We start from the raw sequence: 57,671 nt of genomic DNA, 5'->3' as shown, positions 1-57,671 counted from the left end.
CAGCGGGCCGAGGAAGGTCAGCGACGCGGCCTGCAGCGCGGTGAAGCCGAACTGCGCCTGCAGCACGAGCCCGAACGCGAATCCGTAGCCGATGAACGAGCCGAACGTCGTCACGTACAGCAGGGACAGCATCCACGTGTGCTTGTCGCGCAGTGCCGCCCGCTGGGCCGAACCCTGGTGCCGCAGCGTCGGCAGGTTGTCCATCCACAGTGCGGCGGCGATCGCGGCGAGCACGAGCAGCGGCATGTAGAGCGAGATCAGGTAGACGGGGTGCGCCGCGCCGGCCGTCGCGAGCACGGCGAGTCCGGCAAGCTGGGCGGTCGCCACGCCGAGGTTCCCGCCGCCGGCGTTCAGGCCCAGCGCCCAGCCCTGCCGGTGGCGCGGGTAGAAGGCGTGGATGTTGCACATCGACGAGGCGAAGTTCCCGCCGCCGAGCCCGGCGGTGGCCGCCACCAGCACGAACACCCACAGCGGCGTGCCGGGCAGGCGTACGAACACCGCGGCCAGAACGGTCGGCACGAGCAGGATCAGCCCTGCGAACACCGTCCAGTTGCGCCCGCCGAACCGGGTCACCAGATATCCGTAGGGCAGTCGCATCAGGGCGCCTACCGCCGTCGGCGTGCTGATGAGCAGGAACTTGTCCGACGCGCTGAAGGAGAATCCGGCGTCCGGCCCGAGGAACAGGACGAGCACCGACCACATGGTGAAGACCGAGAAGCCGATGTGCTCGTTGACGATGGACACCACGAGATTACGGCGGGCCACCCGGCTGCCCGTCTCGCGCCAGAAGCGCTCGTCCTCCGGGTCCCAGTGCGCAAGTAACGATGGCGACCGGTCCTGTATCTGGGTCATCGGGCATTCCTTCCCCCGCCGATCGGGACACGCAGTAAGTCACTCGGAATATGCGGTAATGGAATAGTGGTAACGGCATGCGCAGTAACGGAATATGCGGTGGAGGGACGGGCGGGCGGGGCACGGTGGGATTCCGTCCGTGCCCCGCCCGCCCGGCGATCAGGCCGGCCAGCCGAACGCGCTGATGGTGTCGCGGGCGCGGCCCGGCTCGGGGTCGTTGAAGACGAAGCAGCGGGTGTTGCTGACGCTGCCGCCCTCCGCCTGCGCCGTCGAGAAGATCAGCACCGGCCTCGGCTCCCCGTCCTTGGTGACGAAGTTCGCGCGGAAGTTGATGATCGGCGAGTCCTCGTCCCAGCGGGAGAGGAAGTCGTCGAGCAGGCCCTGGTCCTCGTAGATCTTGCGGATGTGACCGCCGACGTACTCGGTCGGCGTGGCGGTGTAGTCGACCAGGGCGACGTCCGCGGGGTTGGCGTGCATGACGTTGCCGTTGACCCCGATGAGGTGGATCGCCACCGGCGCCACCTGGTAGAACTCGCGCATCACCGCTTCGTTGTCCTTGGCCGGGGCCAGGGACGGGTGGGCGCACTCGTCGACCGCGCGGATCCAGGCCGTGGCGTCGGACAGGGCCGCGTCCTCGGTGCTGGTGCTGGAGACCGGCAGCCGCTCGCCGAGCTCCGGACGGCTCACCCAGTGGATGCGGGTGCCGGCGCCCTCGCCCGTCAGCACCGCATTGACGCGGGCCGCGCGGTCCTTCCCGTCGGCGCTGCGGTAGGTGACCGCGGCGTGCTCGAGCCGGCCGTCCTTCTTCAGCCGCTCCAGCAGCTGCGCCAGGTCCTCGCCCGCACCACCGGACAGGATCCGCTCGCCGAGGTGGGCGGTCTCCCCGCCCATGAGAACGGAGAGCGCCTTGTTGTGCAGGACGACGGCGCCGGACCCGTCGGTTATCGCGATGCCCACCGAGCTGTTCCCGATGACGTCGATCAGCTGCTCGGTGGAGGGGATGGTGACGTTTTCAGCCGTCATTTCTTACTCCTGGTCTGCTGAATTTGAATGCGGATGACGATTCACGATTTTTCCGATGGCCGCCGCGATTTCTTTCCGGCCGGACAGATGGTAATCATGTCCGCCGCCGAATGTAAACATTCCCAGAAAAGGGCCGCCGGTAAAGCGTTTCCATTCGAGCATTTCCTCGGGCCGGGCGAATCCGTCGGCGCGTCCGCAGAACAGTGCGAGCGGCGCGCGGACCGGTCGCCCGGCGGTCCGGTGTTCCCGGCGCATCCGGAGGTCCGCCAGCAGGCGGGCACCCTCGGCGTCGCCCTCCCGGTCCGTGGCGCGCTGTTCCCGGCGCAGGGCCGCGAACGCATGGGCCACCAGGGAACGGGGAGCGCTGCCCGGCTCGCGGGAGCCGGAGACGAGCAGGCTCGCGACCTCGGTCCCGCCGCCGGGCCGGGACCTGCCGCCGGGCCTGGCCTCACCGTCGGGCCGGGCCTCGAACAGGACTGTGAGCTCGTAGGCGAACAGCGCCCCCAGGCTGTGCCCGAAGAGGTGCAGCCGCCGCCCGGGGAGCAGTCCGGCGAGTTCGCCGGCCCAGCGTTCCACGGCGCCGTGCACCGAGGCGGGTGCCTCGTCGTGCACCAGGCGGCCGCGGCCGGGTATTTCACAGTGCACTGCCGGAAGCGTGGCCGGCAGCCGGGACCCTATCGGGAGGTACGGCGACGTGACGCTGCCGGCCGGGGGCAGGAAGACCACGACGTCGGCGGCCCCTTCGAGGCGCCCCTGCACGACGAAGGATCGCTCAGGCATGGAGGAAGTTCTTCTCGATGCCCTTGAGGGTGCGGAAAGCATCGAGATCGACCTCGTCGGACTGCAGCATCGTGCCGCGCAGTTCCTCCACGTAGAGGACGAGCTCCACGAACTGCAGGGAATTGATGATCCGCGTCTCGATGATGTCGGTTTCCTGGTCCAGTTCGGTCAGGTCGGGATTGCGTTCGAGGATCCAGGAGCGCACATCTGTCCAGCTCGCCGGCATAACCGCTCCTCACTCTTTTCATTCTTTTCGACTGTCTGACGCGCGGGTACGGGATGGATTACCGGCCGGCACCGGCGGGTGCGTGCGTGGCGTACGCGTTGAACGCCGCGACCCGGTCGGCCACTTCGGAGACGAGGGCGAGGTCGCCCGGGCTGAGCGGCCCCCGGCGGTGCGCCGCACCGCGCACGAGGACGAGGTGTCCCCCGGGGACGCCGCGGTAGTCCAGCGAGAGGGCCACCGCCGAGTCGGCCTGCCACGCGCGCAGCAGGTCCAGGTGTGCAGGGTCCGTCTGCTTGGCCAGCCCCTCGTGCCCGCTGATCACGAGCTGGGGCCCGGAGCTCTTCAGGGCCAGGGCGCGCACACCGTCCAGCGCCGCCGAGAACTCGGCCGGGGACTGGACGACGGGTCCGGAGTGCGTCGCCGGTGCGTCGAGGGAGACCGCCGAGGCCATGAAGGGGACGCACGCCCTGGCCGCCGCCGGTACGACGTCCGCCGCGCCGGCGGTGTTCCGTACGGTGGCGCCGATGTGGGCGAGGAATCCCAGGGATTCCTCGGCGGCCTTTCGCCCCGCAATATAGCGCAGAGCGGTCGTCCAATTCTCGGTCGGGTTTTCCGTGCTGTTTCCGGGCATGATGGGGTCCCTCGAATAATTCGATTCGGGTGGGATGCGGGGTTCGTGTTTCGTGTTTCGTGATTCGACGTTAACGGGTTTTCCCCGGTCGGCACAAGGATTTCATCCGGGCCGTTCGTCAAATCGGTGGTTCATTTATCCGCGCAGAATGGAGGCATGGCTGTGCCGCATCGCTTGCCACTTGGTGTTTTTCGGCGCAGGCAGGGGCGCGAAAGCGCGCGTATGCACATGTGCGCGTATACACGTATGCACGTATGCGCGCAGGGAACGGCGCAGAGGTGCGCCGGACGAGGCGGAACCGCCGGATCAGGCGAAGTTCACATCCGGGTCGAGCAGGCACAGCTGCCCGTCCGCCAGGTGCAGGCGGTCGTTGCTGTAGTTCAGCGCCGCCGAGCGCAGGTCGCGCAGGGACTTCTCCAGCCGGGTCGGCGAGTCCTGGAGGTAGCCGTGCCGCAGGCCGACGGCGTCGACGAGGTCGTTCACGGCCGCGTGGCACTCCTCGGCGGCGGTGATCTTGAGGTTGTTCAGCAGAAGCTGGCTGCCCGGGGCGGACAGGTCCGTCTCCCCCGCGACCAGCTCCTGCGTGCGGCGCAGCAGGGCGTGGACGCCGTCGAGCCGCTGCCGGGAGCGGGACAGGCGGGTCAGGAACAGTTCAGAACCGAGGTCGAAGCGTTTGCGGGCCTTCGGGTCGCGCAGCAGGCGCAGGACCCGGGACAGGGCCCCGGACGCCGTTCCCAGCCACGCCGCCGACCACCCGAGGTGGGCCAGCGGGCCGAACACGTCCTGCGCGATCCGGTGGAACGCACCGTGCTCGCCGAGCACTTGGTGCGCGGGGATCGTGCCGCTGAGGGTCAGCGGGAGGCTGTGGCTCGCGCGCATGCCCATCGGGCACCACTGCCCGGTGGCCTCCACGCGCAGCTGCCGGCGGTGGGCGTACACCAGGGAGACGTGGTGGTCCGCGGTGGCGTCCGGGCTGCGCATCGTGATGAGGAAGCCGTCCGCCACGGTGCCGCCGGTCACGATCGGCGCGGTCCGGTCGATCTCCAGGGTCGCTCCGGCCTCGCGCAGCGGGGCGTACGACTTGAACAGGTGCCCGCCCTTGCCGGGTTCGGTGGTGACCGAGGCCAGATACAGGTCTCCGGACGCCAGCAGGGGCAGGAGCTCCTCGCGCAGGGGCGACGCCGCGTGGCGCACGATCGCCTCCGACTGCTGGCAGTGCATCGCGAAGATCATCGCCACCGACATATCGGTGCGCCCCAGGATCATGCTGACGTCGACGAGGTCCGCGACCGTACCGCCGAGACCCCCGTCCTCGGCGGGCACGAGGAGGCCGAGCAGCCCGGTCCGGCGCATCTCCGCCAGCGCCCGCTCGGGGAAGACCGCGTCGCGTTCGGTCCGGGCGAGGTCCTCTTCGGCGACACGGGCCACGGAGGCGGCCCGTTCGGCGAGGCTCGGTGCGCCCGCGGGTTCGCCGCGGTCCGCGGAGACCCCGGACTCCTTCGCCGCTGCTGCGGCGGCCGTTGTTGTCGCTGCCGTTGTCGCTGCCGTTGTCGCTGAAGTAGTTGCTGAAGTAGTCGCTGCTGTGGTCATCGCGCCTCTTTCCGGGGAGTGGCGGCAGCCGCCTGCAGCGACCGGTGGTCGATCTTTCCGTTGTGCGTGAGGGGCAGCGCGTCCCACTCCCGCCAGCGCCGCGGCACCATCGGCAGGGGCAGGGCCGCGCTCAGGGCTTCCTCCAGCGCCTCCGGCGACACCGGGCTGCGCGGGCAGTAGTGGGCGACGAGCTCGCCGAGATCGCCCTCGCCGGACACCGTGACGGCGCACTTGCCGACGGCGGGGTGCCGGCTCAGGACGGCTTCGATCTCGTCGAGCTCCATGCGCACGCCGGCGACCTTCACCTGCCGGTCGCTGCGGCCGAGGTAGTGCACGAGCCCTTCGGCGAAGCGTGCGAGGTCGCCGGTGCGGTAGAGCCTGCCGGTGGGCGAGGCCGGGTCGAAGGGGTCCCGGAAGAACGCGCGGTCGGTGGTGCCGGGGTCGTTGAGGTAGCCGAGGCCCACGCCGGTCCCGCCGACGAACAGCTCGCCGCTCTCCCCCGGTTCGGCCGCCCGCCACGTGCCGTCCGCGCCGTGCACCAGCAGGTAGAGCGCGGTGTTGATGACGGGTGAGCCGACCGGGAGCCGGGGGCGTACGAGGTCGGCGGCTGTCAGCAGGTGATGGGTGACGTCGTCGGAGCACTCGGTGGGGCCGTAGGCGTTGACCACGTGCACGTGCGGGAGGGCGTCGAGGACCCGTGCCGCCACGGCGGGGTGGAGCTCCTCGCCGGTGGACAGCAGCCACCGAAGGCGCCCCAGCAGCCCTCCGCCCAGGCGCTGCGTCTCGTCGACGAGCCAGCCGACGACGGTGGGGACGAGTTCGACGACCGTCACCCCTGCGGTGTCGAGGGTGCCGACGAGCCGTCGCGGGAAGCGCATGGCGCTGTCGTCGACCACGACGAGCCGGCCGCCGGCCAGCAGCGGGCAGAGCATCTGCCAGATCGAGATGTCGAACACCAGCGGGGCCGTGAAGGCCACGACGTCGCCGGGGCCCAGGGACAGGTCGGCGACCTTGGCCCAGAGGTGGTTGAGCATGCCCTGGTGCTCGACCGTGGCGCCCTTGGGGCGGCCGGTGGTTCCCGAGGTGAAGATGGTGTAGCGGGTCTCATGGGAACGGTCGGCGGTGTTACGGGGCAGGGGCGCGGCGGACGTGCCGCTGTCCTGCGTCGGCGGTCGCAGAGTGGGGATCCCCTCGGCCTCGGCGGCCGCCCTTGCCGCGTGGGCGGTGCCCTTGCCCTTACCGTCGCCGTCGCTGTCGCCGTCGCCGTCGCCGTCACCGGAGTAGTCCAGCAGCAGTGCCGCCCGGCTGCGGTTGAGTACGTCCCGGACCCGTACCTCCGGCCAGCCCGGGTCGACGGGCAGGTAGGAGGCGCCCAGGCTCTCCAGCGCGAGGAAGACGACGGGCGTGCCGGTGCTGCGGGGGCCGGTGGCGGCGACCACGTCACCCGCGCGCACCCCCTGGGAGAGCAGGGCGTCCCGCATCGCGGCGATGCGTTCCAGTAACGCGCCGTAGCTCATGGTCCGTCGGCCCTCGGTGACTGCGGGACGGTCCGGGTCCTGCTCGGCGTGCCGGATGACGTACTCCAGCACCCCGGTCCGCGTGTCCGCCTCCTGGGCCTTGCGCAGGGCCAGGGCATTCGCCCGGTCCACCGCGCCGGGAGCCAGCGGGAGTCCGGCACGGACGCGCACCGTCTCCCCGGTGTCCTGTGGTGTCGTCGTCATCGGGCCACCTCCTGCGCCCCCGGGCCGCTGTGGCGTTCCAGGTCGTGGAAGAACCCGTCGACCACCGCGAGTTCGCCTTCCTCCCGGGCCCGGGTGAAGACGTGCTCGCCGACCGCGAGGTCGAGCACACCCAGGCCGAAGGGGGAGAAGACCACCGTGCGGTCGCCGGGAACAGCCACCCGGCCGGTGAGGACGTCGTGCAGCGTGCCGTCCAGGAATTCCCGCCCGCCGGTGAGCTGTTCGGCGAGGTGGACCGAGGTGTTCGCCTTGAGGACGTGCTCGACGTCGTCGACGATGTTGACGCTGTCGAGGATGACGTCGGTGCCGAGGTCCCGCAGGGATACGTGCAGCACCAGCGGGTGGTGGGCGAACCAGGACGGGTCGAGGAGGTGCGGAGCGGCCGCCGTGGTGGCGCAGACGACCACGTCGGAGGAACGGATCAGTTCCTCGGCGGAATCGTGGACGCGCACGGCCGCATCACCCGCGGCGCCGCCGAGATACTGCGCGAAACCGCGGGCGTAATCCGCCGACAGGTCGTGGACACCGAATTCCTCCGGCGCCCGGTCGCGGTCGAATACGGAGGAGAGGTACGTGTGCAGATAGCGGGCGATGAGCCCGGTGCCGAGAAATCCCACACGGCGTACGGAGCGTCCGCCGGCGAGAGCCCGGGCCGCGACCGCGGCGGAGGCGGCGGTCCGTACCGCGCTGATGATGGAGCTCTCCAGACAGGCGTACGGATATCCCGTGACCGGGTCGTTGAGGACGAGAACGGCGGAAGCCCTTGGAATGCCGCGCTCCAGGTTGACGGGAAAGCTGGAGATCCACTTGATTCCGTCGACCGGGCGGTCGCCGCCGACCGAGGCGGGCAGGGCGATGATGCGGGCGGTGGGCCGGTCCGGGAAACGGAGGAAGTACGAGGGCGGATTGACGGTACGGGCCTCGCCGTGCAGGAGATAGGCCTTTTCGACGAGTTCGGTGATCTCCCGTTGCCGGCCGTCGAGCATGCGGTGCACCGTACGGCCCGGGACAACGGAGAAGTCGGGGATTCCTGCCTGGATTTCTGCCTGGATTTCTGCCTGGATTTCTGCCTGGTCGCTCAAAAGTTCTCCAGGAGTGAGGTGACGTCGTCGTGACCGTAGTGACGGGCGACCCACGCGTCGTCGTAGATGGTGTCGACATAGCGCTCCCCCAGGTCGGGGGCGATCGCGACGGCGGTGTGGGCGGGGGTGTGGTGTCGGGCGAGCCACCGGGAGGCGGCGCTGACGACCGTTCCCGAGGAGCCGCCCAGGAGCATCCCGTGCGCGGCGAGCCGGCGGCAGGTGCGGATGGTGTCGATCTCGTGGACGCGGATGACGTCGTCCACGAGGTCGCCGGTGAGTGCGGGGTCGATCAGCGGCATGGGGGTGCCTGCGCCGAGTCCGGGGATGTGCCGTGGCCCCGGGGTTCCGGCGAAGCTGACCGAGCCGACGCTGTCGACGGCGATGATGCGGACCTGGGGCCGGTGTTCACGGAAGTAGCGCGCGCACCCCATGAGGGTGCCTCCGGTGCCCGTGCCGATGAACAGGGTGCCGAGGTCGGGGAACTGCTTGGCGATGAAGGGGGCGGTGTTCTCGTAGTGCGCCGCCCAGTTGGCCGGGTTCTCGTACTGATTGAGCCAGACGCAGGCGGGGTCCTCCCGGCAGCGCTTTCGTACGTAGGCCTTGCGGGCGGCCAGGTATCCGCCGGTCGCATCGGGTTCGCCGACGATGACGACCTCGGCCCCCAGGGCCCGCATGAGGCTCACGGTGGCGGGGTTGCAGTTGGGGTCGGTGACACAGACGAAGCGGAGTCCTTTCGACGCGGCGGTCACGGCCAGGGCCACGCCGAGATTGCCGGAAGAGGACTCGATCAGGACGGAGTCGGGGCCGATGAGGCCCTCGCGCTCCGCGACGGCGACCATCCATGCGGCCGGTACGATTTTTATGGACCCGGCGAAGTTGAAACCTTCGCATTTGAGGTGGAGAGGAATGCCGAGAGTAGGCTGCAAATCGATGTAGACATCACTCTCGAGCAGCTCGTGGGCAGCGGTGATGAAGGTCATGCGTTGCGTTCACTTCCATTCGTCTGCGCAGATCGGAAAACAATCCGCGGCAAAGCGAGTCGTGGTCCGCAGGGCATGCTGGATCCACCCCGGACCACATCATGTGTCGCATGTGCGGTAAGGGCGATAAATGGACGCGCTAAAGCTTTCTGAATGGAAATCTACGGGCTCGTCCGGTGCGGCACCACCGGCCCCCGTATGCGTTTATCCGGCTGGCCGGGGCCGGACAACGGCACTGACGCGGAGATCGCGCCCTGAGGAAAGTCGTGGAATCCGTGACTGGACCGGCATGCGGCCGGTAAATCCCCCTGCCGGGTTCTCGGGGCCCGGATAGGAGGGGTCATTGTCCTCCATGGTTCGAATGCCTTTCTGTACCCCCTGCCCTGGAGCTTCTCAAAACCGTCTGTTCGGTCGGTAGTGAATAATCGGCCAGGTGATACTTCATAACGGCCATGACCGAGATGTCGTCCGGCGCTTCGTCCTGCGCCCGGACGAGACCGTCCCCCCGCACCGGCACGAGCAGACCCAGGTCGTCGTCCCGCACACCGGCGTTCTGGCCGTGATCACGGCACTGGGAACCTGGGTGATCGCCGCCCCGGACCGTGCCGTCGTCATCCCGCCGGGACTCGAGCACTCCCACCGCGCCCACACCCGGAGCCTGGTGTCGACGATCATGCTGGCCTACCCGCCGATGCGGGCCCGGGGCGGTGACGACCCCACGGTGGTGAACCTGACCCCGCTGGCCCGGCACGTGCTGACCGCCCTGGCCGAGCCGGACCGCCCGGCCCGGACGCGGTCCGCGCTGGAGAACGTGCTGCGCTACGAACTCCGCAATGAGAAACACCAGTCCAGCGCGCTGTCGCTGCCCACCCCCCGTGACCCGCGGCTGCTGGCGCTGAGCAGTTCGCTGATCCACGCCCCGGGCGACGGCCGCAGTCTCGACGACCACGCCCGGGATCTGGGGACCAGTCAGCGCACGCTGCGCCGGCTGATCAAGTCCGAGCTGGGCATGTCCTTCCCGCAGTGGCGGACCCTCGTCCGCCTGGTCGCCTCACTGACCCACCTCGCCAACGGCGAGTCGGTCACCGACACGGCCCACCTGTGCGGGTTCACCTCGCCGAGCGCCTTCATCGCACGCTTCAAGGAGTTCGTCCACGTCACCCCGGGCGCCTACCGGGACCGGATGGCGGCGTCCGCGACGGAGACCGGCCGCGGCTCGCGGACGGAGACCGGCCGCAGGTCGCCGTAAGACAAACCCTTCGGGGGAGACGGATCCTTCGGAGGCGGGGGCCGTCAACGGGGGTTCCGCCGGGCGGGAGAGGGCTCGGCCCCGGAGGCGTCCGCGGTCTGCTGCAGCAGTCCCGCCTCCGGCGCCGGTGCGAATGCCGGCGCAGGTTCCGGCTCCGGTCCCGGCTCCGCCTCCGGCGCTGCCGGCTTCGGCGCGACCGGCTCGGGCAGCGTACGGAACAGCAGCCAGGCCAGGGCGGGCATCGCGATCAGCGGGGCCAGGGCCGTCTGCAGGGAGGTGGCGTCGGCGACGCTGCCGATGACCGGGCTGACGAGGCCGCCGATGCTGACGGTCAGGCCGAGGGTGATCCCGCTGGCGGTGCCGACGCGCGAGGGGAGGTAGTCCTGGCCGAGGGTGACCTGCAGGGAGAAGGGGATGTAGAGCCCCGCGGAGGTGAGGGCCACGAACAGGTAGATCAGCGGGCCGGGGGCGAACACGATGCCCGCGACGGCGGCGACCGTCATCAGATACGCCCCGCGCACGACGGTGACCCGGTCCCAGCGGTTGGCGAGGTTGCCGCCCAGCACGGTGCCGACCGCACCGCCCAGGTAGAGCACGCACAGCGCCGCGGTGCCCGCCGCCGTACCGCCGCCCGTGCGCTGCCGGGTGTAGAACGAGATGAACGTGCTCAGGCCGATGAACACGATGGACCGGCAGACCACAGCCAGCGACAGCTTCACGAACGAGGCCTTGTCGTCGGCGCCGACCACCGCAACGGACTTGCGCGAGCCGGTCCCTGACGTGCCGTCCAGCAGACGCACGACGAGAAGGCACAGCACGCTGCCGACGAGGGCGGGCACCGCGAACAGCGGCGTGAGCCGCAGGCCTCCGGCAGCCATGACCCCCGCGACCATCAGGGGGGCGACGGCGAAGCCGAGGTTGCCGCCGAGGGAGAACCAACCCATCGCGGTGTGACTGCCCTTGCTGGCGACGCGCGCGACGCGGGCGGACTCCGGGTGGTACGCGGCGACCCCGACGCCGGAGACGGCCACGAACACCAGCGTCAGCGCGTAGGACCCGCCGAGGCCGCTCAGGGCGATCCCCAGCCCGCCGAGGAGCGTGCTCAACGGCAGCAACCAGGGCATGGCCCACCGGTCGGTGAGCACGCCGAACAGCGGCTGTGCCACGGAGGACAGCAGCGACGCGGCGAGGACGATGCCCGACGCCGCGGCGTAGGTGTAGGCCCGTTCGGCGACGAAGAACGGGACGAGCGCGGCCACCGCACCCTGGTAGACGTCCACACAGGCATGCCCGACCGAGAGGAGGAGGATCGCTTTGTTCCTTGGCACCTCATCATGGTCACCGCTCGGCACCGTGTCGCACTTCCGATAATCTGCCAATCGATGAAGAACATCCGCCATGAGCCGGTCGCGCCGACCCGTATGCAGTGGCTGGCGCCCGGAACGGCCATCGACGCCCACCGTCACGACGACCACCAGATCGTCTACGCCGCCCGCGGAGTGCTGGCCATCACCACCGACGCCGGCTCCTGGATCGCCCCGGCCACCCGTGCCATCTGGGTACCGGCCGGAACCGTGCACGCCCACCAGGCGCACGGGGGGCTCGACCTGCACCTGGTCGGCATGCCCGCGACCGACAACCCGCTCGGCCTGGACGAGCCGACCGTGCTGACCGTCGGCCCCCTGCTGCGCGAGCTGATCCTCGCCTACACCCGCTCTCCGGACGACGAAAGCCCCGAACGCGGGCGTCTGCGGGCCGTCCTGCTCGACCAGTTGCGCGCCTCGCAGCAGGAACCCGTACACCTGCCCGCCCCCACCGCGCCACGGCTGAAGGCCCTGTGCGAGATCCTGCAGGCCGACCCGACCGACGACCGCACCCTCGCCGCCCTCGGCAAGGAGGTCGGCGCGAGCGACCGCACCCTGTCCCGGCTGTTCAAGTCCGACCTCGGCATGACGTTCCCGCAGTGGCGCACCCAGCTGCGCCTCTACCACGCCCTGATCCTGCTGGCGGAGAACACACCGGTGACCACCGTGGCCCACATGTGCGGCTGGTCGTCCGCCAGCGCCTTCATCGACGTCTTCCGCCGCGCCTTCGGCCACACCCCGGGCTCCCACCAGCCCCACCAGTCCCGCTAGCTGCGGTTGCTGCGGTTGCCGTGCCTGCGTCCGCGGCTGCGCCCGGCTCGCCGCCCGTACGCCGTCGGGCGACCATGGGAAGTGCGGGACGGGCCCGGGGCCCGGAGCCGGGACCCGGTCCCGGGGAGGCGCCCGTGGCGCACCCCGACACGACCGACAGGACCAGCACGACCAGCCCGACCGACGTGCTGATCACGGGCCTGGGCACGGCGCCGTCGAGCGCGGCACCGAGCCGCTGTCGTTCGCCCAGGACGCGGACGGCGTCACCGCCCGGCTGCGCACCGCCTCCGGCGAGGGCGACGACGGCGACGGCGAGGAATGCCGTGCCCGCTCCCTGATCGGCTGCGACGGCGCGCACAGCACCGTCCGCAAGGGGCTGCGCAGCCGACGGGCACGGGGCACGCGCGCGGTGGCGGCGGCGTGGCGCACGGGCTGGAGGGCGGCCGCGCCCCGGACTGCACCGGCCTGCCCCTCCAGGTCGCCGCCTACCCGCTGCCACCGGCTTCATCGTCCGCCCGGACGGGTACCTCGGCGCCCGCTTCCCCCTCACCGGGACCGCAGCAGCACTGTCGGCCTACCGCACGGCCCTGTCCGCGCCGGCATGAGGTGAGCGGAGCGGTACCCCAGGTGGGGGTAGATCCCGGCCAGAAGGCCCCATATATCCGTATTGCCTGGATATGCTATGCATCATGGTCAAGCCTGGACAGCTGCGACTCCGCCTTCCCCACGGCCAGGGGTCCCTCGTTCTGCTGTCCCCGGTGATCCTGACCGTGGTCATCGCCGGTCTGGCGTACTCCACGCCCCCGGACATGGCCTTCAGCCGCATCCTGCCCGCGGCCCCGGCCCTCGCGGCCGCCATGTGGCCCGTGCTGCCCACGGTGCTGCTGGGGACGGTGTGCTTTCTGCTGATGATCGGCCTCAGCCTCGTCTTCCCCGGCCTGGGGGCGTGGTACACGGTGGCGGGCATCGTGGCGGTCACCGTGGCGGCCGCGTACGGCAGCCACGTCCGGCTCCAGCGGGAGCAGGCCCTCTTCCAGGTCCGGCTCGTCGCCGACGCGGCCCAGAAGGTGGTCCTGAGCCCGATGCCGCGCCGCTTCGGCGGCATCGAGATCGAGGCGCTCTACCTCGCGGCCGCGGCGGAGGCCCGCATCGGCGGGGACTTCTACGAGGCGGTCACCACGCAGTACGGGGTCCGGCTGCTCATCGGCGACGTACGGGGCAAGGGCCTGGCGGCGGTGGGGACGGCCGCGGCGGTGGTCAACTCCTTCCGGGAGGCCGCCCACGACGAGCCGGACCTGGGCGGCATCGCGCGCCGCCTGGAGGCCAGCAGCACCCGGTACAACGCCTCGTTCCCCCCTGACGACCTGATGGAGCGCTTCACCACCGCCGTCCTCGTCGAGATCCCGCCCGGGGACGGCCGCATCAGGATCCTCAACTGCGGGCATCCCCCGCCCCTGCTCCTGAGCCACGACGGACTCCGCGTCCTGAGCCCCTCCGCGCCCTCACCGCTGCTCAACCTCGCGGACCTGATCGGCGATTGCTACAGCATCGACACCTTCGACTTCGGCCCCGACGACGAGCTCCTCCTCTACACCGACGGCGTCACCGAGGCCCGCGACCGCAACGGCAGGTTCTTCCCGCTGACGGACTGGATGCGCCGGCAGACCCCGGTCCGGCCCCGCGAGCTGCTGGACGGGCTCCACCGCGACCTCCTCCACTTCAGCACCGCAGGCCTCGACGACGACATCGCCGCCCTCGCCGTATGCCTGCGCACGAACTAGCGACGTCAGAGTCTGCACATGCCGCGGGTGAACCCTCGTCGTCCCGGCCGCCGGTACGTCACGGGGTGTCGCGGCGGCCCGCCTCGGCCTTGTCCACCAGACCGCGGACGATCTGCCGCCATCGCCTCCTCGCTTTCCAGGCATACCTGTGGTCTTCGCCGATCGGGCGCCAATCAGCGAGTTCGCCCAGCCGGGACAGGAGCGTCTCCACGTCGATCCGGTCGTATCCTGCTCGCTTCGGATCGAGCTGCCGGGCGATGTCGTGGAGCCGATGTGCCGCGCGGTAGTAGGACAGTTGAGTGTCGGTGAGCCGACGCGCCGCGTAGCCGCCGCACTTACTGCACCAGTCGTAGTCGTCGCGGGCCAGCAGATCCCCGACGGTCAGCAGGTCGTCATAGTGGGTGACGCCGCGCTCGCGGGCGTGCCCGCACAGCGGCGAGTGTCCCTTGCCCTCGTCTCGCGGGTCGGCACTGGTGGTGTAAACCTGCACTTCGGCGAGCACGCCCAGCGGGATTCCGCTGCCTCCTCGCCACCGGTCGGTGGTAGGCGGTTCGAACGGTTCGAGATCCAGGGGGCTGCCGGTGAGCAGGCCTTGCCACACGTCAAAGGGCACGCCGCGCCGACGACTACCGCTGTCGAGGGTCCGAAGGTCATGAACGCCGCGGGCCATCGCGAGGCAGCGGAGATTACGTTCGCCGTCCTGATACCGGAAGGTCAGCCACGCAGTCCTCCGCGCTCCATCGGTGACACTCAACCAGTCCCCGAAGCGTGGGTCATGCACATCATGGACTCGCTCGGGCCAGATGCGCTCATGCTCTTCCGGCCTCGGGCCGATCTCGCCGGCCCATGACTCGATCACACTCGTGGGAAGGTCCGAGGCACCGGCCACGATGACACCGTTCCATCCGCGTGCCAACCGCTTCTCGATGACTGCCGGCGGCAGGACCTCGGCCCCGCTGCTCGCCGAGAAGACGATGTAGAGCTGATCCACGTCGGGCGAGACGGTACGCAGTGCGCGGAGGTGATCCGCGGTGACCGGGCGCCGGTCGATTACAGGGGTGTCGTCGAAGATCCCTGGCTGGATGTAGCTCGTGCGATCGCTCGCCTCCCCTGCCGCCATCGGAGGGACTCCCACGTCGTGGATTCGGCAGTCGTCCAGGAAGGAGTCGGCGATGAGCCGGTCGGCGATGAGGCTGGGGACGTGCAGTGTGAGCGTGCGACGGCCCCAGTCGGCGTCGACGAGATAGGTGAGCAGAACACCGGTCGTCCACCCGTCCAGGTCTGCCAGGAAGCCCGCTTCACCGGAGTGAGACGCGTCGCCGTCGCTGACTTCCGGCAGGCGCGCGATCACCCATCTCGTGGGCGCAGAGGTCGCCGAAGACGCAGCCGTGCGTGCGGTGTCCTCCCAGGAGGCGACGAGGCTTTCGGCGCCGGCCACGGCCTGGTGATATCCCTTGCGGTTACTACGGATGTGATGCACCAGGCTGTAGGCGACGTAAGAGCGGTCGCCGGGACGGCCCCAGCCGTCCGAAGCCCGGCGCTGCCACTCACCCCACAACGCCTTCACATGCTTCGCGATGTCCTCCCTCTTCCCCAGCACGCCGAACGCCGCGTCGTCGAGGGAGAGTTCCGGCTCGCTCATACCCGCCACCGCTGCGGAAAGAAGGAGCCCTGCCGGGTCGACGAACAAGGCCGCCTGCGCCTGCAGAGACTCCAGGTACTGCTCCTTCATCGCCAGCTTCGGCTTCACCCAGTCCTCGAGCCAAGGGAACATCGCGGCGATGGCCCGGGCCTGATGCAGACTCTTCGCGGCATCACGCCAGTGAGCGAACACCCGGTCCCGAAGCCACTCCGCCTCGTCGCGCGCTTCCTGTCCGTCAGCGTCGTCGTCATCGCCGCCGCCGTACTCGGCCGTGGGCTCTACCTGGAGGAGGTCGGCCGCAGCCTTCAGCTCTTCCTCTTCCCAACCGTCGTCCGGGTCCGGCGCAGTGTAGGAGTGCAGCTGGTACAGCAGGCCTGTACCGCCAAGTGCCTCAAGGAAGATACCCAGTCCGCTCGCAGGCCGCGCCCACGAACCCCACTGCGCACACCGCGAGCACATCCGACCGATCGTTATCGCGTTCAGCGGAACTTTTGCCGTCGCCACGTTGTCCGTCCGCAGCTGGGTGCAACTTGACGTGACGTGCAGCTTGGCCTTTTTATTTTTGGCCGAATGGACCGTGACCGGCACCCCCTCGAACGGGCCGAGCGGAACGTCAGCAGTCAGCGAGCAGTCGAGCACGGATCCTCCCCTTGTCAGGCTCGGCTTACGAGCCTAGGCCGGGGCACTGACAATGCCGCTTCGCGGGCGCCTGGAGAGTCGCACTACGGCCTCCTAAGCTGTTGGCCGCACGGTGACCGGGGAGGGCAGCGGGTGGATCAGCACGGGCTCACGAACACCATCAGCGGGGGGACCTATGAGGGGCCGGTGATCCAGGCGGCCTCGGTGACGGTGCAGGCCCTGGCTGAGCCCACCCCTTCGAAAGAGCCGTGGGTCCGGGCCGTGCTGGAGTCCGGTATCTGGGCGCACGCGGCCCGGCGCGGCGTCGAGGCTCATCTGCAGCACGCGGCACGGCTGGCGGGGCGGCTGGCCGCCGTCCGAGACACCGCCGAGCAGCGGATCACCGGGGACCCGTGGGCCGATCCCGGGTTCGCGGCGCGATTCGCGGACCGGGTGGAGTGGCTGCTCGGGGAGGCCGACGGCGCGCTCGACCTCTACCCGGCCGAGGCCGGGATGCTCGTCCTGCTGCCCTACCTGTACCAAGCCCACCAACTCCTGCTGGTGGCCTCCCGTCTGGAGGTCGGCCCGACCGATCTGCAACCACGGCCGGCAGCGACTGCGTGGCGCGCCGGGTACCAGTCCTTCCTGGCCGGCCACGACCTGCTGGTGAACCGAGCCGCGCTGCGGCCGGACGCCGCGCCGGTGATCGGATGGTGGCTGTACCGCCGTTGGATTGCCCAGGAGGAGAAGGGGGCGGACGGGCTCACCGAGCTGGCGGCCGAGCTGGCCGCGGAGAGCGGCCCGCTGACCGAGGTGTTGTGCCCGCACCGGCTGGCCAGGATCCTCGCCGGTCTGCGGCTCGGCTCCGACGTCTGCAACTCCGAGCACCTCGGCCAGTTGGAGGCGGACGAGCTCCTGCCCGGTCCCGGCCGACAGCGGATCCGGGAGCGACGGGTGAGTCTGCTGCTGGCCGTCGCGTACGGAGCCGCATTCGAACTCGCAGTCCTGCCGGACACGGTGGTCGAGCACACCGGTGTCCCGAACGCCGTCGAGCTGGACGGGGTACGGCGAACCCTGGCCGGGATGGCGTGGGGCGGGTCGCCGGAGCTACCGGTCCTGAAGGCGGTCTGCGAACACGAGGCCGTGGTGGAGGCCCTGCGCGAACACGCCGAACGGCTGGACGGGCTGCTCGTCGCGGTCGGGCGCACCGTGCCCGACCGGATCGCCCAGCCGATGCCGCCGCTGCCCACACGTTTCACCGCGGACGGCGTCGTCCCGGCGGAGGGAACGTTCACCAGCGGCGCGCGGTTCCGGCTGGACGACCGCCGCGTCCGCGGCCTGCTGACCGGCACCCAGCTCTACAAGGACCGCGGCCTGGCTGTGCGCGAGCTGTATCAGAACGCTCTCGACGCGTGCCGCTACCGGCGTGCCAGGACACAGTTCCTGGAGCGATCCGGCCGCCCCTTCCATCCGTACGAGGGCCGGATCGACTTCATCCAGGGGGTGGACGAGGACGGTCGCGAGTACCTGGAGTGCGTGGACGACGGGATCGGCATGGGCGAGGCGGAGCTGCGCGGCGTGTTCTCGCACGCCGGTGCCCGCTTCGCCGAGCAGCCCGACTTCCTGCTGGAGCAGGCGGAGTGGGAGCGGGTGGAGCCCCCGGTGCGGCTCCATCCCAACAGCCGGTTCGGGATCGGGGTCCTGTCCTACTTCATGCTCGCGGACGAGATGCGGGTGACGTCCTGCCGGATGGGGCTGGACGGCGCACCCGGTCCTCTGGTGGAGGCACACATCCTCGGGCCGAACCATCTGTTCCGGATCGTCGAGAAGACGGAGAAGACAGAGCGGGGCAGCGTGCCCGGCACTCGGGTGCGGCTCTACCTGCGGGACAGGCGCCGCGCCTGGTCGGTCCTGGACGCGCTGTCCGGGGTGCTGAGCATCGCCGAGTTCCGCACGACCGTGGAGCATGGCGGGCGGCGAAAAGAGTGGGCCGCGGGGGTTTTCCAGCCGTCTGACGGCCGAACCAGCGGTGACCTGGTGGAATGGAGCGACAGCCCGCCGGGCACGCAGGTGATCTGGTGCGAGTACGGAGGCATGCTGCTGGTGGACGGTCTCCAGATCGAATCACGGCGGCAGATCGGGGTGCTGTCAGGGTCCCGGGGCGTCGTGGTGAACCTGAGCGGGGAGCACGCCCCGCGACAGCTCAGTACCGACCGCCTCACTGTGCTGACCGACGTATCGCCCCAAGTCGAGGAACTACTGACGGCAGCAGCGCCCGTCCTGGTGACGAGTGGAGCGAAGTTCCTCACCTTGGAGTGGATGAAAGAGGTCGCCGACAGCAGCCCGCGAACCGCGGACCTGGTGGCGGAGGCGGCGTTCGAAGCGGGAAGTGGGTTCGGTGTCCGCCACGGACGGCTGACGGTACCTGCCGAGGCCGGCTGCTTCCCGCTCGACCGGATGCTTCTCAAGAATCTACTGACGTCGAACCGCCGCTCGGAACAAACGACGGACTCGACGTACCTCTCGGTCCCGGACCACATCCTGCTCTGGCGCGTGCTCGCCCACGAGGGCACCGATCTGGCGCGTGAGCTGGCGGAGCTTGTACCGGAGCTGGCCGAACCGCGCCAGGTGGTCAGGGCCCGGCCGTCGGATCTGGAATTGCTCACAGGGAAGCACGGCGCGTTCGGGCTCACCAGGCCGGCAGATGTCTTCGGCGTTGCCCGGCGGCTCGGCTGCGATCCGGCCGGTCCGGCGGAGCGGCGACGGCTCTTCGGGGTCGCCGACCTGGTTCTCCCCGGCCCTTCAAGCTCCGGTGAGTGGGACGTCTCGGACATGACCTGGCTCAACGAACCGTACGGACATCATCGCTCGTACGCGACGATCCACGATCTGCTGGAGATCGGCGAGGAACTCGGAGTGAACGCGGCGCAGGCGGCGGCCCGGCTGCGATCCTATGGAATCACGGTCGTGCCGGATGAGCTGCCGGACGGCGCACCCGACGAAGTGGATCTCCGGCTTCTCTATCGGGACGGCAGGATCGCTAAATACAACGAAATCCAGGACCACGAGCCCGTGCCGCCCGGCCACGTGGCCCAGGCCGCCCTGCAGACGGGACTGACCCCGGATGAGGTGCGGTGTCGACTCGAACGCTACGGTCTGAAAGTGGAACCGTTCGACTTCCCGGAGCGGCCGGACCAGGACTACGTCAGCTGGCTCAGCCGGGACCACGACGGGGAGTGGCCCTGGGTGAGTGCCGGTGGGCCACTTCCGCCCTGGCAACTGGTGGCCACCCAAGGGTGGTTGGGCCTGCCCGCCGACGCAGTGCGGGCCGAATACGAGCGCCTCGGATTCACGTTGCCGCCGCAGGCAGCCTGCCGGGAGTCGCCCGACGACTTTGATCTGCTCGCCGGCGACTGGGAGGTCGAATGGTCGCCCTTCCGGACGGACCGTGCGCCGAGCTTCCACCAACTCATGGTAGTGGCCGAGGACCTGAGACTCAGCCTGCGCGCGCTGACCAGCCGACTGGCCGCCTATCGTGTGAAGACGGGCATGGTCCTGCCGCAGCGCGCGACCGAGCTCGATCGCGAGCTGTTCCGCTACGACGACCTGTTGCGGGTCGGCCCGGATGAATCGGATGAACGGGACGTCCCCTGGTGGTTTTGGCTCAGTCCGAACGACGAGATCCCGTTCTTCGTCCTGGTCCTGGCTGCCCGTGACCTGGGCCGGCGCCCGAGGGAACTGGCATCCCGACTTCGCTCCTACGGTCTGCGGGTATCCCACGACGACCTCCCGCAGGATCTCACCCACCGCGACGCGCTGCGCCTGCTGACCGCCGATGAGCGTCCGATACCGAAGCCGATGAATCCGCCGATGCCGCTCGCCCAGCTCGTCCGGATCGCCCGGCGCGTCGATCTACCGGTGGCGGACACCGCCCGGCACCTCCGTAACCTCGGTGCCCATGTCGGCGACTTGGCGGACACCGTACGGGCGGCCCTGGCACGGGTGCCGTCCAAGTGACCGCTGAAGCGTCGTTGTCCGGCCTGCAGGAGGTCGTCAGACACCTCCCGGGCGCAGGTGGCGGGACGCCGCCAGACAGGAGGACAGCCATGTGGCCTCCGCGCGATCGATGACCATGTCCTCGACGGTGATCATCCCGTCCATTACGCCGCCGACCCGTATGGAGTGGTCGCCGACGCGGAGCATCTGCCAGTCCATGTCGCTGTGCCAGAACCGGGCTGTCTTCTCGCCGCGGCGTTGGGCGAAGACGAGCTCCTCCCCGTACTCGTTCAAAAAGTAGCCGACGTAGTCCTTGCCGGTGATCGCGCCACCGCACAGGCGGGCCAGGAGCGGCTCGATCGCCGGAGGGGTGTCGCTCATGCCGTGGGCTCCTCGTCAGGGTCGGGGTCCTGTCGTGCCGACGAGAGGGCCAGCATCCGGGCCGCCGACTCCAGCAGGGTCTCGTACGTGATCACTTCTATGCGTGGCGCGTGCGTGTTGTACGTCCGCAGAGTCTCCGCGATCTCCTTCTGCGTGATGCTCCCGCTGGCGTAGCGCGGGTGCCCGATCACGACCGTCGCCGAGGCCCTGCGGGTGTCGACGCCGTGATCCGTGAGGATGGTCCGGCGATTCTCGTCCATGGCCCGGAGGTAGTTCTGCGCCTGAGAGACCGCGTGATGCGGCGGGGCGCCCAGCATGAGGTGGCCGCTGCGCCGGATGACCAGGTCCTTGATGTTGGCACGCTTCAGTTCCACCACGTGCAGGGACCCGTCACCACGCAACAGCGGGATGTCGAGGATGGCGTCCGGGGTGTACTGACGGCGGGCCAGCTCGGCCACATAGGCTCCGCCGAAGATCCACTCCTGGTTCTTCAGACAGGCGTGGAGGGCCCTCTCGGAACTGTCCGGGTCGTCCACCACGGCGCGCAGGGCCTCCAGGCCGGCCCGCCTGGCCTTCAGTTCGAGCAGTTGGGCCAGCAGTCCCGCGTCGGCGTCCGCCAGGACGTCACTCACCATCCGCGCAGCCTCGGCTGAGGCCGGCCGGGGCAGGTTCCGGAGGAGTATCTCCATGTGCCCGTACTGCTGGAGCCGCCTCATCTCCCGGGTGGACAGCCGGATCCCGCCCTCGCCGGTCCCGAGACCCAGGTGCTCGGCGGACTGAGCGATGCCGCGGAAGAGCTCCCGGGCTTCGGCGGCGGTCGCATCGGGCTTGTCGCGGCACAGGACGTCCAGGGCGGCGACCGCTCGGCCAGCGCCCATGGCGGCCATTCTCCGCATGCTTTCCTCGCTACGCCGTCGCGCCTCCTCGTCGTAGTACATCTCCAGGATTTCGAGGAACAGCTCGCCTCCTGCGTAGGCCGCGAAACGCTGAAAGCGCTGGGCGAGCCCCATGTCCTCATGAAGAATGGCTTCTTGGGCAACGTCCTCCAAGGCGTCCACCAGCGGTCTGCCCTTGCCGTACGTCCTGCCCGAATCCCCCATGATGCGCAGCACCGCGTCGATGCGCTCGTGCACGCTCGCGTGCTCGGTAAGCTCCCGGGCCGCCTCGACCATGCACCAGAGCGTGAAACCGGATCGGAATGTCGCCATGCGGGCCACCCTAGAACCGGGCACTGACATCCACGCCTCGCGAAATCCAGGGGCCCGAAACGCGGGGCGAAGGACTACGCTCATCCTCTCGCCGGCCTTCAGGACTTGCGACAAGTACACAAAGCCCGGATTCGATCGTGATCTTGGCCCTCGACGAACAGGTCCCGATCGGGGGTCCCGACGACACGGCTCCGACACGGACGGTAGGTCGCCCCAGGCACCCCGCTAGGTGGGGGACAGGACGAGGCAATCACTGACTCTGGTCAGGACTGTCATCTTCAGCGGCATCGGCAGACGGCGACGCTTCGGTGATACCGAACCCCTCGCTGGGGTCAGCCTCCGCGATCTAGCCCCGGGCAGCCAGCAGTGCCGGCCAGGCGGGTGTGCTCCGTAGCGGTGGCTTTGAAGAAGACATTGGCATGCCGCGCCTGATGCACGACAGGACAAGAGTCGCCGGTCACCGGGGCAGAGAGCTGCACGAGATAGGAACGCCGGGCCGAACGCGGGCGACCGACCAATGCCCGAGGAGCATCGGCAAGCGGGCCTGCTGCCGGAGCGCTCGGGGCCCCGGGGTTCTTCGCTCCATGGTCACGAAGGGGTCTCCAGGGATGGCCTTGGACATCAGCCCCTTGAGAGGCTCTCCCCCGACCGCACGTGCCACCTTGTGGTCATGCGTCTCGGCTGCTGCCATATGGGTGGGGATGGCGTAGATGCCGGGGGGGCTGGCTTGAGCGATCTCAAAGTCAGGGAACGGGGCGGTTCCGGACGAGGCCGACTGTACGTGGAGACGATCGATGGCATGGTCGTGGCATGGCTTGATCGTGCGACCGGTCAACTCACGATCCTGCGCGAGGAATATCGGGCTGCTGTGCACGAAGTCCTGGCTCTGTACCAGCCGCAACCGAACGAACATCCCACGAGGCAACCGGGACCAGAGCTGCCGACATTGGCACCACTCACCCCAGAGAACGACCTCGCCCGCAATGCCCCGGGGTCTGCCCTCAAGAAAAAGCTGGACACTGAGGGTCCGGGGGCTGTCGAGCGGCTGGCTACCTGGCTGTTCCGCCGCGAGTCGGAGTGGGCGTCTTGGCGTCGGGGCCTGGTCGGAGAACGTCGGGTAGGCGCTGAGCTGGATCGCTTATCCGACCAAGGCTGGCACGCACTGCACTCGATCTTGCTGTCGAACTCGGTGGACATAGATCATTTACTGATAGGGCCTGGCGGGGTCTTCAACATCAACACGAAGCACTGCCCTCAAAAGAACGTATGGGTGGGCAACGACTCCGTGAAGGTCAACCATGGGCCGCCCCATCCATATACACGCAAGGTTCGAGCCGAAGGGCGCCGTGTCCAACGCGTTCTGACTCGTTACAGCGGGAAGCACGTTCACGTCCAGCCGGCGTTGGTCTTCGTCGGCGTGTCAGAGCTCAAGGCCGCTTCTACGCTCAGTGATGTTCGCGTCTGGCGGCAACGGGAAGTCGCCAGCCTGGGACCAGTGGCTGGGCAGCTGACCCCGGAAGAGGTTGAGAGCTTGTACGCGATTGCCCGCCACCGAGACGCCTGGGTGGAAGCCTGACGGCGGCGCTGGTCAGGTTCCGCGCAACGTTGGACAAGTCTCCGGCCGTCGTGACTCCGGACGCGCGGCCCCATGCCGTCCAGGGCATCCAGCGCCGCTGGCCCCCATCCGGTCCCCGCCTCTACGTCTGGGCGTCACCTGCGACTCGTCCATTCGATCAACGAAAAAGCCCGCTGAGCTGGAATCTCTTCCTGCTCAGCGGGCTTTTGCACCGTGTCGGGACGGCGGGATTTGAACCCACGACCCCTTGACCCCCAGTCAAGTGCGCTACCAAACTGCGCCACGTCCCGGTGCTTGTCCGGCCCGGGCTTTTGCCCTTGCCGACCGCGCACGAGAACAATACCGCACTTCAGCGGGTGATCGCGCACGGCTTTCATGAGGCGATAGGGCTGCAATGACCCTTTTGTGCGGTTTAGCGGGAAAAGTCGTCTCCTCCTCCCCCATGCGGTGTTGACCGCCCGCCCGTCCCCCGTGGGACCATCGGGCTCCCGACCGCGCTCGTGCCGCGCTGCAACTCCCCCTTCCCAGGAGGACAGTTGGCCACCTCGGACGTTCCGGACCCCCGTTCGCCCCTCTCCTCCCCCTCCGACCCCTCCGCCCTCTCCCGGCGCAGGTTCCTGCAGGCCGCGGCCGGTACCGCGACGGTGGCCGGGGTCGCGGGGGCGCTGCCCGCCGCGGTGGCCGGGGCGGCGCCCGCCGGGGGTGGGGTGCTGTCCTTCACGGCCGCCACCAACGGGGCGGCGAGCCTCTCCCCGGCAGGCGACCGGCTGGTCGCCGAGGTGCAGAACGTGCTGTGGTCCCTCCCCCGCAAGGGCGGGGACGCCGTCGCGATCACCCCGGCCGACCTGGAGCCGACCCGGCCCGTGCACTCGCCCGACGGCCGGCTGCTCGCCGTGTGCGCCTACCGGGGCGGCGGCTTCCACATCTGGACGCTGCGGCCCGACGGCAGCGGGCTGCGGCAGGTCACGGACGGGCCGTGGGACGACCGCGGGCCCGCCTGGTCGCCCGACGGCACGCGGATCGCCTTCGCCTCCGAGCGGGGCGGCGACCCGGTGGCGGGCAGCCCGTACCGGGTGTGGGTGGTGGACGTACGGACCGGGGCGCTCACGCAGGTCACCGGGGTGAGCGGGCAGGGCGGGCCGCTGCAGGACGGCGCGTGGGAGGACTTCGACCCCGTGTGGTCGCCGGACGGCTCCCGGCTGCTGTTCGTCCGCGCCCGCGTCGCCGGGGCCGCGCTGGAGGCCCGCACGATCGCATCCGTCCCCGCCGACGGGCGCGGGCCGGTGCGGGCCGAGCACACCGAGACCGAGGCCGCCCAGATCATGACCCCCGCCGTCGCGCCGGACGGGTGCCTGGCCTACCTGCGGACGACCGCCGCGCCCAAGGCCGGCTGCACCCTCGTCGTGGACGGCGCGCCCGTCCCGGTCGACGGGGACGTCGAGCCCGTCCCGCCCCGCTGGATCCCGGGCGGCGAGCTGCTCCTGACCGTCGGCGGCACGTTCCGGGTCGTCCGCCCGCAGGCGCCGCAGAACGCCCGGGTCATCCCCTTCCTCGGCCGTCTGCCCGTCTCCCGGCCGCGCTACCGGACCAAGCGGTACGACCTCGACGGCGGCGGCGTGCACGGCGTCCGCTCCCTGCACCTGCCGGCCCTCTCGCCCGACGCCCGCCAGGTCGCCTTCGCCGCGCTCAATGCGCTCTGGGTCGCCGATATCGCGGGCGGGCGGCCACCGCGCCGGGTCGTGAAGTCCGATCCCACGCGCTACGTCTACGGGCCCGTCTGGAGCCCCGACGGCCGGTCCCTGGTCTATGCGGACGACCGCGGCGGCCTGCCCGCCGCGCGCCGTCACGACCTCGCGTCCGGCGAGGAGACGGAGCTGGCCGGGGGCGGCCGCGCCTACCCCGTCCTGTCGCCCGACGGCCGGCGGCTGGCCGCCCTGGACCTGACCGGCGCGCTCGTGGTGCGCGACCTCGCCGCCGGCACGGACCGGGTGCTCGCCTCCCCGCTGGGCGGCGGCGGGCTGCCGGGCAGACCGACCTGGTCCCCGGACGGGCGGTACGTCGCCCTGTGCGACCGCAACCGGCTCAATCAGCGGTTCCGTGAGGGGTACAACCTCATCCGGGTGGTCGACACGGCCGACGGCCGCGCCCGGCTGCACGCGCTCGCGCCGCACGCCTCGATCGCCGACCGCTACGACTGCGGGCCCGTCTGGTCGCCCGACGGCCGCCACATGGCGGTGATCTCCGAGTCCGCCCTGTGGCTGCTGCCGGTGCGGCCCGACGGCACCCCGGACGGCGAACCGCGCCGGCTCACGGACGCGGCGGCCGATCACCCCTCCTGGTCGGGGGACTCCCGGAAGATCCTCTGCCTGGCCGCCGACGGGCGGCTGCGGCTGATCGACATCGGCGACGCCTCCACCCGTACGGTCCGCATCCCCCTCGACTACCGGCGCCCGGTCCCCGCCGACACGGTCGTGCACGCCGGCAGGTTCTGGGACGGCACCGGTGACACCGTCCGCGAGGACGTCGATTTGGTGGTCCGCGGCGGCCGGATCGACGCCGTCGAGCCCCACCGGGCGCGGCGCGCGGCCGCGCACACCGTCGACGCCTCCTCCGGCACGGTGATCCCGGGCCTCTGGGACGCCCACACCCACCCGTACCAGAACACCTACGGCGGCCGGCAGACGGCTCTGCAGCTGGCCTACGGGATCACCACCGCGGTCTCGTTCGGCGGCGGCGCCTACGAGCAGGCCCGCATCCGCGAAGCCGTGGCGGCGGGCGAACTGGCCGGACCGCGGCTGCTGACGACCGGGGAGCTGCTCGACGGCTCACGCGTCGCGTACAGCATGGGCCGGGCGCACCGCACCCGGGAGGGGCTGCGCCGGTCGCTGTCCCGCGCCACGGCCCTCGACTGGGACTTCGTCAAGACCTACGTCCGCGCGCCCGGCTGGGTGATGGAGGAAGCGGCCCGCTTCGCGCACGAGCGGCTCGGGGTCCGCGCCGGCAGCCACCTCCTCTCGCCGGGCGTCCAGCTCGGCCAGGACCTGACGACGCATCTGCAGGCCACACAGCGCCTGGAGTTCGGGCACGCGACGACGGCGTCGGGGCGCGCCTGCCAGGACGTGGAGGAGATCTACACGCGCGGCGGCTTCCACCTCGTGGCCACGATCTTCACCTCGGTGCCGCTGCTGGGCGAGGCGCCTGCCCTCGCGCAGGACCCGCGGGTGACGAAGCTGATGCCGCCGTGGGACGTGGAGGTCGTCCGCCGGACCGCGGCCGAGCGGCCGACCGCCGACCAGCTGGCCACCCTAGCGCGCGAGATCGAGGTCTACCGCCGGGTGCTGGCGGGCGGCGGCACCGTGGCCCTGGGGACGGATGCGCCGCTGGTGCCCGTGGGTCTCTCGCTGCACCTGGGGCTGCGCGCGCTGCACCGCTACGGGCTGTCCGCGGCGCGGGCGCTGCGGACCGCGACCGTGCTGCCCGCCCGGGTCTTCGGCGCGGACCGGGACCTGGGCACGCTGGAGCCCGGCAAACTCGCGGACGTGACGGTGGTGGACGGCGATCCGTTCACGGACTTCGACGCGCTGGTACGGACGGCTTCGGTGCTGCGCGGCGGGGTGCCGTTCGAACAGGCGCGGCTGGTCGGTGCGTACGGCGGCGACGCCGGCCCGTCCGCGGTCCCCTCCGCACCGCCCGGAGTGCGAGCCGCCGCCGACGCCTGGCTCGCCGTCGGGCGGCAGCTCCGCCGGGACTCCTGCTGCGACATGGAGCTCCACCTCTGAGCACGGGTGTCCCGGGCCGGGGGGCCAAGGACCAAGGGCCAAGGGCCGGCGGGGCACCGCCGGATACGTCCCGGGGGTTGCGCACCGTCGCGGCGAAAGAAGAACGCGGCGCTCCCCGGCCCATGCTCCAGCCCGGCAGCGCCCCCCGGGCTCACGCCCGCAGGGACACTTCCTGCACCGCGGCGGGCGCCGCGGCCGGCGCCGCCGGCCGCTCGGGCGCTCCCTGCGCCGGGCGTACGGCCACCGACCGCCACCACGGGTCCGCCGGCAGGCTGCCCGCCGGTTCGAAGGGCTGCCCGGGGCGCGGGGTCGCGATCCGGGCGCCGTGGCGCGCGGCCGCGGCGACGGAGTCCTCGGCGGGCTCCTCCCACGGGTGCGGGGCGAGGTTGAAGGTGCCCCAGTGGATGGGCAGCATCGCTCCGCGGGCGGCGTCGCCCTGCAGGTCGGCGTGGGCCTGCATGCCCTCGGCCGGCGTCATGTGGATGTCCGGCCAGAACTCGGAGTAGGCGCCGATCTGGATCATGGTGGCGTCGAACGGGCCGTACTGCGCGCCGATGTCCGCGAAGCCGGGGAAGTAGCCGGTGTCGCCGCTGTGGAAGATCCGGTGCTCGGAGCCGACCACGACCCAGGAGGCCCAGAGGGTGTGCTGGGTGTTGCGCAGGGCTCTGCCGCAGAAGTGCCGGGCGGGGGTGGCGGTGAAGGAGAGGCCGGCGATGCGGGCCGACTCGTGCCAGTCGAGCTCGGTGATCCGGTCGGCGGGCACACCCCAGTGTTCGAGGTGGGCGCCCACGCCCAGCGGTACGACGAAGTGTGCGCCGGTGCCGCGGGACAGGGCCCGTACGGTCGCCATGTCCAGGTGGTCGTAGTGGTCGTGGGAGATGACCACGGCGTCGACGGGCCCGGTCTCCCTCAGCGGCACGGGCACCGGGTGCAGGCGCTTCGGGCCCGCGAAGGCGAAGGGCGAGCAGCGCTCCGACCAGACGGGGTCGAAGAGCACGCGGGCGCCGTCGATCTCGGCCAGCACGCTGGAGTGGCCCATCCAGGTCAGCCGCAGCCCGGAGGCGGCGGGGACGGCCAGGTCGGCCACGGTGGTCGGGTGGACCGGCACGGTGCCGCCGGGCGCCCGGCGGGCCCGCTGCTCCGTACGGAAGTAGGTGGGCAGGAACTTCAGCATGGCGGCGGAAGGCGTGCGCTCGGCGCCGACGGGGTTGGTGAACACGCCGTCGGCGAAGTTCGGTGACCGCCGGATGCGCGCCATCCGCTCCCCGGACGGGTCCGCGCCGAATGCGGCCGGGCGCAGGGCGTCGAGCGGTGAGCTTGTGGGGCGGGAGCCGGTCACGGCACCTCCAGGGGCGAATGCGGCCAGGTCATGCCATTATCTGCCTCCGCAATCTGCCCCTGCCCGGCGGGCTCGCGGCGGCCCCTGCCCGACGGCGGGGTCGCGCGCCGGTGAACTTCCGGCTGCCGCCGTCCGGGCTCACCCCCGTGATATGAGCCCGGACGCACGGCCGGCGCAGTGCCGGGGATCCACTGTGCAGGGTCGCGCGCGCAGATGCACGTGAATTTTCCCGTGCAGCAGTCCTGCCGGCCTTCTGTGCAGGGCTTTTCCGGAGACAGCACAGAATCCTCTCGTGGCCTCCTCAAAGCCCACTCACACGGAGGGTGAGGTTCAGCCTTCCGGTGAGGCCGAGCGCGGCCGGTCCGGTGCCGGGGCGGGTGCGCGGCACGCCGTGGAAGGCGAGGCGCGAGGGGCCGCCGAAGACGAAGAGGTCGCCGCTGCGCAGCTCGACGTCGGTCCAGGGGCGGTTGCGGCCACCGGTGTTGCCGAAGCGGAAGACGCAGCTGTCACCGAGGCTGAGGGAGACGACCGGGGCCGCGGACTTCTCGTCCGCGTCCTGGTGCATGCCCATCTTCGCGTGGCCGTCGTAGAAGTTGACCAGGGCGATGTCGTACGCGGCGGGCTCCGGCTCCGTGCCGTATACGGCGGGCGGCGGCTCCGTGCCGTACGCGTCGGCGACGGCCTGCGCGGCCATCCGCCCCAGCCATTCGGGGAACGGCTTGACCGGCGCACCGTCCCCGTCCACGACGGTGCGGGCGTAACCGTAGGGGTACCAGTGCCACCCCAGGCAGACGGTGCGCACGGACATCTGCGCGCCGGTCGGCATGCGGACGGTCCGCAGGCCGGCCGGGGGCCGCGCCCAGGTGCGGCAGGCGGCGAGCAGGCGATGCTGGGCCGCGAGGTCCAGCCAGCCGGGGACGTGGACCGCTCCGGGTGCGACCTCGGCCCGGGGCCGGGGGAAGAGCTCGTCCGTGCTCGCGTCCATGCCGCCCAGCCTAGGGCGGCTCCCCCGGGGACCCGCCGGGCGGTGTGACGACCGTCTCACCGGACCGGCGGCCCGCGATGTCACGGATCCGCGGGCCCGGTCCGTCGTACGGGCAGAGGCAAGCAAGCACACCCCGTCCCGATGGAGGAACCGGCCATGGCCAGGATCTCGCTCACCCCGGACCGCACCCCGCTGATCCGGCTCGTGCAGTGGTACAGCAGGCGCACCTACGGCAAGGTGCTGGAGCCGCTCATGGCCGTCGCCCACAACCGGCGCGTGCTGTTCACGACGTCCCGCTTCGAGATGTCGCTGGCCCGCTGGAACAAGCTCGACCCTCAGCTGAAGGCGCTGGCCGAGATGGCGTCGGCCGCGGCGATCGGCTGCTCGTGGTGCATGGACTTCGGCTACTGGCTCAGCCGCGGGCACGGCATGCCGCACGAGAAGCTGCAGGACATCCCGGTGTGGCGGGACAGCGACGCGTACACCCCGCTGGAGCGGGACGTACTGGAGTACGCCGAGGCGATGACGGCCACCCCGCCGGCCGTCGAGGACGAGCTGGCGGAGCGGCTGCGGCAGCGCCTGGGCGACGCCGCGTTCGTCGAGCTCACCTCGATGGTGGCGGTGGAGAACCTCCGCTCGCGCACGAACGCGGCGCTCGGCCTGCACAGCCAGGGTTTCAAGGACAGCTGCGACGTCCCCGCCCGCCCGGAGGCGGGCCGGGCACCGGCGGACCGCTAGCCCTTGCGGCCCACTCCCCCGTAGAAGACCGTGTCGTTGAGCTCCTGCGGGCCCGGGACCGGCCCGTCCGGCCGCCACAGCGGCACCCGGACCAGGCCCGGGTCCAAGAGCTCGAACGCCCCGAAGAGCGGCTCGACGGCGGCGCGGTCGCGCAGGTTGAGACCGGCGGTGGCGTTCTTGTACGTGCCGACGACGCGGTCGCGGGCCTTGACGTCGGTGTAGCCGTCCGCGTACCCCTCGTACGGCTCGGCCGTGGCGTGGGAGAGCACGAGGTGGCTGCCGGCGGGGAGCGCGTCGGCGAAGGCGGCGACGATGCCGGCGGGGTCCTCCTCGTCGGTGACAAAGTGCAGGACGGCCACGAGCAGCAGGGCCACCGGCTCGCCGAAGTCGATCAGCTCGCGCACCTCGGGGCGGGCCAGGATCGCCTCCGGGTCGCGCACGTCGCCGAGGACGAAGCCCGCCTGTCCGGTGCCGGTGAGCTTCGCGCCCGCGTGGGTGGCGACGATCGGGTCGTTGTCGACGTAGGCCACCCGGACGTCCGGCGCGACCTCCCGGGCCACCTCGTGGGTGTTGGGCGAGGTCGGGATGCCGGTGCCGATGTCGATGATCTGGCGGACGCCGCCGCGGACGACCTCCCGCACGGCGCGCCGCAGGAACGCCCGGTTGGCCCGGGCGGAGAGCCGGACCTGCGGGTGCGCCTGGATGACGTGCTCGGCGGCCTGCCGGTCGACCTCGTAGTTGTCCCAGCCGCCGAGGTAGTAGTCGTACATCCGCGCCGGGTGCGGCCGGCTGGTGTCGATGTCCTCGGCCGCGAAGCCCTGCTGGCTCATGCGGTGCTCCGTTCGGTTCGTTGCGCGGTGGGGGTCAGCGGTGGGGGTCGGCGGTGAGGGTCAGTCGCAGGCGGCGCCGGAGCCGGCGAGCAGGAAGTCCGCCGCTCCCGCCTTGGCGCCGTTGATGAAGCTCTCCATCTCGTGACGCGTGTAGATCAGCGCGGGGCCCCCGGGGTCGGTGGACTGGCGCAGGGCGACCCGGCCGTCGCCCAGCCGCAGGGCCTCGACGCACGAGCCCCCGTTGCCGCCGCTCCACGGCTTGCTCCACCCCTCGGTGCCGAGGTCGGTGGCGGGCATGCCGTTGTAGATGCGATCCATGGTTCAGATCTCCTTACGAATCCCACCCAGGATTGCCTCGGTGGTGTGTGCCGGCGCGGCCTGCGCGCACATGCGGTCCAGCGCCTCCAGGAAGGCCGAGACGTCGTCGCGCTGGTCGAAGTACGAGGCGCCGACGAGGTTTTCGGCGTACGCGATGTCGGGCAGCTCCGGGAGCGGGAACCGGAAGATGTGGAACGGCCCGTACATCGCCGGGTGCGGCCCGGCGGCGAACGGCATGATCTGCAGCCGTACGTTGGGCATGGCGGTGGCCTCCGCGAGGCGGGCGACCTGCTCGCGCATGATGTCCGGCCCGCCGATGGGCCGGCGGAGCACCGTCTCGTCGATCACCACCCACAGCAGCGGCGCGCCCTCGCGGGTCAGCAGCGACTGCCGCTCCCGGCGGACGGCGACCGCGCGCTCGACGTCCGCCTCCGGGGCGTGCGGCATGCCGGCGCGGAGCACGGCGCGTGCGTAGCGCTCGGTCTGCAGCAGGCCCGGGACGTAGTGCGGCTCGTAGGCCCGGATGAGGTTGGCCTCGCCCTCCAGGCTGACGAACGCGCTGAACCACTCGGGCAGGACGTCCCGGAAGCGGTGCCACCAGCCGGGGCGGTTGGCCTCGCGGGCGAGGGCGAGAAAGCCCTCGACCTCCTCGGCGTCGCTCACGCCGTAGACCCGCAGGAGCTTCTCCACGTAGGGGAGCTTCAGGCCGACTTCGGCCTTCTCCATCCTGCGGACGGTGGCGTGGGTGACGTCGAGCGCGCGGCCCGCCTCCTCGTAGGAGAGACCGGCCTTCTCCCTCAGGTCGTGCAGCCGCTTGCCGAGCACCACCCGCAGGACGGTCGGGGCGCCCGCCGGACGCGCTTCCGCCACTGTTCTCCCCCTCCATGCCCGCCGGTTGTCATATGCCGCAGTCTGTCACGCACCCCCCGGAGCCGACAGACTGATCTGACGATTCTGCAATTTACAGATTGAACCTTGCCACACGCGAGCGGTATCGCACATAGTTACGGCGTGGTCCCCTCCCATGACGCACCTTCGCTCGGGCGCTTCGGCTGTTCCATGGCCGGACGTCTGCAGGACGCCTTCCACTTCCCGGCTCTCAACACCTCGGTGGCAGCCGCGCGAAAACGGGTTCTCGCACAGCTGCGGGCCTGGGGAATCGACGAAGTGGCGTGCGACGAAGCCCAGTTGGTGGTGTCCGAGCTCTTCACCAACGCGGTCCGGCACACGGACAGCGCGAACGTCAGCTGTCAGCTGAGGGTGCTCGGCGCGCATCTGCGCATAGAGGTGGGCGACCAGGGCCGCACCCCGACGGAGCCGCGGGCCCGGTGCAGCGGGGCGGACGAGGAGAGCGGCCGGGGCCTGCTGCTCGTGGGCGCGCTGTCACAGGCATGGGGGGTCCGGGCCGGCGACAGCGGCCGGGGCCGCGTCGTCTGGGCCGACCTGGCCGCCGGGCGGCTCTCCCCCTGAAAGGCATCCCGGCGGCTCGAAAGGCACGGCAAAGGCACGGCGAAGGCGCTGCAGAGACACTACAGCGGTGCCGCAAAGGCACTACAGCGGCAGCAGATCCGGCCGCTTGGGCTCCACATGATCCCCCGAGGACTCGCCGCGCAGCCGGCGGCCGATCCACGGCACCAGGTGTTCGCGCGCCCAGTGGATGTTGTCGCGCCGCACCTCGGCGGGCGAGCGGTGGTCCTCGTCCGGCCAGGCCTGGTCCGGGTCGGCCGGCACCTCCAGGCCGAGCACCTGGGCGGCCCGCAGGGCGACCCGCGTGTGCCCGTCGGGCGAGAGGTGGAGCCGGTCGTCGCTCCAGGCCCTGCGGTCCTGCACCGAGCGCAGCGACCACAGGTCCAGCACCGGGCATCCGTGCCGGTCCGCTATGGCCCGGACGTGGGCGGTGTACGTCGCGATCTTGCCGCGCAGGTGCCGCAGCACGGGCATCCCGCGGGTGTCGAAGCCGGTGCACAGCAGGACGGTGCCGACGGAGGAGGCCAGCTCGGCGACGGCCTTCTCGTAGCGCCCGGCGACGGCGTCGGGGTCGCTGCCCGGGCGCAGGATGTCATTGCCGCCCGCGCAGAACGTCACGAGGTCCGGGCCGAGCTCCTTCGCCCGGGGCACCTGCTCCGCGACGATCTGGTCCAGGAGACGGCCGCGCACGGCGAGGTTGGCGTAGCGGAAGTCGTGCTCGGCGCGCTGGTCGGAGAGGAGTACGGCAAGTCGGTCGGCCCAGCCGATGAAGGTGTCGTCCGGACCCGGGTCGCCGACGCCTTCGGTGAAGCTGTCCCCGACGGCTGCGTACGACCCGATCGCGCTCTTGCTGAATGAATTCGAATCGTCTGCCACGTCGGTACATCTTTCCTCGCGAGGAGTGACCTACGCCACCGTAACCAGGGGTTGACGAGCCGTGATGTATCCCACCCCGGCGAAGTCCCCGCAAGCGGAATACGTCGGCGCGGCTACCGCACGGGGGCCGTAGCCCGTACAACCGGTGTCGTAAGGTCGTTGAGCCGCTTCGCCGACGAGCAGCGTCGGCGTCCTAGCCCTGGGAGCGCCCGTGACGCAGACGCCGCATGTGCCGTCCACCGAGCCCGAGCTGGCGGGAGTGCGCAACTTCCGTGACCTCGGCGGTCTGCCGGCCGCCGGCGGACGGCGGGTACGGCACGGCGTCCTCTTCCGCAGCGGGCACCTCGCCCACGCCACCGAGGACGACGCGCGCTTCCTCGGCTCGCTCGGCCTGCACACGGTCTTCGACTTCCGCAACGACGCCGACATCGCGCTCGACGGGCCGGACGTCGGCCTCACCGGCGTGCGGAACGTGAACCTCCCCCTCAACGACCCGGCCCACGGCGCCGAGTTCTGGAACATGGTGCGCGCCCGCGACCTCGGGCACCTGCGCAGCGTGCTGGCCGACGGCAGAGCGGCGGAGCGGATGGCCGAGACGTACCGGGAGGTCGTCACGGGCCGTACGGCCGAGCTCGGCCACGTCCTGCGCGCCCTCGCCGAGGACAGCGTGCCGGCGCTGATGCACTGCGCGGCCGGGAAGGACCGCGCCGGGCTGTCCGTCGCGGTCACGCTGCTCGCCCTCGGCGTCGGGCGCGACGCGATCGAGACGGACTACCTGGAGTCGAACGCTCCGCACCGGCGCTACCGGATGCGGCGCGCGCCGGAGACGACGGGGCCGGAGGACCGGGAGATCGCGGAGCTGCTGTCGCCGATGTTCGAGGCGCGCGCCGCGTACCTCCACGCGGCGTTCGACGAGATGGACGCGACGTGGGGCACGGTCGACCGTTACCTGGCCGACGGGCTGGGGCTCGCCCCGTCGGCCCGTGAGCGCCTGCAGGACAGGCTCCTCACGGACTGACCGCCTCAGCGATTGGCCACCGCCTGCTTGACCAGCGTGCGCCCGAAGTCCCACAGCAGGCCTCCCCCGCCGTGGGCGTCGTCCATGACGGCGGTGAAGGCGTCCACGAAGCGGTCCGCCTCCCGCTCGCCGATGATCAGCGGCGGGATGAGCTTGATCACCTCCAGGTGGTCGCCGGAGACCTGGGTGAGGATGCGGTGCTTCTGCAGCAGCGGCACCACGACCATCTGCGCGAAGAGGCCCTTGCGGGCCGCCTGGAGCATGGCCCAGCGGCTGCGCAGCCCCAGCGAGGACGGCTTGCCGAACTCGATGCCGATCATCAGGCCCCGGCCGCGGACGTCGTGCAGCAGCTCGTACTTGCCCACCAGCGCGGCGAGCCGGCCGCGCAGCAGGTCGCCCGTGCGCCGGGCGTTGGCGACGACCTGTTCGTCCTCCATCACCGAGAGCACCGCGAGCCCGGCGGCCATCGCCTGCGCGTTGGAGCCGAAGCTCGCGGAGTGCACGAGGACGCGGTCCATGGAGGAGTAGACCTTCTTGAAGATCCAGTCCTTGCCGAGGGTGGCGCCCACGGGCACGTAGCCGCCGGAGAGCGCCTTGGCCACGCAGACCAGGTCCGGCTCGACGCCCGCCTCGTGCTGGTAGGCGAAGAAGTCGCCGGTGCGGCCGATGCCGGTCTGCACCTCGTCGGCGATGAGCAGCGCCTTGTGGCGGTGCAGCAGCTCCTGCGCGGCGCGCAGGTAGCCGGGGGGCGCCTCGTGGACGCCCTTGCCCTGGATCGGTTCGACGACGAATGCCGCCACGTCGCCGCGGGCGAGCTCCCGCTCCAGGGCCGCGAGGTCGCCGAGCGGGACGGCGGTGTCGGGCAGCAGGGGCGCGAAGCCGTCCCGGAAGCCGGCCTCGCCGTTGACGGAGAGCGAGCCGGTGGTCAGGCCGTGGAAGGCGTGGGAGCAGTAGAGGACCCGCGGTCTGCCGGTCGCGTACCGGGCGAACTTCAGGGCCGTCTCCACCGCCTCGGTGCCGCTGTTGCCGAAGAACACCCGGTCCAGGTGCGGCGCGTACGACAGGAGCTTCTCGGCGAGGAGGCCGGGCAGCGGCTGGCAGTCGAAGCGGGTGAGGTCGGCGAGCGAGGCGTCGAGGACGTCGTGCAGGGCCTTGCGGACGACGGGGTGGTGGCGGCCGACGCCCATCACCCCGAAGCCGGCGAGCATGTCGAGGTAGTCCTGCCCGTCGGCGTCCCAGAAGTAGGCGCCTTCGGCCCGCTCGTAGACCTTGTCGAAGCCGATGGTGTGCAGCATGCGCGGCAGCTGGTGGTTGAGGTGCCGGGCGTGCAGGTCGTACCGCTCGCCGCCGCGCTCGGCGAGGAGCCGGGTGAGGTCGAAGCCCTTGCCGTCGGCGGCGGCACCGGCTGTGTCGGCTGTCATGCGTCGTTCTCCTTCACGGCCGCGGGGTTCTTCGCGGCTTCTTCCGTACGGGCCAGGGCGGCGCTGATCCGGCCGGCGATCTCGGCGGGGGTGAGCCCGAGGTCGGCCAGGACCTCGCCGCGCTTGGCGTGCGGCAGGAACTGCTCGGGGATGCCGAAGGCGCGCAGCGGCACGTCGACGTCGGCGTCGCGCAGGGCCTGTGCGACGGCCCAGCCGACGCCGCCGGTGCGGCTGTTGTCCTCGACGACCGCGACGACCCGGTGGCGCGCGGCGAGCGGGGGCAGCGCGGGGTCGACGGGCTTGACCCAGCGCGGGTCGACGACGGTGCAGGGCGTTCCGCGGGCGGCCAGGAGGTCGGCGGCCTCCAGGCAGACGCCGGCCATGGCGCCGACGGCGACGATCAGGACCTGCGGCCGCTCCCCGCCGGGCTCCGGGCGGGCGATCACGTCCATGCCGCCTTCGCGGGCCAGGGCCGGGACCGGCTCGCCGACGTTCTCCTTCGGGAAGCGGACCACGGTGGGGGCGTCGTCGACCTCGACGGCCTCGCGCAGCTGGGCGCGCAGCTGGTCCGCATCGCGCGGGGCGGCGATCCGCAGACCGGGGACGACCTGCAGGACCGACATGTCCCACATGCCGTTGTGGCTGGGCCCGTCGGTGCCGGTGACGCCCGCCCGGTCGAGGACGAACGTCACGCCGCACTTGTGCAGGGCGACGTCCATCAGCACCTGGTCGAAGGCGCGGTTGAGGAACGTGGCGTAGACGGCGAAGACCGGGTGCAGACCGCCGGTGGCCAGGCCGGCCGCGGAGACGGCGCCGTGCTGCTCGGCGATGCCGACGTCCCAGACGCGGTCGGGGAAGGCCTCGGCGAACTTCGTCAGGCCCACGGGGTGGAGCATGGCGGCCGTGAGGGCGACCACGTCGGGCCGCTCGGTCCCGATGGCGAGCATCTCGTCGCCGAAGACCGAGGTCCAGGAGCGGCCGGCCGAAGGAGCCAGCGGCCGGGAGGTGAGCGGGTCGATCACGCCGACGGTGTGGAAGCGGTCCGCGTCGTCCTCCAGGGCCGGCTGGTAGCCACGGCCCTTCTCCGTGCGGCAGTGGACGAGGACGGGGCCGTGGAAGCGCTTGGCCCGGCGCAGCGCGGACTCGACCGCGGCGACATCGTGCCCGTCTATCGGGCCGAGGTACTTCAGGCCCAGGTCCTCGAACATGCCCTGCGGGGCGAAGGCGTCCTTGAAGCCCTTCTTCGCTCCGTGCAGGGACTCGTACAGCGGCTTGCCGATGACGGGCAGGCCCTGGACGGCGTCCTTGCCCCAGGACAGGGCGCGCTCATAGCCGTCGGTCGTGCGGAGCGTGGCGAGGTGGTCCGCGAGGCCGCCGATGGTGGGGGCGTAGCTGCGCTCGTTGTCGTTGACGACGATGATCAGCTGCCGGTCCTTGGCGGCGGCTATGTTGTTGAGCGCCTCCCAGGCCATGCCGCCGGTCAGGGCCCCGTCGCCGATGACGGCGACGACATGGCGGTTCCAGCGGCCGAGGACCTGGTTGGCCTTGGCGAGGCCGTCGGCCCAGCCGAGGACGGTCGAGGCGTGGCTGTTCTCGATGACGTCGTGCTCGGACTCCTCGCGCGAGGGGTAGCCGGACAGGCCGCCCTTGCCGCGCAGCTTGGAGAAGTCCTGGCGGCCGGTGAGCAGTTTGTGGACGTACGACTGGTGGCCGGTGTCCCACAGGATGCGGTCGGCCGGAGAGTCGAAGGAGCGGTGCAGGGCGATGGTGAGCTCCACCACGCCGAGGTTGGGGCCGAGGTGGCCGCCGGTCCTGGCGACGGCGTGGATGAGGAAGTGGCGGATCTCCTCCGCCAGTTCGGTCAGCTCCTCGGCGTCCAGGTTCTTCAGGTCGCGCGGACTGCGGATGTTCTCCAGCAACGACACGCGGGCCCCCTCCTCGTCTTGCGGCCTGGGCCGGGGTGGCCGCTCGGTCGCTGTTCCTACGGTGGCGGGTCGCCGGTCTCAGGCGACGGTGACGTGCGGTGCCCCGCCGGGGGCGCCGTCCGCCGCCATGACTTCGGCGATCTTCATTGCTTCCTCGATGAGGGTCTCCACGATCTTCGACTCCGGCACGGTCTTGATGACCTCGCCCTTGACGAAGATCTGCCCCTTGCCGTTACCCGAAGCGACACCCAGGTCGGCCTCACGGGCCTCACCCGGACCGTTCACGACGCAGCCCATCACCGCGACGCGCAGCGGCACCTCCATGCCCTCCAGACCGGCACTCACCTGATCCGCGAGCTTGTACACATCCACCTGCGCACGACCGCACGACGGACACGAGACGATCTCCAAACGGCGCTGGCGCAGCCCCAGGGACTCCAGGATCTGCATGCCGACCTTGATCTCCTCCGCCGGCGGCGCCGACAGCGAGACACGGATCGTGTCACCGATACCCTCCGACAACAGCGCACCGAACGCCACCGCCGACTTGATCGTGCCCTGAAACGCCGGCCCCGCCTCCGTCACACCCAGGTGCAGCGGGTAATCACACTGCGCCGCCAGCTGACGGTACGCGTTGACCATGACGACCGGGTCGTTGTGCTTCACCGAGATCTTGATGTCGCGGAAACCGTGCTCCTCGAAGAGCGACGCCTCCCACAGCGCCGACTCCACCAGCGCCTCAGGCGTCGCCTTGCCGTACTTCTGCAGCAGCCGCCGGTCCAGCGACCCCGCGTTCACACCGATACGGATCGGCGTGCCCGCATCCGAGGCCGCCTTCGCGATCTCCTTGACCTTGTCGTCGAACTGCTTGATGTTGCCCGGGTTCACCCGAACCGCGGCGCAGCCGGCGTCGATGGCGGCGAAGACGTACTTCGGCTGGAAGTGGATGTCCGCGATCACCGGAATCTGCGACTTCTTCGCGATCACCGGAAGCGCATCCGCATCGTCCTGCGTGGGGCAGGCCACCCGCACGATCTGGCAGCCCGACGCCGTCAGCTCCGCGATCTGCTGAAGCGTGGCACCGATGTCCGACGTCCTGGTCGTCGTCATCGACTGCACCGAAACGGGCGCGTCGCCGCCCACGGCGACCGGCCCGACCTGGATGCGCCGCGAGGGGCGGCGCACCGCGAGCGGCCGTGCCGGCACGCCGGGGAGCCCGAGGGACACCGGTCCCGCGGAGGCCATGGCCGTCAGCTCCGGTTCCCGGCCACGCTCTCGCGGGCCGCGCGGATCGACTCCTTCAGCGATCCCATGGTGGCGAGGACGGCGGTCGGCTCGTATCCGCAGTGGGCCATGCAGTTGTCGCAGCGCGGGTCCTTGCCGCGGCCGTACTTGTCCCAGTCGGTCTCCTCGATCAGCTCGCGGTACGTCGGGACGTAGCCGTCGCTCATCAGATAGCAGGGGCGCTGCCAGCCGAAGAGGGAGTAGTTGGGGATCGCCCAGGCGGTGCAGGGGAAGTCGACCTTGCCCTCCAGGAAGTCCAGGAAGAGGGGGCTGTGGTTGAGCCGCCAGCGCGCCCGGTTCCCACCGGAGAAGGCCTTCTTGAACAACTCCCGGGTCTGCTCGACCCCCAGGAAGTGGTCCTGGTCGGGAGCCTTCTCATAGGCGTAGGCGGGCGAGATCATCATCTCGTCGACCTTCAGGTCGTCATTGAGGAAGTCGAGCACCTCGACGATGGTCTGCGGGGTGTCGGTATTGAAGAAGGTCGAGTTGGTGGTGACCCGGAAGCCGCGCCGCTTGGCCTCCTTGATGGCCTCCACCGCCTCGTCGAAGACGCCCTCCTTCGCAACGGACTCGTCGTGCCGCTCGCGCAGCCCGTCGATGTGCACCGCGAACGCGAAGTAGGGGGACGGGGTGAACTTGTCCATCTTCTTGCGCAGGAGCATCGCGTTGGTGCACAGGAAGACGTACTTGCGCTTCGCCACCAGCTGCCGCACGATCTCGTGGATCTGCGGGTGCATCAGGGGTTCGCCGCCGGCGATGGAGACCATCGGCGCGCCGGACTCCAGCACGGCTCCGACGGCCTGGGCCACCGGCATGCGCTGCTTGAGGACCCCTGCGGGGTGCTGGATCTTCCCGCACCCCTCGCACTTGAGGTTGCAGGCGAAGAGCGGTTCCAGCTCGACGATCAGCGGGAACTTCTCGCGCTTCCTGAGCTTCTGTTCAAAAAGGTACGTTCCCACCCGGATGGACTGGCGGAGTGGCATGGCCATCTGGCTCACCTCCTGGGGAGCAGTAAAGAACGGTGCCATTCGATAAAAGCCGGGAGGACGGTGCGCAGAACCCGGAAAGCCGATATTCCACCGCGCAACGTCCCGATTCGGACGAGTTCATGCTCTGGAGCGTCCACGACCACCCGGACGGCCGCAACCGGGCGCGGCCCCGCGCGCACGGCGCTTCGGAGTGTGGCCGCGGACTCCATGTCCACCGCGAGCGCCCCCGCGGCGTGCAGGGCGGCCCGCTCCGCGCCGCGTACGACGTGGTCCGAGCCGACGAGGGGCCCGGTGTGGATGACGCGCCGGGGCACGGCACGGGCGAGCTCCTTGGCGAGCAGCTCGACGCCCGAGCACTCGGTGCTGCCCGCGCGGTCCCGGGTCTCGTCGGCGACGACGAGGTCGCCGGGGTGCATCCCCGGGGCCAGGCCGGCGCAGAAGCCCGTGGCGACGACCGCGGCCTCGCGCATCGCCGGATCGCGCAGGGCACGGGTGACGGCATGGTCCGCGGCCTGCGGCCCCATGCCGGTCCGCAGAACGGTCACGGGCCCGGCCGCCCCGCCCGGGCCGCCCCCGCGCAGGGCGAGGCGCTCGATGCCGAGCGCGCAGGCGACCAGCAGCGGTGCGGGGCCGGAACTGCCCGTGCCGTTCGTCATCACGCCTCCAGGCGGTCGGGGGTGAACAGCTCCCCGTGCACGTAGCGGCCGAGGGCCGTGACGGGGAAGACCTGCCGGTAGAGGTGGTAGTTGATGGAGAAGTCCCAGGGGAATCCGGTGCCGGTGAAGTGCGGCTCGTCCCAGGACCCGTCCTCGCGCTGGGTCTCCACCAGCCAGGCCACGCCCCGCTCGGCGGCCTTGCCCTCCCGCTCCCCGGCGGCGAGCAGGGCCATCAGGGCCCAGGCCGTCTGGGAGGCGGTGGAAGCACCGCGCCCGATCCACTCGGGGTCGCGGTAGGAGCGCAGGTCCTCGCCCCAGCCGCCGTCGTCGTTCTGCACGCTCTCCAGCCAGCGCACGGCCTTGCGCAGCGCCGGGTGCGAGGCGGGGATGCCGGCCGCGACGAGGGCGGGCACCACCGAGCCGGTGCCGTAGACGTAGTTGACGCCCCAGCGGCCGAACCAGGCGCCGCTCTCCTCCTGTTCGCCCAGCAGCCACTCGACGCCGCGCCGCGTGCGCGGGTCGTGCCGCTCGCCGAGGAAGGCGAGCATCTCGACGACGTGCGCGGTGACGTCGGCGGACGGCGGGTCGACGACCTCGCCGAAGTCGCAGAAGGGCAGCCGGTTGGGCAGCGTGCTGGTGTTGTCCGCGTCGAAGGCCCCCCAGGCGCCGTTCTTCGACTGCATGCCCAGGTTCCAGCGGGCGGCCCGCCGGACGGCCGTCTCGACGCGCGCGGGGTCGGGGTGCCGGACCCGCTTGAGGGCCAGGACGACCTCGGCGGTGTCGTCGATGTCGGGGTAGGTGTCGTTGTGGAACTCGAAGGCCCAGCCGCCCGGGGTCAGCCCGGGGCGGCGCACCGCCCAGTCGCCGGTGCGGTGGATCTGCTCGCCCAGCATCCAGTCGGCGGCCTTGACCAGCGCCGGGTGGTCGGGCGCCACTCCGGCGTCCGCGAGGGCGATGGTGGCCAGACAGGTGTCCCACACCGGGGACTGGCAGGCCTCGATCATCCGGCTGCCGTCCTCGCGCCACACGGCGAAACGGTCCAGCGACTTGAGCCCCTCGCGCAGCACGGGGTGGTCCAGGTCGTAGCCGAGGAGGTGCAGGGCGATGATCGAGTAGACGGCGGGGGGCTGGATGCCGCCCCAGCAGCCGTCGTTGTCCTGGCGCTCGATGATCCAGCGGGCGGCCGAGTCGAGCGCGAGGCGGCGCAGGCGGCGCAGCGGGAGGCGCCGGTAGTGGTGCAGGGCCTTGTCGAGCCGCTGGAAGGCGCCGTCCCAGCTGGCGGCCGGGGCGAGCGGGCGCGGCGGGTTCGGCCGGGCGGGGTCGGTGTGCAGCTCGTCGAGCGGGAAGGGCGCGGGGCGCACGGGGCGCTTCGCGGAGACGACGGTCAGCGGCACGATGGTCTGCCGGGCCCACTGGCCGAAGTCGTAGAGGTTGAGGGGGAACCACTTCGGCAGGAACATGATCTCGGGCGGCAGTTCGGGGAGGTCCTCCCACTTCCACCAGCCGAAGAGGGCGAGCCAGATGCGGGTGAAGACCCGGGAGGCGGCGATGCCGCCCTGCTCGCGGATCCACGCCGAGGCGGCGGCCATGTGCGGGGCGTCGGGGGCGTCACCGGCGAGCCGCAGGGCGACGTAGGCCTCGATGGTCGTGGAGAGCTCGCCGGGCCCGCCGAGGAAGGTGGCCCAGGTGCCGTCCGGGCGTTGCTCGGAGCGGATGTAGAGGGCGGCGGCGCGGGTGGTCTTCTCGTCCTGGACGCCCAGGAACTGACGGAGCAGCAGGTCTTCGGCGTCCATGGTGACGTTGGTCTCCAGGTCGCCCTTCCACCACCCCTGCTCGTCCTGGCGGGAGAGGAGGTGATCGACCGCGCGGGCCGTGGCCCGCTCGGCTGCGGCGAGCGCTCCGGGCGCCTCACCGCCTTGGAGCGGGGGCTGTGCCGTGCCGTGTGCCGTGTGCTGTTGCGCTGTGGTGCTGTCGGTGGCCGCGGCAGCGCGGGGCGGCAGGGCCCCGGTGCTTCCGTCGGTCGTCGCTGTCATGGTTTCCCCTTTTTTGCAGTGAGCTTCCTTCTCTGCCTTCCTGGGGGCTCCGTCGGCCGGCGCCGCAACACTGACGCCGGCCGGCGACCGCGATCTGCTAGATCGGGTGAATAGGAATCATCTCTTTCGTACGACGACGAAGTCGGCGAGCGCCACCAGTTGGGCTCGGACTTCTGCGGGCATGTCAACTCGGTCGAGGGCCTCGATCGCGGTCGCGTGCTGGCGGCGGGCCTCCTGGGAGGTCCACTCCCGGCCGCCCGCCTCTTCGATCAACATCGCGCGGCTGGCGAATTCTTCCTCGTCGAAGTCGGCGAGTTGGGCGTCGCTGAGCTTCGCGTCGGCCGCGAGGATCTCCGCGAGCCGCTCGGAGGCCTCCCCGCCCGCGGCGAGGGCCGCGACCACCGGCAGCGACTTCTTGCGCTGGCGCAGGTCACTCCAGGTCTGCTTGCCGGTGGCCTCCGGGTCGCCCCAGATGCCGAGCAGGTCGTCCACCGCCTGGAAGGCCAGGCCGAGGTGGTAGCCGTAGGCCTCCAGGGTGTCGGCCGTGTGGTCGTCGGCGCCGCCCAGGACGGCGCCGATGGAGACGGCGCAGGCGAGGAGGGCGCCGGTCTTGTTGCCCTCCATCTCCAGGCACTCCTCGACGGTGACCCGCTCGCGGTGCTCGTAGGAGATGTCCTGCGCCTGGCCGTCGATCAGCTTGCGGGTGGCGGTGGTCAGCCGCCGGGTGGCGCGGCCGGCCTCGACGGTGCCGAGCTCCAGCAGGATCTCGTTGGCGAGCGCGAAGAGGGCGTCGCCGACGAGGATGGCCTGCTCGGGCCCGTAGACCTTCCAGACGGTGTCGCGGTGGCGGCGCTGCTCGTCGCCGTCCATGAGGTCGTCGTGCAGCAGGGAGAAGTTGTGCACGAGCTCGACGGCGACCGCGCCGGGGATGCCCACCTCCGGGGCGCGCCCGGCGGCCTCGGCCGAGAGCAGGGCGAGCGCGGGCCGGACGGCCTTGCCGCTGTCGCCGTGCGCCGGCCGTCCCTCGGCGTCGATCCAGCCGAAGTGGTAGGCGGCGACGGTGTCCATGGGCGGCGCGAGCCGGTCCACGGCGGCACGCAGCACCGGCGTGGCAAGCGTCCGTCCCCGCTCCAGCATGGCGTTGACGCCTGCAGTGTCGACAGCTGGGATCGCCGAAGTCACGGTCTCTCCTCTGGTGGTCGTGCTCGTGCGCGGCCCGGTCCGGGCACGCGACGCTTCATGGCTCGCCTCGGTCATACCGCCTCCCGCAAGGGGCTCACGTGCGGTCGGCCGAGCTCGGAGAGTGCCGCACCCGCGGCGTGGACACCGCTGCGCACGGCGCCCTCCATGGTCGCGGGCCAGCCGGTGGCGGTCCACGCGCCGGCCAGGTACAGGCCGGGCGTGTTCGTGCGGGCGGTCGGCCGCAGCCGGCCGACGCCCGGGGTGGGGGCGAACGTCGCTGTACGCTCCCGGGTCACGAAGAAGTCCCGGACGCCGGCGCCGCGTGCGGCGGGCAACAGCCGCTCCAGCTCGGGAAGATAGCGGGCCCGCAGCTCGGCCACGGGCCGGTCGATGTCGTCCTGCGCGGCCGACTGGGAGACGGCCAGGTACTGCCCGCCCTCTCCCTTCGCCGCGAGCCCGGACGACTCCGTGCGGTCGAAGACCCACTGCACGGGCGAGCCCAGCGCGGTGAAGAACGGCTGCCGCAGGACCTTGCGGTCGTAGACGACGTGGAGGTTGAGGATCGGGGCGGTGCCGATCTCCAGCAGCCGGCCCGGCTCGTCGAGGGCGCCGTCGGGCAGCAGGGCGTGGGTCTCGCGCTGCGGCAGGGCGAGCACGACCGTCTCGGCCGTGAGCTGCTCGGCCGCACCGGGGCCCGTCTCGGCGTCGACCTGCCAGAGGCCGTCCTCGGCGCGGGCGACGCCGGTGGCACGGGTGCGCAGCAGGGTGCGCACGCCGGCTTTGTCGAGGGCGGCGCGGGCGCGGGTGTCGTGCAGCTCGCCGAGGGGGACGTGCGCCCAGCCGATGTCGGCGGCGCCGGGCTCGGTGAGCAGCGCGGTCTTGAAGACCATGGCGGCGAGGCCGAGCGAGGACTCGTCGGCGGTGGCGTTGAGCGTGGCCACGCCGATCAGGTCCCACAGGGCCTCGACGGTGCGGGCGGACTGGCCCTTGCGGCGCAGCCAGCCGCCGAAGTCCGTGCCGTCGAGCGCGGGGTCCTGCGGGTCGAGGCCGCGCAGGGCCAGGGCGGCCCGGCCCACCTGGGCGCGCTCGGCGAGCGAGAGGTGCGGGTACGTGGCGAGGCTCGCGCCCAGGTGCAGGGGCACGGGCAGGCCGTTGCGGCGCAGCCGGCCCAGGCGCGGCCTGCCGGAGGGGTGGCCGACGTCGAGCACGGGCACGTCGAGCCGGTCCTGCAGGGGCGCGAGGTGCAGGGCGCCGAGCCGGTCGAGGAAGGAGGTGTAGGCGGTGCAGCAGCGCAGGTAGACGTGCTGGCCGTTGTCGATGGTGAGGTCGCCGCGGCGGAAGGAGAAGGCGAGGCCGCCGAGGCGGGGCCGGCCCTCCAGGAGGGTGACACGCACGCCGGCGTCGGCGAGCTCCAGCGCGGCCGTGATGCCGGCGAGCCCGCCGCCGACGACCACCGCGCGGGCGGCCGCGGCGCCGTCCCCGTCGTCGGGGCCGCGGCCGGGCCCGGTTGTCGTGGCTGTCATGTGCCCACCCCTTCGGCTGCTGTCAGGGACGTTTCCGCAGGGCGGAGGGTTGCGCGCCGTTTGCCGGCCCGGGACGGGGGCATCAAGCGCGCCCCCCGGCGGTCCGCCGGTGGACGCTGCGGGCGTCGAATCCGGACAGGCCGCGCACGGCGACGTAGACCTTCTCCCGGCCGGGCAGCGAGACCCGGCCGCGCAGGACCGCCTCGGGGTCCTCGGCGATCCGGTCGAGCAGCCTGCGGTAGATCCCGGCCATGGCGGCGACGCAGGCGCCGCTGCGCCGGTCGAGCATGGGCAGCAGGCGGGTGCCCTCGGCGAAGAGGGCGCGGGCGCGCCGGACCTCGAAGTGGACGAGGCCGGTGAAGTCGGCGCCGGCCGGGGGCCTGGCCGAGTGGAAGCCCTCGGCGCAGCCGAACTTCGCGAGGTCGTCGGAGGGCAGGTAGGTGCGGCCGTTGGCGGCGTCCTCACGGACGTCACGCAGGATGTTGGTGAGCTGCAGCGCCAGGCCGAGGGTATCGGCGTACTCCGCGGCGCGCGCGGCATCGCGCGCGCCGGGCACGGTGCCGAACACGCCGAGGGAGAGCCGGCCGATGGCACCCGCGACACACCGGCAGTACACCGCGAGGTCGTCCCAGGTCTCGTACGACTCGCCACGCACGTCCATCTGAACGCCGTCGATGAGTTCGTCCAGCCCGCCGAGCGGGATGGGGAAGCGGCGCGCGGCATGGCTGAGCGCGACGGCCACCGGGTCGGTGTCGTCCTCGTCGATCCGGCCTTCGCTGATCCGCGCGAGCAGCTCGCGGGTCTCCTCCAGCCGGCGGTGCTTGGCCCCTGCGTCCAGCGGTCCGTCCCCGATGTCGTCGACACGCCGCGAGAAGGCGTACAGCGCCGACATGGCGCGCCGCTTGGCGGTCGGCAGGAGCCGGATGCCGTAGCTGAAGTTACCGGCCTGCTGTCCGGTGACTGCCTCGCAGTAGCTGTACGCGGCGAGCACCGGTGCGGACGCGTCCGGCGATCCGTTCACTGTCCCGCTCACCCCTCTCTTCGCAGTGTCGCTCCCACCTCGCGCAGCAGGCTGAGCTTGGTGGGCTTGGGCGGTCCGGGCAGTACGTCGTGTCCTGCGGCGGCGACCGCGCGGAGCGCGGCCCTCCCCCCGCCCACGAACCCCGCGAGCAACAGCTTCAACCTGCCGTGGACGCTACCCACCAGGGGGGTGCCTTCATTCAGCAGTTCCCCGGCGCGTTCCCCTTCGTACGCGACTAGGGCGCGCAACGACGCGCCGCCGGTCGGGCGCGCGAGGTCGGCCTCGGTGACGCGGAAGCGCTTCATGTCCTCGGCCGGGAGGTAGACGCGGTCGCGTCCGAGGTCCTCGGTGACGTCCTGCAGGTGTTCCACGATCTGCAGCCCGGTGCAGACCGCGTCCGAGCGGCGGATCCGCTCGGGGCTGGCGGTGCCGGTGATGCCCAGGACGAGGCGGCCGACGGGGTTCGCGGACAGCTCGCAGTAGGCGAGCAGATCGTCGTACGTACCGTAGCGGCGGACGCGCTGGTCCTGGCGGTTGGCCTCGATCAGCCCCAGGAAGGGCTCCGGGGACAGGCCGCACCGGCGCACGGTGGGCCGCAGGCGGCGCAGCAGCGGATGGTGCGGGCCGGTGCCGGAGCGGTCGAAGACACGCCGCAGGTCCGCCTCGAAGGCGTCCAGCATGGTGAGCCGGTCCTCGCTCGTTTCGCCCCGCGTCCCTGCGAGCCCCAGCAGCTGCGCGTCGCGCCCGCCGGGGGCGAGGTCGCCGTCGCCGATGTCGTCGACGAGGCGGGCGTACCCGTAGACGGCCATGAGGTCGTCCCGCCAGGCGCGCGGCAGGAAGAAGGGTGCCACGGGGAAGTTCTCGTGCGCGGCCTTGTCGAGCACGGCGCGCTCGTGCGCGGCCGTCCCCGCCGTCACCGCGGGCTGCCCGGACCGGGGACGGCGTGCACGCCTCGGGGCTGGAGAGTTTCCGTAGCCATTGCCGTCACATCTCCCGTTCTACACTGCCGACCCAGAACATCCTATTTCGGACACGCCGCAGGGTAGACACCCCCTTCGGCGCCCCCTGCTCCCCCTTCGGCACCCACTGTCCCGCCGTATCCGACGCCGTCTCCGGAGCCGCGGATACACCGGTATCGCACGCTTCGCCGCAAATCAGCACGGTACAGCGTACGCCGCACACTTGTCCGACGCGCGGCCGGGTACGTGCTTGATCCATACAATGCCACGCGAGCCGCGAATCAACCCTGCCAATAAGCCAGTTGATCGTTACGGAACGGTCAAGGCCCCCGCCGGAGCGTACCGGTGAGGGCCCGCCGAAACCGGTCCGCGCCGGCCCGCACGGCGCTAGCGGGCCGTCTCCTTCTCGTACGCCCTGACCACTTCCTCGGTCGGGCCGTCCATCAGGAGCTGTCCGTGCTCGAGCCACAGCACACGGTCGCAGGTGTCCCGGATCGACCTGTTGTTGTGGCTGACGAGGAAGACCGTGCCCGCCTGCTTGCGCAGCTCGCGGATACGGGCCTCGGAGCGCTTCTGGAACGAGCGGTCACCGGTGGCCAGCGCCTCGTCGATCATCAGCACGTCGTGGTCCTTGGCCGCGGCGATGGAGAAGCGCAGCCGGGCCGCCATGCCGGACGAGTAGGTCCGCATGGGCAGCGTGATGAAGTCGCCCTTCTCGTTGATCCCGGAGAAGTCGACGATGCCCTGGTAGCGCTCGCGGATCTGCTCGCGCGACATCCCCATGGCCAGGCCGCCGAGCATCACGTTCTTCTCGCCCGTGAGGTCGTTCATCATGGCGGCGTTCACGCCCAGCAGCGAGGGCTGGCCGTCGGTGTAGACCTTGCCGCGCTCGGTGGGCAGCAGCCCGGCGATGGCCTTGAGGAGGGTGGACTTGCCGGAGCCGTTGGAGCCGATCAGGCCGATCGCCTCACCGCGGTAGGCGGTGAAGCTCACACCCTTGACGGCGTGCACCTCGCGCACACCGGCCCCCGGCTTGCGCTTGACGATCCGGTTCAGGGCGGCGGTCGCACTGCCGCGGCCGGTGTTGCCGCCGTAGACGCGGTAGACGATGTGGACGTCGTCCGCGATCACGGTGGGCACGCGGGCGTCGTTCCCGGCTGCGTTCACGGAGTTCGCGGCTGCGTTCACGGGGTTCCCGGTGGGGTTCTGTTCAGCCACGGCCGTACTGCTCCTCAGCCTTCCAGAAGTACACGAAACCGCCGGCGCCGACCACGACCGCCCAGCCCAGCGCCAGCAGCCACACGTGCGGCGGCAGGTGGATGTGGCTGTGGTTCTCGATCAGGGACCAGCGCATCAGGTCGATGTAGACGGCGGCCGGGTTGGCGCTGAGCACGTCGATGACCCACTTCGGCGCGTGGGTCTTCTCCAGCGCCTCGACCATGTTGTACATCACGCCGGACGCGTACATCCACGTCCGCGTGATGAACGGCAGCAGCTGCGCCAGGTCGGGCGTCTTGCTGCCCGCCCGGGCCAGGATCATCGCCAGGCCGGTGTTGAAGAGGAACTGCAGCACCAGGACGGGGACGATCAGCACCCACGACGGCCGGGGCATGTGCCCGAAGCCGAGCAGGAAGGCGAACAGCACGCACATCGACAGCAGCAGCTGCTGGAGCTGCTGCATCGCGAAGGAGATCGGCAGGGCCGCCCGCGGGAAGTGCAGGGCGCGCACCAGACCCAGGTTGCCCGAGATGGAGCGCACGCCCGCCATGGCCGAGCTCTGGGTGAAGGTGAAGACGAAGACACCGGTCACCAGGAAGGGGATGTACGTGGCGATCCCCATGCCCTTGGACTGCTGCATCAGCAGACCGAAGATCAGCAGGTAGACGCCGGCGTTCAGCAGCGGCGTCGCCACCTGCCAGACCTGGCCCAGCTTGGCCTGGCTGTACTGGGCCGTCATCTTGGCCCGGGAGAACGCGACGATGAAATGCCGCCGCGCCCACAGCTGCCGGGCGTACTCCGGCAGGCTCGGGCGGGCCCCGCTCACCGCGAGACCGTACTTCTTGGCCAGCTCGGCGGCGGACATTCCGTCGTCGGGCGATGGCGGGGCACTCATGGCGACCGCACTGTCGTGCGTTGTCTCGCTCACAGTTGACACTTTCGTCCTCAAGGTGCGCTGCCGGGGGCTCGCCCCGGTCCGCGCCCGATGCTCATAGACAAGAGCTTGTCAGATCACGGGAGGCCGACCCAGCCGGGTCAGGCGCCACACGGTACGCCACTTCATGGGGCGCCGTGGACCACAGGGCGTCGTCCAGCCCTCCTTGAAGCCCCCGAACCACGCCCGCAGCGCGGGCAGGGACGGCCGCCGGGCCAGGGTGAGCAGCAGCCACACCCCGAGGTAGACCGGGACCAGCGGGGCGGGGAGGTTGCGCCGGGCGAGCCAGACGCGGTTGCGGGCGACCATGCGGTGGTAGACCGCGTGACGGCTCGGTGCCGTCGTCGGGTGGTGCAGCACCATGTCCGCGCGGTAGTCGATCATCCAGCCCGCGTCGAGGGCCCGCCAGGCGAGGTCGGTCTCCTCGTGCGCGTAGAAGAACTCGTCCGGCAGCAGGCCGGCCTCGGCGAAGACCCGGGTGCGGACCGCGTTGGCGCCGCCGAGGAAGGTGGTCACCCGCGAGGAGCGCATCGGGTCGGAGGCGCGCAGCCGCGGCACGTGGCGGCGCTGGGTGACGCCCGTGTCGGGGTCGGCGATCCGGAAGCTGACGATGCCGAGCTTCGGGTCGGCGGCGAACGCCTGCCGGCACAGCTCGGCGGTGTCCTGGCCGGGCAGCAGGCCGTCGTCGTCCAGGAACAGCAGGATGTCGACCTCGCGCCCCGCGGGCCCGAACGCCTCGATGCCCACGTTGCGCCCGGCCGGGATGCCGACGTTCTCCGACAGCTCGACGGTGCGCACGGCCAGGCCGGGGACGGCGATCGGCGGCAGCGGGGAGCCGTTGCCGACGACGACGACCTCGATGGGGTCGCCGTCCTGCTTGGCCACGGACTCCAGCAGGGCGCGCAGCTCCGCCGGGCGGTTGCCCATGGTGAGGACAACCGCGCCGACCTTGGCCACGGGAGCGGAGGGAGCGTTCATCGGAGCCTGCTCGACGCGAGGATGGACACGAGGTGCAGCACAGTCTGCAGCACCGCGACGGCGGCGAGCAGGACCACCGCGACACGGGTGAACAGCAGGTCGCCGTGGACGAAGTCCGCGATGCCGGCCGCCAGGATCACCAGCGACGCCTCGACGCCGCCGACCAGCCGGTGGAACTTCAGCGCGGCCGCGGCCTTGCGGGCCAGGGCCATGCCCGAGGAGCGCGGCGTGGCCGCTGCGTCCTCGGCGGCCGCCATGCCGCTGCGGGCGCGGGCGACGTCGACCAGGTCCGTCTCCGCCTTGATCAGGATCGCGCCGAGCGCGGCCAGCGTGCCCAGGAAGGCCCACTGCCACTGCGTGGCCGCGCCGTCCTTGTGCAGGACGTCCGCCGCCCGGATACCGAAACCGACCAGCAGGGCGGCCTCGGAGAGGTAGTGGCCCACCCGGTCGAGGTAGACGCCGGTCGTGGAGGTGACCTTGCGCCAGCGCGCGAGCTCGCCGTCCACGCAGTCCAGCAGCAGGTACAGCTGGATGAGCAGCGCACCCAGGATCGCGCCGGTGAGGCCCGGGATCACCAGGGCCGCGCCCGCGGCGATGCCGGCGAGGATCATCAGGCCGGTGTACTGGTTCGGCGTGAGCCGGGTGTTCAGCAGGACCCGCGTACAGCGCAGGGAGATCTCGCGCATGTACAGGCGCCCGGCCCAGTGCTCGCCGCTGCGCCGGTCCTTGAGCCCGCCGGGGTGGACGACCGGGCGGAGTTCAGCTAGTGACGGTTTTGGCATAGTCGGCGTAAGCGTCCCTGATCTGGTCGGTGGAGAGGGCGAGGTGCTCCAGGATCGTGTAGCGGCCGGGGCGGGTCTGCGGCGCGTACTCCACGGCCGTGACGAACTCCTCGGCGCTGAAGCCGATCTCCTGCGGCAGCACGGGCAGGCCGTGCCGGCGCAGCACCTCGACCATCAGCGCGGACTCCTCGCGGGCGCCGCGCAGGTACATCGCGAAGGCCGCGCCGAGGCCGCACTGCTCGCCGTGGCTGGCGGCCCGCTTGGGGAAGAGCAGGTCGAAGGCGTGGTTGATCTCGTGGCAGGCGCCGGAGGCGGGGCGGCTGTCGCCGGCCACCGACATGGCGATGCCGGTGAGGACGAGGCCCTCGGCCAGCACCTGCAGGAAGCCGTCGTCGCCGACGCCGCCGGGGTGGCGCAGCACGGCCTCGCCGGCCTGCCGGGCCATGGCGGCGGCCAGGCCGTCGATGGCCTCGCCCGTCTCGCGGTGGGAGAGCTCCCAGTCCGCGACGGAGGAGATGTTGGAGATCGCGTCGCCGATGCCGGAGCGCACGAAGCGGACCGGGGCCTCGCGGATCACGTCGAGGTCGATCACGACGGCGATCGGGTTGGGCACGCCATAGGAGCCGCGGCCCGCGTCGTTGTCGAGGGTCGCGACCGGCGAGCAGAGCCCGTCGTGCGAGAGGTTCGTCGCGACGGCGACCAGGGGCAGGCCGATGCGCGCGGCGGCGAACTTCGCGCAGTCGATGATCTTGCCGCCGCCGAGGCCCACGACCGCGTCGTAGTGCCCCTTCTTCATGGCGTCGGCCAGCTTGATGGCGTCGTCCAGCGTGCCGCCGCCCACCTCGTACCACGAGGCGCCGGGCAGCGCCGGGGCGAGCCGCTCGCGCAGCACCGCCCCGGAGCCGCCGCTGATGGCGACGGCCAGCTTGCCGGAGCTGGAGATCCGCTGATCGGCGAGGATCTTCGCCAGATCGTCCAGCGCTCCGGCCCGGATGTCGACGACGACCGGCGAGGGGATGAGCCTCGTCAGTACTGGCACGCGATCCCCCGGCCCTTGGCGAGGTCGTCGTGGTTGTCGATCTCGACCCACTTGACGTCGCCGATGGGCGCCACGTCGACCTTGAAGCCGCGGTTGACGAGCTCCTGGTAGCCGTCCTCGTAGTAGAGGTCGGGGTCGCGCTCGAAGGTGACCTTGAGGGCGTCCGCCAGGTCGGCGGCGGCCTCGCCCTCGATCAGGGTGACACCGATGTACTCACCGGTGGCCTCGGCCGGGTCCATCAGCTTGGTGATCTTCTGGACGCCCTTGTCGGGGTCCACGACGACCTTCATCTCCTCGTCGGCGAGCTGCTTCACCGTGTCGAGGGCGAGGATGATCTTCTGGCCGTTGCCGCGGGCGGCGAGCAGGGTCTTCTCGACGGAGACCGGGTGCACGGTGTCGCCGTTGGCGAGGATCACGCCGTCCTTGAGGGCGTCCCGGCCGCACCACAGGGAGTAGGCGTTGTTCCACTCCTCGGCCTTGTCGTTGTCGATCAGGGTGAGGCTCAGGCCGTACTTGGCCTCCAGGGCCTCCTTGCGGGCGTACACGGCCTCCTTGCGGTAGCCCACGATGATCGCGACCTCGGTCAGACCGATCTCGGCGAAGTTGGCCAGGGTGAGGTCGAGGATGGTGGTGTCACCGTCCACCGGCACCAGGGCCTTGGGCAGAGTGTCGGTGTAGGGACGCAGACGCCGTCCGGCGCCGGCGGCCAGCACGAGGCCGATCATGCGGGTTCTCCTGTTTCGTCGTGTACTGCGGGTGCCCCGGAGGACACCCAGAAGCGGATGCTCTCGCTGAGCACCACGAGGGCGATGACGGCCGCGAGGACCGTCAGCGCGATGGTGAAGCCTTGGCCGTGCCACAGGGCGGCAGCGATCGTGACCGCCAGGACGCGACCCTCGTGTCCGCCGATCGCCCGCACCAGCCGGTGCGGGGGCGCGCCGGTGCCACCGCGGATGCGGTACACCGTGTCGTAGTGATGGTAGGCGACCGCGGCCACCAGGCCGAAAGCCGCAGGGAGGGCCCCCGGGGCGCCGGACTGGGCGGCCAGCCCCAGGATGATGCCGTACTCGGCTCCCCTGAAGACCGGCGGTACCAGCCAGTCGAGGGGGCCCTTGAGGGGCTGGGCGACGGCGACGCCGGCGAGGATCGCGTAGACCGCGGCCTGCAGGACGGCCCGCCAGGTGCCGCCGCTGCCGGCCACCAGCGGGCCGAGGAGCAGGCTGGCGGCGGCGAGGACGGCCCAGAAGGGGGCGCTGTAGGCGCGGCCGGGCACCGTGCGGCCCAGGCTGCCTGCGGCGATCTCGGCGATCGGGCCGGAGTCGGCGAGGTCGGCCAGCGCCTGCGCGGCGCGGTCCGTGCGCTTGGCCTTACGGGTCAGGGAGCGCAGGACGCGGCCCGCGGTGGTGTAGCAGGCGGCGAAGGCGCAGCCGATCAGCAGCACGGAGAAGACGGTGCGCGGCGTGGTGAGCGCGGTGAGGACCGCGATCAGCGCCCAGCGCTCGCCGATGGGCAGCACGATCATGCGGCGGACCCAGACCGTCCAGCCGACGCTGTCGAGCCGGCCGGAGAGCGCGGCCGTGGGGCTCGTGTTGGCCGTGGCGTCGTGGTTGGCCTCGTTGAAGGCGAAGTCGACGACGTGCCGGCAGGTCATGAGGACCATCGCGCCGAGCGCGAGCGCCCATACGTCATCGTGGCCGCCGCCGCGAGAGGCACCGAGGGCCAGGCCCGCGTAGAAGGCGTACTCCTTGGCGCGGTCGAAGGTCGCGTCGAGCCAGGCGCCGAGCGTGGAGTACTGCAGGGAGTAGCGGGCGAGCTGGCCGTCGGTGCAGTCGAGGACGAAGGAGAACAGCAGCAGGGCGCCTGCGGCGACGAAGCCGCCGCGGGTGCCGGTCGCCGCGCAGCCGGCCGCGATCAGTGCGGTCAGCAGGGACGCGGTGGTGACCTGGTTGGGGGTGAGGCCCCGGCGGGCGCACCAGCGCGCGAGGTAGCGCGAGTACGGGCTGATGCAGAAGGTGGTGAAGAACCCGTCGCGGGACTTCACGGCGCCCCGCAGGCGCACGGCCTCGTCGTCGACGGAGCCGACCTCGGCGAGGGTCTTGGCCCGCGCCTCGTCGCCGTCCGGCACGGCCGCGACGAGCACGCCGAGCTCGGGCCGGTGCACGGGCACGCCGTCGGCTTCCAGCCGGGCGGCGACGGCGTCGGGCAGGCTCGCGCCGGCGTCCGTCACCGCGCTGAGCGCGCGCGTCAGAGACGGGCGCGCGTCCGGCTGGGCGGTGAGGGCGCCCTCGACGGCGGCGGCCGGGAAGCGGGGGTCGGTCAGTGCCAGCCGCAGGGCGTGCACGTGACCCACGAAGCCGGGGTCCACCAGAGCGACGCGCTCGGTGGCCGGGACGGCGGCCAGCGCCCCGGCGGCGTCCGCCGTCACGCGGACGTCGAAGCCGAGGGACCGCAGGTCCTCCTCAAGGGAGGAGCCGGCGGGCGGCATACCGGTGAGGATGGCGGTCGACAGACGAACTCACTCCTTGCGGCTGACATGGCCGCCTCGGGGCCGCGGGACGCGGCGGGCGGCAGTCGTGCCGGCGACCCCGGAGGGGGCGGCACGTCGGCAGAGGCTATCGGATCACCGGAAGGCGCCGTTCACCGCCGGTATGCCTCCGGCAGGCCCGCCATCGAGAGGACGCCCGGGCGAAGCGTCCGGTTCCAGGGCGGGGCGGTCCGGCACCACCGGACTGCGCCATCGTGGTGTCCCGCCGCAACGGCGCCCCACGACCGCGGCGAGGGTCCGGCGGAATGCCCGATCACCAGAATCGAACACAGATCGTGACCCGCCGTCCAGGCGCTAGGGTGCCGGTCATGACATGGCTGATCACAGGCGGTGCCGGATACATCGGATCGCACGTCGTCCGGGCGATGACACAGGCCGGCGAGCGGGTCGCCGTGCTGGACGACCTGTCCGCGGGTGTGGCCGAGCGGCTGCCCGCGGACTGTGTGCTGGTGCGGGGCTCGGTGCTGGACCGCGAGCTGCTCGACCGTACGTTCGCGGAGCTGGGCGTGACGGGCGTGGTGCACCTGGCGGCGAAGAAGCAGGTCGGGGAGTCGGTGGAGAAGCCGCTCCTCTACTACCGGGAGAACCTGCACGGGCTGACCGTGCTGCTGGAGGCGGCGGTCGCCGCCGGGGTGCGCAGCTTCGTGTACTCCTCCTCCGCGGCCGTCTACGGCATGCCGGATGTGGACCTCGTCACGGAGGACACCCCGTGCGCGCCGATCAACCCGTACGGCGAGACCAAGCTGGCCGGTGAGTGGCTGGTGCGGGCCACCGGCAAGGCGCACGGCCTGTCCACGGCGTGCCTGCGCTACTTCAACGTGGCGGGCGCCGCGGTGCCCGAGCTCGCGGACACCGGGATCTTCAACATCATCCCGATGATGTTCGACCGGCTCACCCGGGGCGAGGCCCCGCGCATCTTCGGTGACGACTACGCCACACCGGACGGCACCTGCGTACGCGACTACATCCACATCGAGGACCTGGCCACCGCGCACCTGGCGGCGGCCCGCCGGCTGGCCGAGCGGACGGAGCCGGGCGACCTGACGCTGAACGTGGGCACGGGGCAGGGCGTCTCGGTGCGGGAGATGGCCGACCTGATCGCCGAGGTGACCGGCCGCACGGAGCCCGCGCCCCTGGTGGAGCCGCGCCGTCCGGGTGATCCGGCGCGTGTCGTGGCGTCGAACGAACTGATCGCGAAGGAGCTGGGGTGGGCCCCCGCTCACGATGTGCGCAGCATGGTCGCTTCCGCCTGGCAGGGCTGGTGCCTGCACCACCCGGAGGCCCGGCAGGCTCCTTCGCGGGGCTGACGCGGGCCGCCCGCGGGTGATCGCCGCAGGTCGGGAGGACGGACATCGTCGCAGGTCAGAGCACATGACAACGGTGTTCAGTGCCGCGTTGCCCGATACCCCCCGCCCGTAGTTCACTGGGTGCCCGGACGGCATGAGCCGGCCGGGCGGGCACCCGTTTTCCTAAGGCGGCATTCATGGGCGCAGGGCACGATCACGGTCACTCGCACGGAGGACCCCCGCCGGGCACGAGCGGCACGGCGGCCGCGGCCTACAAGGGGCGCCTGAGGATGGCCCTGGGCATCACGCTCACCGTGCTGCTGGCCTACGTCGCCGGCAGCGCGCTGACCGGTTCGCTGGCGCTGTTCGCCGAGGCGGGCCACATGGCGACGGATGCGGTGGGCGTCTCGATGGCGCTGCTGGCGATCCACTTCGCCAACCGCCCGGCGTCGAGCCGGCGCACGTACGGCTACGCCCGGGCCGAGATCCTCGCGGCGCTGCTGAACTGCCTGCTGCTGCTCGGCGTGGGCGGCTTCATCCTCTTCGAGGCGATCGAGCGGCTGGCGAACCCGACGGAGGTGCCGGGCGGGCAGACGGTCGTCTTCGGTCTCGTGGGCGTGGTCGCCAACGGGATCTCGCTGGCGCTGCTGATGCGGGGGCAGAAGGAGAGCCTCAATGTGCGCGGGGCGTTCCTGGAGGTGCTCTCGGACGCGCTGGGCTCGCTCGCCGTGGTGCTCTCGGCGCTGGTGATCATGGCCACGGGCTGGACGCAGGCGGACCCGATCGCCTCGCTGCTGATCGCGGTGATGATCGTGCCGCGCACGGTCAAGCTGCTGCGGGAGGCGCTGGACGTGCTGCTGGAGGCGGCTCCCCGGAACGTCGACATGGACGAGATCCGGTCGCACATCATGGCGCTGCCCGGGGTGCAGGACCTGCACGACCTCCATGTGTGGACGATCACATCCGGAATGCCGGTGCTCTCCGCGCACGTCGTGGTCGACCACCTGGCCCTGGACTCCACCGGGCACGAGAAAATGCTGCACGACCTGCAGGGCTG

Annotated in this window: 47 protein-coding genes, 1 tRNA gene and 1 pseudogene (2 of these 49 running past the window's edge); 12 read left to right on the top strand and 37 right to left on the bottom strand. The window is 71.3% G+C overall.

Annotation, left to right across the window (positions count from 1 at the left end; all coding sequences use genetic code 11):
• The 9 genes from IE241_RS03510 to sbnA form a co-directional block, all read right to left on the bottom strand.
• Positions 1-852: the 5' portion of an MFS transporter gene (locus tag IE241_RS03510; RefSeq protein WP_190020055.1), read on the bottom strand. It extends 483 nt beyond the left edge of the window; only the first 852 of its 1,335 coding nucleotides appear in the window; its start codon is at positions 850-852; its stop codon lies off the left edge, out of view.
• Positions 853-1,011: 159 nt separating this feature from the next.
• Positions 1,012-1,875 carry a PAS domain-containing protein gene (locus IE241_RS03505; protein WP_190020054.1) on the bottom strand — a complete coding sequence of 288 codons (864 nt, stop codon included), beginning with the start codon at positions 1,873-1,875 and terminating at the stop codon, positions 1,012-1,014.
• A gap of 3 nt (positions 1,876-1,878) precedes the next feature.
• Positions 1,879-2,655, bottom strand: a complete 777-nt coding sequence (locus IE241_RS03500; protein ID WP_190020053.1) for a thioesterase II family protein — start codon at positions 2,653-2,655, stop codon at positions 1,879-1,881.
• Positions 2,648-2,881: an acyl carrier protein gene (locus tag IE241_RS03495; protein WP_190020052.1), complete on the bottom strand. Its 234-nt coding sequence runs from the start codon at positions 2,879-2,881 to the stop codon at positions 2,648-2,650. Before IE241_RS03495 ends, IE241_RS03500 begins: the two co-directional genes overlap by 8 nt.
• A 58-nt stretch (positions 2,882-2,939) precedes the next feature.
• Entirely contained in the window at positions 2,940-3,512 is a 573-nt protein-coding gene (locus IE241_RS03490) for a hypothetical protein (protein ID WP_190020051.1), read from the bottom strand.
• A gap of 306 nt (positions 3,513-3,818) precedes the next feature.
• Positions 3,819-4,940: an acyl-CoA dehydrogenase family protein gene (locus IE241_RS03485; protein WP_229898713.1), complete on the bottom strand. Its 1,122-nt coding sequence runs from the start codon at positions 4,938-4,940 to the stop codon at positions 3,819-3,821.
• Positions 4,941-5,098: 158 nt separating this feature from the next.
• Positions 5,099-6,823 carry an amino acid adenylation domain-containing protein gene (locus IE241_RS03480; RefSeq protein ID WP_190020049.1) on the bottom strand — a complete coding sequence of 575 codons (1,725 nt, stop codon included), beginning with the start codon at positions 6,821-6,823 and terminating at the stop codon, positions 5,099-5,101.
• Positions 6,820-7,923, bottom strand: coding sequence for a 2,3-diaminopropionate biosynthesis protein SbnB (gene sbnB / locus IE241_RS03475; RefSeq protein WP_373300552.1), 1,104 nt, complete (start codon positions 7,921-7,923; stop codon positions 6,820-6,822). The genes IE241_RS03480 and sbnB overlap by 4 nt, the downstream gene beginning before the upstream one ends.
• Positions 7,920-8,903 carry a 2,3-diaminopropionate biosynthesis protein SbnA gene (sbnA, locus tag IE241_RS03470; RefSeq protein WP_190020047.1) on the bottom strand — a complete coding sequence of 328 codons (984 nt, stop codon included), beginning with the start codon at positions 8,901-8,903 and terminating at the stop codon, positions 7,920-7,922. Before sbnA ends, sbnB begins: the two co-directional genes overlap by 4 nt.
• A 433-nt stretch (positions 8,904-9,336) precedes the next feature.
• Between sbnA and IE241_RS03465 the strand changes: the two genes are divergently transcribed.
• Positions 9,337-10,152 carry a helix-turn-helix transcriptional regulator gene (locus tag IE241_RS03465; protein ID WP_190020046.1) on the top strand — a complete coding sequence of 272 codons (816 nt, stop codon included), beginning with the start codon at positions 9,337-9,339 and terminating at the stop codon, positions 10,150-10,152.
• A 44-nt stretch (positions 10,153-10,196) separates the two neighbouring features.
• On the opposite strand, the gene IE241_RS03460 is transcribed toward IE241_RS03465, so the two are convergent.
• The gene (locus IE241_RS03460; RefSeq protein ID WP_190020045.1) at positions 10,197-11,480 is read right to left on the bottom strand and encodes an MFS transporter; all 1,284 of its coding nucleotides are present in this window, start codon (positions 11,478-11,480) and stop codon (positions 10,197-10,199) included.
• Positions 11,481-11,534: 54 nt separating this feature from the next.
• Here IE241_RS03460 and IE241_RS03455 point away from each other — a divergent pair, with 54 nt between their 5' ends.
• From IE241_RS03455 to IE241_RS03445, 3 genes and pseudogenes are all read left to right on the top strand, one after another.
• Positions 11,535-12,287, top strand: a complete 753-nt coding sequence (locus IE241_RS03455) for an AraC family transcriptional regulator (RefSeq protein WP_190020044.1) — start codon at positions 11,535-11,537, stop codon at positions 12,285-12,287.
• Between the two features lie 191 nt (positions 12,288-12,478).
• Positions 12,479-12,666: pseudogene (locus tag IE241_RS35080) on the top strand (FAD-dependent monooxygenase); the annotation flags it as partial.
• Between the two features lie 310 nt (positions 12,667-12,976).
• Positions 12,977-14,068: a PP2C family protein-serine/threonine phosphatase gene (locus IE241_RS03445; RefSeq protein ID WP_190020043.1), complete on the top strand. Its 1,092-nt coding sequence runs from the start codon at positions 12,977-12,979 to the stop codon at positions 14,066-14,068.
• A 58-nt stretch (positions 14,069-14,126) separates the two neighbouring features.
• Here the strand turns inward: IE241_RS03445 and IE241_RS03440 are convergent, their stop codons facing one another.
• Positions 14,127-16,349, bottom strand: coding sequence for a hypothetical protein (locus IE241_RS03440; RefSeq protein WP_190020042.1), 2,223 nt, complete (start codon positions 16,347-16,349; stop codon positions 14,127-14,129).
• A gap of 132 nt (positions 16,350-16,481) precedes the next feature.
• Here IE241_RS03440 and IE241_RS03435 point away from each other — a divergent pair, with 132 nt between their 5' ends.
• Entirely contained in the window at positions 16,482-20,345 is a 3,864-nt protein-coding gene (locus IE241_RS03435; RefSeq protein ID WP_190020041.1) for a wHTH domain-containing protein, read from the top strand.
• 36 nt (positions 20,346-20,381) lie between these two features.
• Here the strand turns inward: IE241_RS03435 and IE241_RS03430 are convergent, their stop codons facing one another.
• Together IE241_RS03430 and IE241_RS03425 are read right to left on the bottom strand one after the other, a co-directional pair.
• The gene (locus IE241_RS03430) at positions 20,382-20,705 is read right to left on the bottom strand and encodes a hypothetical protein (protein ID WP_190020040.1); all 324 of its coding nucleotides are present in this window, start codon (positions 20,703-20,705) and stop codon (positions 20,382-20,384) included.
• Complete coding sequence (locus IE241_RS03425; RefSeq protein ID WP_190020039.1) at positions 20,702-21,913, bottom strand: Shedu anti-phage system protein SduA domain-containing protein; 1,212 nt, start codon at positions 21,911-21,913, stop codon at positions 20,702-20,704. Before IE241_RS03425 ends, IE241_RS03430 begins: the two co-directional genes overlap by 4 nt.
• A 781-nt stretch (positions 21,914-22,694) precedes the next feature.
• Between IE241_RS03425 and IE241_RS03420 the strand changes: the two genes are divergently transcribed.
• Positions 22,695-23,489, top strand: a complete 795-nt coding sequence (locus IE241_RS03420; RefSeq protein WP_229898712.1) for a nuclease-related domain-containing protein — start codon at positions 22,695-22,697, stop codon at positions 23,487-23,489.
• A 216-nt stretch (positions 23,490-23,705) separates the two neighbouring features.
• Here IE241_RS03420 and IE241_RS03415 read toward each other — a convergent pair.
• Positions 23,706-23,779: transfer RNA gene (locus IE241_RS03415), tRNA-Pro, on the bottom strand.
• Positions 23,780-24,025: 246 nt separating this feature from the next.
• On the opposite strand from IE241_RS03415, the gene IE241_RS03410 reads away from it, so the two are divergent.
• The gene (locus IE241_RS03410) at positions 24,026-27,268 is read left to right on the top strand and encodes an amidohydrolase family protein (protein ID WP_190020038.1); all 3,243 of its coding nucleotides are present in this window, start codon (positions 24,026-24,028) and stop codon (positions 27,266-27,268) included.
• A gap of 151 nt (positions 27,269-27,419) precedes the next feature.
• Here the strand turns inward: IE241_RS03410 and IE241_RS03405 are convergent, their stop codons facing one another.
• Positions 27,420-28,607 (bottom strand): MBL fold metallo-hydrolase, encoded by a 1,188-nt coding sequence (locus tag IE241_RS03405; RefSeq protein WP_190020037.1) that lies wholly within the window; start codon positions 28,605-28,607, stop codon positions 27,420-27,422.
• 301 nt (positions 28,608-28,908) lie between these two features.
• Complete coding sequence (locus tag IE241_RS03400) at positions 28,909-29,592, bottom strand: alpha-ketoglutarate-dependent dioxygenase AlkB family protein (protein WP_190020036.1); 684 nt, start codon at positions 29,590-29,592, stop codon at positions 28,909-28,911.
• 156 nt (positions 29,593-29,748) lie between these two features.
• Here IE241_RS03400 and IE241_RS03395 point away from each other — a divergent pair, with 156 nt between their 5' ends.
• Positions 29,749-30,330 carry a carboxymuconolactone decarboxylase family protein gene (locus tag IE241_RS03395; protein ID WP_190020035.1) on the top strand — a complete coding sequence of 194 codons (582 nt, stop codon included), beginning with the start codon at positions 29,749-29,751 and terminating at the stop codon, positions 30,328-30,330.
• Here the strand turns inward: IE241_RS03395 and IE241_RS03390 are convergent.
• Genes IE241_RS03390 through IE241_RS03380 form a run of 3 tightly spaced genes read right to left on the bottom strand, consistent with a single transcriptional unit; the run spans position 30,327 to position 32,348 of the window.
• Positions 30,327-31,160, bottom strand: a complete 834-nt coding sequence (locus tag IE241_RS03390; RefSeq protein WP_190020034.1) for an SAM-dependent methyltransferase — start codon at positions 31,158-31,160, stop codon at positions 30,327-30,329. The genes IE241_RS03395 and IE241_RS03390 overlap by 4 nt on opposite strands.
• A gap of 60 nt (positions 31,161-31,220) precedes the next feature.
• Positions 31,221-31,478 (bottom strand): DUF397 domain-containing protein, encoded by a 258-nt coding sequence (locus tag IE241_RS03385; protein ID WP_190020033.1) that lies wholly within the window; start codon positions 31,476-31,478, stop codon positions 31,221-31,223.
• A 3-nt stretch (positions 31,479-31,481) separates the two neighbouring features.
• Positions 31,482-32,348: a Sco1979 family transcriptional regulator gene (locus tag IE241_RS03380; RefSeq protein WP_190020032.1), complete on the bottom strand. Its 867-nt coding sequence runs from the start codon at positions 32,346-32,348 to the stop codon at positions 31,482-31,484.
• Between the two features lie 141 nt (positions 32,349-32,489).
• Here IE241_RS03380 and IE241_RS03375 point away from each other — a divergent pair, with 141 nt between their 5' ends.
• Positions 32,490-32,948 carry an ATP-binding protein gene (locus tag IE241_RS03375; protein ID WP_229898711.1) on the top strand — a complete coding sequence of 153 codons (459 nt, stop codon included), beginning with the start codon at positions 32,490-32,492 and terminating at the stop codon, positions 32,946-32,948.
• Between the two features lie 81 nt (positions 32,949-33,029).
• On the opposite strand, the gene IE241_RS03370 is transcribed toward IE241_RS03375, so the two are convergent.
• Entirely contained in the window at positions 33,030-33,821 is a 792-nt protein-coding gene (locus IE241_RS03370) for an SGNH/GDSL hydrolase family protein (RefSeq protein ID WP_190020031.1), read from the bottom strand.
• A 211-nt stretch (positions 33,822-34,032) separates the two neighbouring features.
• Here IE241_RS03370 and IE241_RS03365 point away from each other — a divergent pair, with 211 nt between their 5' ends.
• Positions 34,033-34,839 (top strand): tyrosine-protein phosphatase, encoded by an 807-nt coding sequence (locus IE241_RS03365; RefSeq protein ID WP_190020030.1) that lies wholly within the window; start codon positions 34,033-34,035, stop codon positions 34,837-34,839.
• Between the two features lie 5 nt (positions 34,840-34,844).
• On the opposite strand, the gene IE241_RS03360 is transcribed toward IE241_RS03365, so the two are convergent.
• From IE241_RS03360 to IE241_RS03280, 17 genes are all read right to left on the bottom strand, one after another.
• On the bottom strand, positions 34,845-36,260 hold the full coding sequence (locus IE241_RS03360; protein WP_190020029.1) for an aspartate aminotransferase family protein: 1,416 nt from the start codon (positions 36,258-36,260) through the stop codon (positions 34,845-34,847).
• On the bottom strand, positions 36,257-38,185 hold the full coding sequence (gene dxs, locus IE241_RS03355; RefSeq protein ID WP_190020028.1) for a 1-deoxy-D-xylulose-5-phosphate synthase: 1,929 nt from the start codon (positions 38,183-38,185) through the stop codon (positions 36,257-36,259). Before dxs ends, IE241_RS03360 begins: the two co-directional genes overlap by 4 nt.
• 78 nt (positions 38,186-38,263) lie before the next feature.
• Positions 38,264-39,430 carry a flavodoxin-dependent (E)-4-hydroxy-3-methylbut-2-enyl-diphosphate synthase gene (gene ispG, locus IE241_RS03350; protein ID WP_190020027.1) on the bottom strand — a complete coding sequence of 389 codons (1,167 nt, stop codon included), beginning with the start codon at positions 39,428-39,430 and terminating at the stop codon, positions 38,264-38,266.
• A 5-nt stretch (positions 39,431-39,435) separates the two neighbouring features.
• Positions 39,436-40,458 carry an adenosyl-hopene transferase HpnH gene (hpnH, locus tag IE241_RS03345; protein WP_190020026.1) on the bottom strand — a complete coding sequence of 341 codons (1,023 nt, stop codon included), beginning with the start codon at positions 40,456-40,458 and terminating at the stop codon, positions 39,436-39,438.
• A gap of 5 nt (positions 40,459-40,463) precedes the next feature.
• Entirely contained in the window at positions 40,464-41,114 is a 651-nt protein-coding gene (locus IE241_RS03340; RefSeq protein WP_190020025.1) for a phosphorylase family protein, read from the bottom strand.
• Positions 41,114-43,147, bottom strand: a complete 2,034-nt coding sequence (shc, locus tag IE241_RS03335) for a squalene--hopene cyclase (RefSeq protein ID WP_190020024.1) — start codon at positions 43,145-43,147, stop codon at positions 41,114-41,116. The genes IE241_RS03340 and shc overlap by 1 nt, the downstream gene beginning before the upstream one ends.
• A gap of 117 nt (positions 43,148-43,264) precedes the next feature.
• Positions 43,265-44,284 (bottom strand): polyprenyl synthetase family protein, encoded by a 1,020-nt coding sequence (locus IE241_RS03330; protein ID WP_190020433.1) that lies wholly within the window; start codon positions 44,282-44,284, stop codon positions 43,265-43,267.
• A 116-nt stretch (positions 44,285-44,400) separates the two neighbouring features.
• Complete coding sequence (gene hpnE / locus IE241_RS03325) at positions 44,401-45,852, bottom strand: hydroxysqualene dehydroxylase HpnE (RefSeq protein WP_190020023.1); 1,452 nt, start codon at positions 45,850-45,852, stop codon at positions 44,401-44,403.
• An 82-nt stretch (positions 45,853-45,934) separates the two neighbouring features.
• Positions 45,935-46,885 (bottom strand): presqualene diphosphate synthase HpnD, encoded by a 951-nt coding sequence (hpnD, locus tag IE241_RS03320; RefSeq protein WP_190020022.1) that lies wholly within the window; start codon positions 46,883-46,885, stop codon positions 45,935-45,937.
• Complete coding sequence (hpnC, locus tag IE241_RS03315; protein WP_190020021.1) at positions 46,882-47,790, bottom strand: squalene synthase HpnC; 909 nt, start codon at positions 47,788-47,790, stop codon at positions 46,882-46,884. The genes hpnD and hpnC overlap by 4 nt, the downstream gene beginning before the upstream one ends.
• A 429-nt stretch (positions 47,791-48,219) precedes the next feature.
• The gene (locus IE241_RS03310; RefSeq protein ID WP_190020432.1) at positions 48,220-49,020 is read right to left on the bottom strand and encodes an ABC transporter ATP-binding protein; all 801 of its coding nucleotides are present in this window, start codon (positions 49,018-49,020) and stop codon (positions 48,220-48,222) included.
• 22 nt (positions 49,021-49,042) lie between these two features.
• The gene (locus tag IE241_RS03305) at positions 49,043-49,978 is read right to left on the bottom strand and encodes an ABC transporter permease (protein ID WP_190020020.1); all 936 of its coding nucleotides are present in this window, start codon (positions 49,976-49,978) and stop codon (positions 49,043-49,045) included.
• Positions 49,979-50,056: 78 nt separating this feature from the next.
• Positions 50,057-50,962: a glycosyltransferase family 2 protein gene (locus IE241_RS03300; protein WP_190020019.1), complete on the bottom strand. Its 906-nt coding sequence runs from the start codon at positions 50,960-50,962 to the stop codon at positions 50,057-50,059.
• Positions 50,959-51,744, bottom strand: coding sequence for a CDP-alcohol phosphatidyltransferase family protein (locus IE241_RS03295; RefSeq protein ID WP_190020018.1), 786 nt, complete (start codon positions 51,742-51,744; stop codon positions 50,959-50,961). Before IE241_RS03295 ends, IE241_RS03300 begins: the two co-directional genes overlap by 4 nt.
• Positions 51,722-52,783 carry an iron-containing alcohol dehydrogenase family protein gene (locus IE241_RS03290; RefSeq protein WP_190020017.1) on the bottom strand — a complete coding sequence of 354 codons (1,062 nt, stop codon included), beginning with the start codon at positions 52,781-52,783 and terminating at the stop codon, positions 51,722-51,724. The genes IE241_RS03295 and IE241_RS03290 overlap by 23 nt, the downstream gene beginning before the upstream one ends.
• A complete protein-coding gene (locus IE241_RS03285) occupies positions 52,771-53,508 on the bottom strand; it encodes a phosphocholine cytidylyltransferase family protein (protein ID WP_190020016.1) in 738 nt (245 codons plus the stop codon). The genes IE241_RS03290 and IE241_RS03285 overlap by 13 nt, the downstream gene beginning before the upstream one ends.
• Positions 53,505-55,292: a DUF5941 domain-containing protein gene (locus IE241_RS03280; protein WP_190020431.1), complete on the bottom strand. Its 1,788-nt coding sequence runs from the start codon at positions 55,290-55,292 to the stop codon at positions 53,505-53,507. Before IE241_RS03280 ends, IE241_RS03285 begins: the two co-directional genes overlap by 4 nt.
• A 344-nt stretch (positions 55,293-55,636) precedes the next feature.
• On the opposite strand from IE241_RS03280, the gene galE reads away from it, so the two are divergent.
• Together galE and IE241_RS03270 are read left to right on the top strand one after the other, a co-directional pair.
• On the top strand, positions 55,637-56,635 hold the full coding sequence (gene galE, locus IE241_RS03275; RefSeq protein WP_190020015.1) for a UDP-glucose 4-epimerase GalE: 999 nt from the start codon (positions 55,637-55,639) through the stop codon (positions 56,633-56,635).
• 176 nt (positions 56,636-56,811) lie between these two features.
• Positions 56,812-57,671 carry the 5' portion of a cation diffusion facilitator family transporter gene (locus IE241_RS03270; protein ID WP_190020014.1) on the top strand. Its footprint extends 88 nt past the window's final position, so only the first 860 of its 948 coding nucleotides appear in the window; it begins with the start codon at positions 56,812-56,814; its stop codon lies beyond the right edge, outside the window.

Origin of the sequence: Streptomyces hiroshimensis (assembly GCF_014650335.1) — a bacterium.
Taxonomy (GTDB): domain Bacteria; phylum Actinomycetota; class Actinomycetes; order Streptomycetales; family Streptomycetaceae; genus Streptomyces; species Streptomyces hiroshimensis.
The sequence above is the reverse complement of the archived record's forward strand: the minus strand, read 5'-3'. Positions and strand labels throughout refer to the sequence as shown.

Bases quoted from the DNA above. Each gene is read 5' to 3' on its own strand.
- IE241_RS03505 (WP_190020054.1), bottom strand. From the start codon at position 1,875: ATGACGGCTGAAAACGTCACCATCCCCTCCACCGAGCAGCTGATCGAC.
- IE241_RS03500 (WP_190020053.1), bottom strand. From the start codon at position 2,655: ATGCCTGAGCGATCCTTCGTCGTGCAGGGGCGCCTCGAAGGGGCCGCC.
- IE241_RS03495 (WP_190020052.1), bottom strand. From the start codon at position 2,881: ATGCCGGCGAGCTGGACAGATGTGCGCTCCTGGATCCTCGAACGCAAT.
- IE241_RS03490 (WP_190020051.1), bottom strand. From the start codon at position 3,512: ATGCCCGGAAACAGCACGGAAAACCCGACCGAGAATTGGACGACCGCT.
- IE241_RS03480 (WP_190020049.1), bottom strand. From the start codon at position 6,823: ATGACGACGACACCACAGGACACCGGGGAGACGGTGCGCGTCCGTGCC.
- sbnA (WP_190020047.1), bottom strand. From the start codon at position 8,903: ATGACCTTCATCACCGCTGCCCACGAGCTGCTCGAGAGTGATGTCTAC.
- IE241_RS03455 (WP_190020044.1), top strand. From the start codon at position 11,535: ATGAAGAACATCCGCCATGAGCCGGTCGCGCCGACCCGTATGCAGTGG.
- IE241_RS03445 (WP_190020043.1), top strand. From the start codon at position 12,977: ATGGTCAAGCCTGGACAGCTGCGACTCCGCCTTCCCCACGGCCAGGGG.
- IE241_RS03430 (WP_190020040.1), bottom strand. From the start codon at position 20,705: ATGAGCGACACCCCTCCGGCGATCGAGCCGCTCCTGGCCCGCCTGTGC.
- IE241_RS03425 (WP_190020039.1), bottom strand. From the start codon at position 21,913: ATGGCGACATTCCGATCCGGTTTCACGCTCTGGTGCATGGTCGAGGCG.
- IE241_RS03400 (WP_190020036.1), bottom strand. From the start codon at position 29,592: ATGGACGCGAGCACGGACGAGCTCTTCCCCCGGCCCCGGGCCGAGGTC.
- IE241_RS03395 (WP_190020035.1), top strand. From the start codon at position 29,749: ATGGCCAGGATCTCGCTCACCCCGGACCGCACCCCGCTGATCCGGCTC.
- IE241_RS03390 (WP_190020034.1), bottom strand. From the start codon at position 31,160: ATGAGCCAGCAGGGCTTCGCGGCCGAGGACATCGACACCAGCCGGCCG.
- IE241_RS03385 (WP_190020033.1), bottom strand. From the start codon at position 31,478: ATGGATCGCATCTACAACGGCATGCCCGCCACCGACCTCGGCACCGAG.
- IE241_RS03360 (WP_190020029.1), bottom strand. From the start codon at position 36,260: ATGACAGCCGACACAGCCGGTGCCGCCGCCGACGGCAAGGGCTTCGAC.
- ispG (WP_190020027.1), bottom strand. From the start codon at position 39,430: ATGGCCTCCGCGGGACCGGTGTCCCTCGGGCTCCCCGGCGTGCCGGCA.
- hpnH (WP_190020026.1), bottom strand. From the start codon at position 40,458: ATGGCCATGCCACTCCGCCAGTCCATCCGGGTGGGAACGTACCTTTTT.
- IE241_RS03340 (WP_190020025.1), bottom strand. From the start codon at position 41,114: ATGACGAACGGCACGGGCAGTTCCGGCCCCGCACCGCTGCTGGTCGCC.
- shc (WP_190020024.1), bottom strand. From the start codon at position 43,147: ATGACAGCGACGACCGACGGAAGCACCGGGGCCCTGCCGCCCCGCGCT.
- IE241_RS03330 (WP_190020433.1), bottom strand. From the start codon at position 44,284: ATGCTGGAGCGGGGACGGACGCTTGCCACGCCGGTGCTGCGTGCCGCC.
- hpnE (WP_190020023.1), bottom strand. From the start codon at position 45,852: ATGACAGCCACGACAACCGGGCCCGGCCGCGGCCCCGACGACGGGGAC.
- IE241_RS03300 (WP_190020019.1), bottom strand. From the start codon at position 50,962: ATGAACGCTCCCTCCGCTCCCGTGGCCAAGGTCGGCGCGGTTGTCCTC.
- IE241_RS03295 (WP_190020018.1), bottom strand. From the start codon at position 51,744: ATGCCAAAACCGTCACTAGCTGAACTCCGCCCGGTCGTCCACCCCGGC.
- IE241_RS03285 (WP_190020016.1), bottom strand. From the start codon at position 53,508: ATGATCGGCCTCGTGCTGGCCGCCGGCGCCGGACGGCGTCTGCGTCCC.
- galE (WP_190020015.1), top strand. From the start codon at position 55,637: ATGACATGGCTGATCACAGGCGGTGCCGGATACATCGGATCGCACGTC.